At 35.6% G+C, this 57,671-nt stretch carries 43 protein-coding genes, 1 pseudogene and 1 riboswitch (2 of these 45 running past the window's edge); of the genes and pseudogenes, 8 read left to right on the top strand and 36 right to left on the bottom strand.

Annotated elements, in window-relative coordinates; all coding sequences use genetic code 11:
• On the bottom strand, positions 1-5,745 hold the 5' portion of the coding sequence (locus BMY85_RS03120) for an Ig-like domain-containing protein (protein ID WP_092476365.1). 4,698 nt of this gene lie to the left of the window's left edge; only the first 5,745 of its 10,443 coding nucleotides appear in the window; it begins with the start codon at positions 5,743-5,745; the stop codon falls past the left edge of the window.
• Between the two features lie 372 nt (positions 5,746-6,117).
• Positions 6,118-8,403, bottom strand: a complete 2,286-nt coding sequence (locus BMY85_RS03115; RefSeq protein WP_092476364.1) for a right-handed parallel beta-helix repeat-containing protein — start codon at positions 8,401-8,403, stop codon at positions 6,118-6,120.
• 210 nt (positions 8,404-8,613) lie between these two features.
• Here BMY85_RS03115 and BMY85_RS03110 point away from each other — a divergent pair, with 210 nt between their 5' ends.
• Positions 8,614-9,456 carry a YihY/virulence factor BrkB family protein gene (locus BMY85_RS03110; protein WP_092476362.1) on the top strand — a complete coding sequence of 281 codons (843 nt, stop codon included), beginning with the start codon at positions 8,614-8,616 and terminating at the stop codon, positions 9,454-9,456.
• On the opposite strand, the gene BMY85_RS03105 is transcribed toward BMY85_RS03110, so the two are convergent.
• A complete protein-coding gene (locus BMY85_RS03105; protein ID WP_092476360.1) occupies positions 9,431-11,260 on the bottom strand; it encodes a SpoIID/LytB domain-containing protein in 1,830 nt (609 codons plus the stop codon). The two genes, BMY85_RS03110 and BMY85_RS03105, sit on opposite strands and share 26 nt — an antisense overlap.
• A gap of 211 nt (positions 11,261-11,471) precedes the next feature.
• On the opposite strand from BMY85_RS03105, the gene BMY85_RS03100 reads away from it, so the two are divergent.
• The gene (locus BMY85_RS03100; RefSeq protein ID WP_092476357.1) at positions 11,472-12,860 is read left to right on the top strand and encodes an NCS2 family permease; all 1,389 of its coding nucleotides are present in this window, start codon (positions 11,472-11,474) and stop codon (positions 12,858-12,860) included.
• A 179-nt stretch (positions 12,861-13,039) separates the two neighbouring features.
• On the opposite strand, the gene BMY85_RS03095 is transcribed toward BMY85_RS03100, so the two are convergent.
• The 7 genes from BMY85_RS03095 to BMY85_RS03065 all read right to left on the bottom strand — a co-directional run bounded on the left by BMY85_RS03095 (position 13,040) and on the right by BMY85_RS03065 (position 20,586).
• Entirely contained in the window at positions 13,040-13,615 is a 576-nt protein-coding gene (locus BMY85_RS03095) for a DUF4340 domain-containing protein (RefSeq protein WP_092476354.1), read from the bottom strand.
• A complete protein-coding gene (locus BMY85_RS03090; protein WP_092476350.1) occupies positions 13,615-15,855 on the bottom strand; it encodes a Gldg family protein in 2,241 nt (746 codons plus the stop codon). The genes BMY85_RS03095 and BMY85_RS03090 overlap by 1 nt, the downstream gene beginning before the upstream one ends.
• Entirely contained in the window at positions 15,855-16,931 is a 1,077-nt protein-coding gene (locus BMY85_RS03085; RefSeq protein WP_092476346.1) for an ABC transporter ATP-binding protein, read from the bottom strand. The genes BMY85_RS03090 and BMY85_RS03085 overlap by 1 nt, the downstream gene beginning before the upstream one ends.
• 307 nt (positions 16,932-17,238) lie before the next feature.
• Positions 17,239-17,991, bottom strand: coding sequence for a 4-hydroxy-tetrahydrodipicolinate reductase (dapB, locus tag BMY85_RS03080; RefSeq protein ID WP_092476344.1), 753 nt, complete (start codon positions 17,989-17,991; stop codon positions 17,239-17,241).
• A 56-nt stretch (positions 17,992-18,047) separates the two neighbouring features.
• Entirely contained in the window at positions 18,048-18,932 is an 885-nt protein-coding gene (dapA, locus tag BMY85_RS03075; RefSeq protein WP_092476341.1) for a 4-hydroxy-tetrahydrodipicolinate synthase, read from the bottom strand.
• Between the two features lie 162 nt (positions 18,933-19,094).
• Positions 19,095-19,268, bottom strand: a riboswitch (Lysine riboswitch).
• A 59-nt stretch (positions 19,269-19,327) separates the two neighbouring features.
• On the bottom strand, positions 19,328-19,816 hold the full coding sequence (locus tag BMY85_RS03070) for a cob(I)yrinic acid a,c-diamide adenosyltransferase (RefSeq protein WP_092476338.1): 489 nt from the start codon (positions 19,814-19,816) through the stop codon (positions 19,328-19,330).
• Positions 19,817-19,953: 137 nt separating this feature from the next.
• Positions 19,954-20,586 (bottom strand): single-stranded DNA-binding protein, encoded by a 633-nt coding sequence (locus tag BMY85_RS03065; RefSeq protein ID WP_092476335.1) that lies wholly within the window; start codon positions 20,584-20,586, stop codon positions 19,954-19,956.
• A 174-nt stretch (positions 20,587-20,760) separates the two neighbouring features.
• Between BMY85_RS03065 and typA the strand changes: the two genes are divergently transcribed.
• Positions 20,761-22,593: a translational GTPase TypA gene (gene typA / locus BMY85_RS03060; protein ID WP_092476331.1), complete on the top strand. Its 1,833-nt coding sequence runs from the start codon at positions 20,761-20,763 to the stop codon at positions 22,591-22,593.
• A gap of 391 nt (positions 22,594-22,984) precedes the next feature.
• Here typA and BMY85_RS03055 read toward each other — a convergent pair whose 3' ends face one another.
• The 12 genes from BMY85_RS03055 to BMY85_RS03000 form a co-directional block, all read right to left on the bottom strand.
• Positions 22,985-24,109 carry a CDP-glycerol glycerophosphotransferase family protein gene (locus tag BMY85_RS03055; RefSeq protein WP_092476328.1) on the bottom strand — a complete coding sequence of 375 codons (1,125 nt, stop codon included), beginning with the start codon at positions 24,107-24,109 and terminating at the stop codon, positions 22,985-22,987.
• Between the two features lie 12 nt (positions 24,110-24,121).
• Positions 24,122-25,297, bottom strand: coding sequence for a CDP-glycerol glycerophosphotransferase family protein (locus BMY85_RS03050; protein WP_092476326.1), 1,176 nt, complete (start codon positions 25,295-25,297; stop codon positions 24,122-24,124).
• Positions 25,294-26,115, bottom strand: coding sequence for an HAD-IIA family hydrolase (locus BMY85_RS03045; RefSeq protein ID WP_242939660.1), 822 nt, complete (start codon positions 26,113-26,115; stop codon positions 25,294-25,296). The genes BMY85_RS03050 and BMY85_RS03045 overlap by 4 nt, the downstream gene beginning before the upstream one ends.
• A gap of 1 nt (position 26,116) precedes the next feature.
• Positions 26,117-26,512: a glycerol-3-phosphate cytidylyltransferase gene (tagD, locus tag BMY85_RS03040; protein ID WP_092476324.1), complete on the bottom strand. Its 396-nt coding sequence runs from the start codon at positions 26,510-26,512 to the stop codon at positions 26,117-26,119.
• An 86-nt stretch (positions 26,513-26,598) separates the two neighbouring features.
• Positions 26,599-28,266 (bottom strand): 2-isopropylmalate synthase, encoded by a 1,668-nt coding sequence (gene leuA, locus BMY85_RS03035; protein WP_092476321.1) that lies wholly within the window; start codon positions 28,264-28,266, stop codon positions 26,599-26,601.
• 201 nt (positions 28,267-28,467) lie between these two features.
• The gene (locus BMY85_RS03030; protein ID WP_092476319.1) at positions 28,468-28,758 is read right to left on the bottom strand and encodes an HPr family phosphocarrier protein; all 291 of its coding nucleotides are present in this window, start codon (positions 28,756-28,758) and stop codon (positions 28,468-28,470) included.
• Positions 28,759-28,826: 68 nt separating this feature from the next.
• Entirely contained in the window at positions 28,827-30,212 is a 1,386-nt protein-coding gene (locus tag BMY85_RS03025) for a CdaR family protein (protein WP_092476316.1), read from the bottom strand.
• Entirely contained in the window at positions 30,190-31,074 is an 885-nt protein-coding gene (gene cdaA / locus BMY85_RS03020) for a diadenylate cyclase CdaA (protein ID WP_092476314.1), read from the bottom strand. Before cdaA ends, BMY85_RS03025 begins: the two co-directional genes overlap by 23 nt.
• A gap of 47 nt (positions 31,075-31,121) precedes the next feature.
• Entirely contained in the window at positions 31,122-32,102 is a 981-nt protein-coding gene (locus tag BMY85_RS03015; RefSeq protein ID WP_092476310.1) for a hypothetical protein, read from the bottom strand.
• A gap of 10 nt (positions 32,103-32,112) precedes the next feature.
• Positions 32,113-32,514, bottom strand: a complete 402-nt coding sequence (locus BMY85_RS03010) for a hypothetical protein (protein WP_092476308.1) — start codon at positions 32,512-32,514, stop codon at positions 32,113-32,115.
• 230 nt (positions 32,515-32,744) lie between these two features.
• Positions 32,745-34,394 (bottom strand): bifunctional diguanylate cyclase/phosphodiesterase, encoded by a 1,650-nt coding sequence (locus BMY85_RS03005; protein ID WP_177180597.1) that lies wholly within the window; start codon positions 34,392-34,394, stop codon positions 32,745-32,747.
• 245 nt (positions 34,395-34,639) lie between these two features.
• On the bottom strand, positions 34,640-37,465 hold the full coding sequence (locus tag BMY85_RS03000; RefSeq protein WP_092476303.1) for a carbohydrate binding domain-containing protein: 2,826 nt from the start codon (positions 37,463-37,465) through the stop codon (positions 34,640-34,642).
• Positions 37,466-37,636: 171 nt separating this feature from the next.
• Between BMY85_RS03000 and BMY85_RS02995 the strand changes: the two genes are divergently transcribed.
• The 5 genes and pseudogenes from BMY85_RS02995 (at position 37,637) to BMY85_RS02975 (ending at position 43,149) form a co-directional block, all read left to right on the top strand.
• Positions 37,637-38,383: a helix-turn-helix domain-containing protein gene (locus BMY85_RS02995; protein WP_092476300.1), complete on the top strand. Its 747-nt coding sequence runs from the start codon at positions 37,637-37,639 to the stop codon at positions 38,381-38,383.
• A gap of 145 nt (positions 38,384-38,528) precedes the next feature.
• Positions 38,529-39,545, top strand: coding sequence for a glycoside hydrolase family 5 protein (locus tag BMY85_RS02990; RefSeq protein ID WP_177180596.1), 1,017 nt, complete (start codon positions 38,529-38,531; stop codon positions 39,543-39,545).
• Positions 39,546-39,601: 56 nt separating this feature from the next.
• The gene (gene bglS, locus BMY85_RS02985; RefSeq protein ID WP_278280374.1) at positions 39,602-40,345 is read left to right on the top strand and encodes a beta-glucanase; all 744 of its coding nucleotides are present in this window, start codon (positions 39,602-39,604) and stop codon (positions 40,343-40,345) included.
• Positions 40,346-40,568: 223 nt separating this feature from the next.
• A pseudogene (locus BMY85_RS02980) lies at positions 40,569-42,044 on the top strand (nucleotide sugar dehydrogenase).
• A 16-nt stretch (positions 42,045-42,060) separates the two neighbouring features.
• Positions 42,061-43,149, top strand: coding sequence for an NAD-dependent epimerase/dehydratase family protein (locus BMY85_RS02975; protein ID WP_092476294.1), 1,089 nt, complete (start codon positions 42,061-42,063; stop codon positions 43,147-43,149).
• Positions 43,150-43,237: 88 nt separating this feature from the next.
• On the opposite strand, the gene BMY85_RS02970 is transcribed toward BMY85_RS02975, so the two are convergent.
• The 14 genes in view from BMY85_RS02970 to BMY85_RS02905 are tightly spaced (at most 39 nt apart) and all read right to left on the bottom strand, a layout consistent with a single transcriptional unit that may run on beyond the window.
• The gene (locus BMY85_RS02970) at positions 43,238-44,431 is read right to left on the bottom strand and encodes a glycosyltransferase family 4 protein (RefSeq protein ID WP_092476292.1); all 1,194 of its coding nucleotides are present in this window, start codon (positions 44,429-44,431) and stop codon (positions 43,238-43,240) included.
• A gap of 37 nt (positions 44,432-44,468) precedes the next feature.
• Positions 44,469-45,587 (bottom strand): non-hydrolyzing UDP-N-acetylglucosamine 2-epimerase, encoded by a 1,119-nt coding sequence (gene wecB / locus BMY85_RS02965; protein ID WP_092476289.1) that lies wholly within the window; start codon positions 45,585-45,587, stop codon positions 44,469-44,471.
• A 1-nt stretch (position 45,588) separates the two neighbouring features.
• Complete coding sequence (locus BMY85_RS02960) at positions 45,589-46,770, bottom strand: glycosyltransferase (protein WP_092476286.1); 1,182 nt, start codon at positions 46,768-46,770, stop codon at positions 45,589-45,591.
• Positions 46,742-47,926, bottom strand: a complete 1,185-nt coding sequence (locus BMY85_RS02955; protein ID WP_092476280.1) for a glycosyltransferase family protein — start codon at positions 47,924-47,926, stop codon at positions 46,742-46,744. The genes BMY85_RS02960 and BMY85_RS02955 overlap by 29 nt, the downstream gene beginning before the upstream one ends.
• 39 nt (positions 47,927-47,965) lie before the next feature.
• Positions 47,966-49,504, bottom strand: a complete 1,539-nt coding sequence (locus BMY85_RS02950) for a lipopolysaccharide biosynthesis protein (RefSeq protein WP_092476277.1) — start codon at positions 49,502-49,504, stop codon at positions 47,966-47,968.
• A gap of 36 nt (positions 49,505-49,540) precedes the next feature.
• Entirely contained in the window at positions 49,541-50,926 is a 1,386-nt protein-coding gene (locus BMY85_RS02945) for a hypothetical protein (protein ID WP_143066307.1), read from the bottom strand.
• Between the two features lie 5 nt (positions 50,927-50,931).
• A complete protein-coding gene (locus BMY85_RS02940; RefSeq protein WP_092476273.1) occupies positions 50,932-51,951 on the bottom strand; it encodes a polysaccharide deacetylase family protein in 1,020 nt (339 codons plus the stop codon).
• 26 nt (positions 51,952-51,977) lie between these two features.
• A complete protein-coding gene (locus BMY85_RS02935) occupies positions 51,978-53,165 on the bottom strand; it encodes a glycosyltransferase family protein (RefSeq protein ID WP_092476269.1) in 1,188 nt (395 codons plus the stop codon).
• A gap of 31 nt (positions 53,166-53,196) precedes the next feature.
• Positions 53,197-53,754: an acyltransferase gene (locus tag BMY85_RS02930; RefSeq protein ID WP_092476266.1), complete on the bottom strand. Its 558-nt coding sequence runs from the start codon at positions 53,752-53,754 to the stop codon at positions 53,197-53,199.
• A 3-nt stretch (positions 53,755-53,757) separates the two neighbouring features.
• The gene (locus BMY85_RS02925; protein ID WP_177180595.1) at positions 53,758-54,864 is read right to left on the bottom strand and encodes a glycosyltransferase family 4 protein; all 1,107 of its coding nucleotides are present in this window, start codon (positions 54,862-54,864) and stop codon (positions 53,758-53,760) included.
• A gap of 1 nt (position 54,865) precedes the next feature.
• Complete coding sequence (locus tag BMY85_RS02920; RefSeq protein ID WP_092476259.1) at positions 54,866-55,759, bottom strand: D-2-hydroxyacid dehydrogenase; 894 nt, start codon at positions 55,757-55,759, stop codon at positions 54,866-54,868.
• Positions 55,756-56,724 (bottom strand): acyltransferase family protein, encoded by a 969-nt coding sequence (locus tag BMY85_RS02915; RefSeq protein WP_092476257.1) that lies wholly within the window; start codon positions 56,722-56,724, stop codon positions 55,756-55,758. Before BMY85_RS02915 ends, BMY85_RS02920 begins: the two co-directional genes overlap by 4 nt.
• The gene (locus BMY85_RS02910) at positions 56,725-57,555 is read right to left on the bottom strand and encodes an aldolase/citrate lyase family protein (RefSeq protein ID WP_092476254.1); all 831 of its coding nucleotides are present in this window, start codon (positions 57,553-57,555) and stop codon (positions 56,725-56,727) included.
• 3 nt (positions 57,556-57,558) lie between these two features.
• Positions 57,559-57,671, bottom strand: partial view of a sugar transferase gene (locus tag BMY85_RS02905; protein WP_242939659.1) — the final stretch only. The gene runs 535 nt beyond the window's last position; the window shows 113 of its 648 coding nt (coding positions 536-648); its start codon lies off the right edge, out of view — the gene reads right to left on this strand; its stop codon occupies positions 57,559-57,561.

The following is a 57,671-nucleotide window of genomic DNA, read 5'->3' as shown; positions in this document are numbered from 1 at the left end:
ACTATCGTCCTTTGAAAACAGAGTGGTTTTCTTTCCCTTATGTGTCTCACTAATCGTATTGCCATCTTTATCATAAGATATATCTGTCGTATCACTACTTGAAGAAAATGGAGTTTTTTCATTTACCTGGTATGTAGTACGACTGGTATTGCCATCCTTATCATAATAGGTTTCACTTGAATCCGAAGATGATGCCAGGGAACCTCCCATTGTAATCATAACATGAAAACATCTTGGATCTTTTGTTGGGGAAAGTTTTGCTTTAATCGGTAAACCTGTTAAACTAAGCAAACTGCCTAGACCATCCCCTGCATAACTAAATAATTTGTCTTTACTTATCTGATCCTTTAATGGTCCTGTCCAGTCCAATTTACTGCTGACCGAATCCAGTAATTCCTGCAAATCATCTTTTACTTCCTCATTGATTGGATCCTCATTTGTTTTGGTCGTACAGCGAAAATCATTACGAAACTCTTTTATAACGTTTTTATCTCTATAGATTTCTACAAAAAGTGGTATCACTTTATTTTGAGGAATCACTTTATTAATGGATTCTTTATTCATTGTCCACGTGGATTCCACTACTGGCATATCGGCAAATGGATAGGTAATCACTTTATTTTTCTGATTCTCAAACTCAGCACCATAGCTGTCTGCATAATTCAGTTTATATCCATTTTTATTGATTTCACTAGCAGCATCCCCATAGGAAATCTCTGTACCATCTCTATCCTTATAGATATATGGCTCTGTTTTAACCGTTTCCCCCCACATTAAGGATTCGGTCTCAACGATTGCACATGGGTATTGTTTACTTAATCCGATTGCTCCTTTATATCCATAGATATCGGTTACATCTGCAATTGCTCCTGATTCTTCGCACTGACAGAGTAACTGCCTATTGATAACTGGAGTATTCACCCCTGTTCTTACAGGACGTGCTTTTACATACGCACTGCAGTCATTTAAGACATTATATGGATTTAACTCTGAACTAACATGAACCATTTGTGGTTCATAAGCGTTCTTTACCTTATCCACCTGGTCATTGGGCTGGAACTTCACCTCAAGATTATATAAGATATAATCATCTGGCTGTAACGTACGCTCTGCTATGGTTTCTTCACTTCGGGTAAAGAACTGGGTTGCATCAAAGTAAACGGTTATTTTACCAGTTTCGTCTGTTGTAAATACCTGATCTTGTTTTCCATCTCCTAAATGGTCTTTCTTTCTCCCCAGATTAGCGGCATAACAGTATTCTTCATTTTTATAAACTCCACCACGTATCCATAGCTGCTTATTGGCATATGGAGCTCCTTTTTCATCTGTTACATAAATACTTACATTGGAAAGCGAACGAAGCATGATGTTATTTACTGGATAATACTGCAGTTTGCTAAAGTCCTGCTCTCCCGATAAAATATCCTTGCGGACGATTGTTCCAATATAGCTTTCAGATGCATTTTCGGAGAATAAATGAATGTCGCTTGCGATGCCACTTTCCTCATATAAGGCAAGTTCCCCATTTGCATCGGAATACATCACACATGCTTTTCCTTTGCCATTTATGTATTCCAGTTTTGTTTTCTGCTCTGGCAAAAATTTAAATAAATAGAACTGGTTTTTTAGTGTATTGGATGTAACGGTAATGCTGCTCTTCATGCCAGTACGTGCATGTGTGGCGGTAATTACTGTTTTTCCATCTTGTAAACCAACTGCCATAAAGCTTTCACTCGGAGAATAGCTTACATAGTTATAGGAATGAATATCGGAATATGCTCCACCCTGCTCATAATTAAGTGTTGTAGCTGTACTTTGTTTATCCTTTGTATTCTTAGCAGCTGTCACAGCATCCCATTTAATCTGATCAGAGATCTGTCCCCATACATAATCTCCATAGTTAATGCTAATCATAGATGCAAGATTAATATCTTTGGATAATTCTTTCAGAGAAATTTTATTTCCATTCAGTTTAATCGTCTTGCCATCTGCACTGATTAAGGACTTTACTTTATCATGATTATCAAAAATAACCTGATCGGCATCTGTTTTTCCTGCTGTCCTTTTTCCATCTGCTGCCTGGATCAGAATATCTAATGCCTCATGATTGTACACATACACGATATAACTGTCGATGGTTGGTGTATCACCTTTCCTAGGCTGAATGCTGGCTTTTACAATGTATGTTTTCTTTAACTGTCCTTCTACTTTCCCTGGTGTCCATGTAACCGTATTAGAACCTGGTTTTAACACTTCAGAAAGCACGGTATTCCCATCTGAATCCGTTATGGTAAGGCTTGTTGCTGTTAAAGCTGCACCATTGGATTCTAACTGATACGTAATTGGCAATTCTTCATTGTCCAGAATACTATAGCTGTCTAATTTACCAAGATGTAAACTTGGTGGATTGGGATATACGGTAATATTGGCTTGTGCTGTCATAAGTTCTTTTTTGGTCACTGCACCATTATCCGTTCCGTAGGCTCTTAAGCTTTCTGCTGAGATTTTTACAGTATATACAGCTTCAGTATTGCTAGATACTCTTGTCAGAATTCCTTCTGGAATCGTCATCTTACCAATCGTTCTGCTATTTGTCGATATCTGGGTGTCCTTATAGACAGGTTCCCCCACTGGCTGGCCAGCAAAATCTGTTTCATACACTTCCATCGTGAATTCTGTTGGATAGTCGGTAAGCTGGTATGTACCTAAACTGGATAACTTTTCTGCTTCTTCTGCATTTTGTGCTGTTAAGTTACTGATGAAGCATACATCAAGACTTTCCTTCTGATTACAGCTTAATGAAGCCGTTTTTCCATTGGAAGAAGGAATTCTTAAATACGGTTCTTTCCCTGGTTCACAGAAAAGTGTCACACTACGGCAGACTTCTACTGGCGTATAGCCTTCAAATCCATCATTCAGGGCATATAATGTAAAATATACATTACCAACTTTTCCGGTTGGAATAATCTCTACTGGTGCGGTATGGTCTGCACCATAAGTTGCCGCTTTTTCTCCTCGAAACTGTTCCGGGTATCTTACATTTGCAACACTTTCATCGGAACTTACCCAGATTAAGTTCTTCGTTCCATAAAAAGAAAAGTCTTTATCACTTTGGAATCTTGCCACAAATCCTAATTCATCTGTCTGCATGCGGAACGGCTTTGTAATGAAGGAATTTTTCATGTCATACTGTTTTGTTGTTATGGCAGCATTTTCTGCCGATTCCTTCTTTAAAGTAAGGAGGCTGTCCTTACCTTCTTTATCTTTTCTATCTATGGAGTCGTAAACAGAAACTTGCTCTGCACTGTTTACATACGCTGGATTTTCTCTTCCACTTGTTTCCATATGTTCTAAGTTTCCATCATAATCAATATGATAGCTTACTAATTGATCTGGATCGTCCACAAGACTCTCCCAGCTAGAGAAGAATGGATTTTCATTATGATAATCAATGGCTGCTGCCCCTGGATAGGCAAATACCGCATTCTTTACATCATAGAATTGTGGTACAACTACTCCTCTGCTAGTCTGGCTAAACATTAGCTCTGCTTCTTTTTCCTGCTTTATATAATCATATGTACTTCCAATATCAGAATCCATAAATAGCTCTGCTGCATCTTTACGTGGTTCTGTACCAGCATTTAACACTGGTTTATAATGGGCAATAAGAGCAACTGGAATTTCATTGGTTTCTGTTGTAGAACCATACTGTGCAACCACATAAAGAGGTATACGTGTAATGCCTCCATCTACTGATAAGTACATGGATTTTACATATTCAGAAATGGAATATTTTGTCTCATCTGCATATACAGCGTAAGGGGTTCCTTTTAATGCCTCTTGCACTTTTCTTCCATTTTTCAAATCTTTTCTTGTGGATAAATCTAATTTGTCAATTGGTTCGCAATTGCTTTGTATCCACTTACGATATGTACCATTTCCTCCCTGATTCACACTAACTGCTTCTGTAACCCACTGGCTTCCTGGAATGGCATCATCAATGCTGCACTGGAAATTAGAAAAACTGGCATCCTTATAATAACGCAAATAGCATTTCTTATTGGAAATCATAATGGTTTCTGGTGCATTACTTGATAATAATTCCAGATTAAATGCCGTATTGCTTCGAGCCTGTCCTGGGATTACTAATGTATCGCCACAAAACGATTTTGTTCCATGAAATGACAGTTCTACAATATTAGGGATATTGCCGCTTGGAATCTCCGGAACCTGATATAGGAACGTACAGCTGTTTCCTTTTGTACCAGTTTCTACTGGTGTTAATACCGTACCATCTGTCATTTTTAACTTAATAGAATTGTCTATCTGCATACATTCATCAAATGTAGCTGTAATTGGTACGGACTGTCCAGCGTAGAATGTACCACTTGGAATCATCAGCTTCGTCAAATTAATTCTTTCATGGATTTCTTTAATATACATATTAGAAGAAATTCCACCTGTGTAATTAAAGTCGTGATCTTTTCTTACGGCATATGTTTTATACTGCCAGACGGAATCTGTTGGAAGGACTACTCTTCCAAGCTCATCTGTCCTTGAACCTGGACCTGAAGATGATACCCCTGCATCATAAGAAGGATTTTCCTGATACGTAAACCGGTAATAATTATCTGGCCAGGCATCAATATAATGTTTTATATCTTGATACGTTAATGTACATATCATGTTTTTATGATATGTATACTCTGTTATTTCTTCTTCAAACCAGCTAAATATATCATACCATTTTTTCTCAGTATGTGTCTTTTCGGTTCTCCAAGGAGAAACTTCTACTTTTCCTGCTACATTATGTTCATATACGAATTCATCGTTCTTCTGAACCGTAACAGGAATGGTAATATTTTTTCCATATGAAGCTCCAGTATCAATAAGGGCATTGGTGACCTCATTGCATTCAATATAGAATACACGGTCTCCCTTTCGTTTTGCATTAGAACCACAGTACGTAACGTGAAAAACTGCTGCTGTTTCTCCCGCTGGAATAGTCACGGTACCGCTTCCTTCTGCCAAAGCAGAACCTGATACCGTCTGGTAATGCAAGCTCACAGGTACGCTTTGCTTTGTCATCAGAGAAACCGTAACGTCAATAGTCTGAGCATTTCCCGTTTCAGAAAGCGTTGTTTTATCTGGTTTTATCCTGACTCTTGCCTGATGGCTAATTCCGGCTCCATATGTACTGCCTGTCGGGTCGTCGTAAACCAGTACATTTCCTTCTGCAAGCTGTTTCCTTAATGACATTGCACTTGCCAAATACGCATCACGGTTGCTTTCATCTATCTCGACATCTTCTCCCATAAAATCCTGCAATTGCTTTAAAGATTCCTTCAATGTCAAAAGACGATTAATCTCTTCCCACGTTACCTCATTGCCATCAATGCAGACTTTTCCTGTTTTCTGCTTTCTGGCTTCTTTCGCAAGCTCTTCTGCTGTCATTTTTCTGCCGTCAACCTGAAATGTGCCATTTTCAATTGGGGCACCTGTTTCATCTACAATTCCCTGCCTGCGAAGTTCGTCTAAAATGTCTGTCGCATTTTCTCCATTGGTGCATAATTTCTGCAGTTCCTTTACAATTGCCGGGTTGTAATGGGCTTGCTTACTATCCGCCACATGAATACCAGCTGCAAACAACGACGCACTATGAGCTGGTACTGACAACGTGATTGTCAACAGACCTGCAAGTAATCGTTTCCGAACAGTTTTCCAAAACAATTTTTGCTTTAACATGATAACCTCCTGTTTTTTTAATGTTCTAGCTTTCAATATCCTCTTACTGATACCTTAACATAATCTGGTGAAAAAATCTATTCATAGTATATGATTATTTACATGTTTCTTTGTTACTTAATAGGGTGGATTCTGAATATATCACATGGCTAACGGTTGGACCCCAGCCAACAGATTTAGAAGCATAAGAATATCTGCTCAGATATCTCGTCAAATTTATTAAAAAAAGAAGCGTCGTTTAGCGATTTTTCAAACCGCTAAAGCGACACTTCCATGTTTTTATTTGAAAACTCTGGACAGACCATCTATCGGCATCCCTTTTTCCATTTTAGCAACTCTTTCCTAACAATACGCCAAACAGACATATCATTTCTAGAATTTCGCACCCATACCATAGAAAGCTGATGAACTCTTCACTTTTAAGAAAGAACCAAGCTTAATAGAACCATCAGAATTTCTCCATGTCTTATGTACATCTGTACCTAATACTGGAGTATTAACGGATTCAAAATCAGAAGCACTTGGTGCGTTCACTATTGTACCTACCTTATTATTACTAATAGCAGCAGCTCCTGTTACTTTATAATACTTAGAAGAATTATAGTAAACAGAATTGGAAATGGTGCCTTTAAATTTATCACTTCCTATTGTATTTGTAGAACAGGATAATAAGTTTGCATATGTTGCACCGCTTCCTGCACGATCCATCTGGAAGTTTGCTTTCTTTCCATCTGCACGGCTGTTGTTGAATGAAGTACAGTTCTTAATGGATAAAGAAGTTGGATTGTTATTATCGGTAAAACCGTGGTTTTTATTTTCAAAGGAAATACAGTTTGTCACGATATGAGGGGTACCAACACCTGAACCACCTAATTTAAATCCATTGCCATCACTATTTGGTGTCATAACGCCTCTTGCTGTTTCTCCATTACGGAATGCAATACAGTTCTTAATTGTAAGAACGCCAATTGGTCCTGTTGCAGATTTTGCATAGCAGTCCCATCCATCATCTACGTTATTATAAGCAATACATCCATCAAACACATTTCCTGGTCCACAAGTAAGTTTTGCTGCAAATCCATCCGCATTTTCACCTGTTGCTGGATCCATGTTGTTACAGGATGTACAGTTTTTAATTGTATTATAGGATGGCCAGTCTGACATACTTGACAAACTTGAGTTTCTACGGCTTACTTGCAATCCAGTATCACGGTTTCCATCGAACTGGCAGTTTTCGATTAAGTTATAGTTACCAGAAAGCATCATTCCATTATCTGCGGCTCCTATAATTTTAAGACCATATAGTCTCCAGTAGTTTCCTTCTAGCTGAATACCTCTGGCATTAGATGCAGTATCACCGTATGCCTCCTTAGAAAAGTCAAATACAACATTTGCACCATTATAAGCAACGATGGATTTGTACTTTCCTTGCAATCCATTGTTGCCATATAAAATAGTAATCTGCTGACTGTAAGAGTAAGTACCAGCTAAACAATAAATTGTTTTTCCTGGCTGAATAGAAGTTAAGGCTTTTGTAAAGCTCATTGGACTGCTTTGTGTACCAGAACCATTGGCATTTGGTGCTACAAAAATGTCTCCTGATACAGGATTTGCATTCTGTGAAGGTGCTGGAGCTGGTGTCTTAGATGGTGCTTGGGTAGCTGCCTGTGAAGGTACAGCATAAGAACCGCCCGTTACCTTTAAGTAATAAATTCCTACGTTATCATCAGATGGATATAATACGTAATGTCCTGCACCAGGTAAAGCAAATACAGATTCTGTTACGGTACTTGGCACAGTTACATTACTTTGAATGTCATTGCCATTGTAGTTTAAAGTTAAGTTTCGGTTTGTTGAACCACCACTCATAGCATGTACTACTAATGTTCCTGCGTCCTTTGCATCAAATGCAACAGCACGTTTTGTTGTAGTACCTTTTCCACCTGATTTTGCACGGCGTGTATAAGATACTCCATTGCATGTTTTATTGGAACTGTCTACAACCCAGCTTGAACCGCCAGCAATAAATGTAAATCCGTTTACTGTAAAGTCAGAAGAATAGGTTCCTTCTGCAATACTATTGGACACATTTAATTCAAAGGATGAATTTCCTGAAGGATTGCTTGTCACTTGAGGAATGTCTGTTTTTACTGGTTCCTGTGATGGTTTGATTGATGCAGGTGCTGCAGATGTTACTACTGGAGCACTTGATGCCACAGTGCCACTTATATAAGTGTATTCTGTACCATTTTTTCTGTATACCACTTTATAGCTTGCCATACTTGGCATTGTACCGTTTGCACTAAATCCAAAAGATACAGATGCGTCTGCTGCTATTGCCTGGTTCCAGTCTTCTGGTGTAAAAGTAACCTGACTGCCTGAAACAGAGGCTTTGGCACACCAGATGCTCGTAATCTCCATATCAGGAGCATCTACAATTAGTTTCCAGCTGTCTGCCGCCTGTCCCATCTGATTGGTAATCGTTACACTGTAGCCAAAAGATGCTCCCCATGAAGAGCCACTTCCTTCTACTGCAAAATCACCATTCTGTGATGCCGCTTTGACTGTACTTGTTTTGGCACTTGGTATGTACATAGTTATTACTAATACAAATGCTAAAAGAAGCGCAAGTCTTCGTTTTACTAGTTTTGCACACATAAAAATACCTCCTAAAATTTTTCTATAATGACATAGTCATTATACTTTTATAATACTGTAAAAATTGCGTTTTTACAACTTGCATTTTTACCATATCCTATTCCTTTTATGTACATTTCATAGAAGGTAAAATCCTAGACTATTGCATTTTCTTTTGACATATACTAAGATATACAATTATGTAGAAAACCATTTTTTAAGGAGTTTTTAATGTTTGATAAAATGAAATCATTAATAGAATCCATACTAGATTTTACGAGAAAAATGAGAGATGATTTTGTTACAAGCTTTGCAGCCCAAGGTGCGTTCTTCATTATCATTTCGGCTTTTCCATTTACCATGTTTCTTCTGACTTTGATTCAGTACTTGCCAATTACAGAAAGCAATCTTCTGGATATCGTAAATACCTATATCCCAGATACTTTCAGTCCATATATTATTACAATCATTACTGAGATATACAAACATGGTTCCAGTACCGTTATTTCTGTTACTGCTATAACTGCCTTATGGTCTGCTTCCAGAGGTTTTTTCGCAATTATGAAAGGCCTCAATACTATTTATGGCATTCAGGAAACCCGCAATTACTTTAAAATACGCTTTCTTGCCTTTTTTTATACCTTTGTTTTCGCTCTGATGCTCATCGGTACTTTGCTGTTACTGGTTTTTGGCAATTCTCTTTTGATTTGGATTGAAAGCAGGCTTCCTGCCTTGACAGATGTTGCATTGCTGCTGATTAGCATTCGGACCTTTGTAGTACTGCTGGTTTTACTATTGCTTTTCTCCACTATGTATCTTTTCATACCAAACAGGAAATCCAGATTTATGAAAGAACTGCCAGGCGCTTTTATTAGTGCTGCTGGATGGATGATTTTTTCCTATGGTTTTTCTTATTATATTGACCATATGAAAAACTTCACCAACACTTACGGAAGCCTGACAGCTGCTGTCTTGCTTATGTTATGGCTTTACTTCTGCATGTATATTTTATTCTTTGGCGGAGAAATCAACTATGTCCTAGACAAGTTTACAAATAAAGATTCCCTAACGTAGTATCACTATAATAATGCTGTAAAATGGTGCTATAATTAAATCCCTGATGAGCCATTTCTTTAGCACCATTTTGGCTCATGCCAACACCATGGCCATATCCTCCCCCCTTAAAATAATACTCATCCGCTTTTTCTTTTTTTGTAACCGTAAAAAATGCACTTGGAAGCATGTTAAGTCCTTTAATTTTACTATTGTCATTTCTCTTAATAGTATCTTTTAAAGGTGCTAATAATAGCCTGATATTATATTCTGAACACACCTTAATAGTTTTTTCTGAACCCACAATAAGAATCTCATTTACCAGGCCGCTCTTTGTTCTGTTCACAATCTCAATCTTTTTCACTTCTCCCACTGAGTCAGCTGGAAGACTTTCATATTTACTTCCTGATAAGGTTAAAATCAGATTCGGACTTACTTCGTAGCGGGCTTTTAAACTCTTCTCAATAGATTTTTTAAGATCTTTTCCAGAAATAGTAACATTCCAGCGATACCACGGAAATGAACTGTCGTATGTCTTAGTCTTTTTATCCATTAAAAATGCTTTGAATGCCTTTTCTTGGGCATAATCAAAATTATTTTCTTCCTCAGGTGTTGCTTTACATATCTGGTTTTTCCCTTCTAAGCAATTGTCTTTTGCATTTAGCCAGACATCTTTTGCATCTGCTGTACATCCCCACGAAGTTGAATAATAATAAGCTTCCGCAACGTCCTTATCTCTTAATATTACCTCTCCGTAGGTATCTTTGACTGCCTTAATGCTGTTTTTATCTTCTTTTATATTGTTATAAACCTGAGAAGCAACGCTGTCATCAATATGCGCACCATACTCACTGAATCCATTTTGCAGCAGCTGTTTATAGGCGTATGTTCTGGCACAGACTGCCTGGGCTTTTAATGCTTCATTGCCATAATCCGTTGGCATTTCACTAGGGATGACTGCATATAAATATTCTTCCATAGGCAATTCATTCACCACTGTTAGTTTGTCTTCATATCTGGCAATTTCTATGGTTCCACGATATCCAGGTGTTCCACAAGTCCTGTCTACATTAAGCAGTTTCACTTTGCCCCCTGGTTTTTTGGGTTTAATGATAATACGTCCTGAAGCTAACAGCTTGCTAGAAGGCTTAACGCTGATTCGCTTGTTTGCTTTATAGGAAGTACTTGTTTTCCCTTTTTTAACGGTGTAATCGCTTGTACAAGTAAATGTCACCTTTTCATGAAGGTTCTTTTCATATTTGCCAGTATTGATTAAAACTCTGATATTATGGATTTCCAGCTCTTTTTCCACAATACCAGCACATATTTCCCCATCTCCAAGTGCAAACTCCACATTATCATAACCAACTAAAATGCTCTGGACTGTTGATGACTTTAACCCATCTTTATCCCGATACACTTTAAACTCATCTGAAATGGGATAGTTTTGAATAGTACCTTCCGTCTCCAGCTGGATAGTATCTTTTCCTACTGTCATTACTTTTCCAGTTATCCTTTCAGGTTTTAACTTTACCTTCTGAACCTTTCCATCTTTCATTGTCAGGTCTCCAATTACATGTTCAATAGTTTGAGAAAGTTTCATAGCAGTCTCTGCTTTTACAGTTTCATCTCCATTAAAATATGTAATTTCTGAATCCTTGCCTGAAACAATCCAGACATTTTTAAGAACCGTTTCTACCGATTCTTCTTTGTGGAGCTGCCCCATTTCCTTTTTAGGTTTGTCTATGTTTTGAAATGCACCATATAGAAATACTCCTATAAACAGCATCATACTGACTAGCAAAATGCCAACTTTCGTCTTCACGTTTTTCCTCCTTTATTTTCCATTTTAACTATAACTAATATATTATACCTTTATATAGAATATGTTGTCCACTTCAAATTTTGTATTGAAATTGGTACAAACATATGATTGACGAATAATTAACCTTTTGATACACTCTAAAAGTACTTATTAATTTTACATTAAAAATTTCTTAAATTATTTAATGTTACTTATCACTATGGAGGTACTTATGTTAGAAAAAATCTTCAAGTTAAAAGAGAACCATACTAATGTAAAAAAAGAAGTTCTCGCAGGTTTTACCACCTTTATGACAATGGCATATATACTTGCCGTTAATCCAACTACAATGACTGCATTTAATGAAAAAGGTTATGCTGGGACACTTATGAATCCGAATGGTGTATTCTTTGGTACTGCCATCGCTGCCGCTATTGGATGTTTCCTTATGGCGTTCCTTGCCAATTATCCTTTTGGCCTTGCTCCTGGGATGGGACTTAATGCATATTTCTGCTACACAGTTGTTTTATCTCTTGGATACACATGGGAAGAAGCACTTGCTGCTGTATTTGTAGAAGGTATCATCTTCGTATTGCTTTCTTTAACAAATATTAGAGAAGCGATTTTCAATGCGATTCCTAAAACACTAAAACATGCCGTAAGCTGTGGTATTGGTTTATTTATTGCTTTTATCGGTCTCCAGAATGCCGGAATCGTTCAAGATAATCCTAATACATTGTTACAATTCCATAAATTCAGTGGAAAAGCTTTTGATTCTTCTGATTTCTGTGCCCTGTTAGCACTTATCGGCATTCTCATTATGGCAATCCTTTTAATAAAAAAAGTAAAGGGTGGTATTTTACTTGGCATTTTAATTACCTGGGTTCTTGGATGCCTCGGACAGGCTGCTGGATTGTACAAAGTAAATGTTGAGCAGCATTTTTACAGCATGCTTCCTAACTTCTCCAATCCTGCTAAAATCAGCAGTTTAGGTGATGTTGCTTTTAAGCTTGATTTCTCCAGACTTCTTTCTGGCGGATTTATTATGGCTGTATTTGCATTTTTATTCGTTGATATGTTTGACACACTTGGAACTTTAATTGGTGTTTCTTCTAAGGCAGATATGCTTGATAAAGATGGAAAGCTTCCTAGAATTAAAGGTGCTTTACTTGCTGACTCTATTGCAACCATTATTGGTTCTGTATTCGGTGTTTCTACAACAACTACTTACGTTGAAAGTGCAACTGGTGTTTCAGAAGGCGGGCGTACAGGTTTAACTGCTGTTACAACTGGTATTTTATTCGCATTATCTATGTTATTAGCACCTATTTTCACAGCCATTCCTTCCTGTGCAACAGCACCTGCTTTAATTATCGTTGGTTTCTATATGATGGCTTCTGTCCTGTCTATTGATCTTAACGATATGCTAGAAGGTATTCCTGCCTTTATTTGTATTCTTGCAATGACTTTCTTTTATAGCATTGCAGAAGGTATTTCCCTTGGAGTTATTTCTTATGTATTGCTTAACTTATTTACCAGAAATGCTAAGAAGAAAAATATTAGCTGGCTAATGTATGTATTGGCGGTATTGTTTGTATGTAAGTATATTTTTATTAAATAATGGTATTTAATAATAAGGGAATGTCTCATAGCGATTCATGTAGCATTCCCTTTTTCTATTATAAATCTTTTATAGAAATGTTTCTTACAGAAAGTTCCATAGTTTTATCCGTTTCATCAAAATCTGCCTGTACAAAAAACCCCCTTACATTCCTAGAATGCAAGAGAGTTTTTATTCTCCTACTCTGCCTGAGCTTCATTTTCAGACTCTGCAGCTGTATCTTCAAATTGTTCCTGAGTAGCGAATGCATAAGAAATATTCTCCTGGTCAAAGGTATATACCCCATCTGAGTTACTTAGCATTCCATAAAAACCTGTACTAAGAGGCACATTGTCTCCAACGCTTAGTGTAATACTGGTTCCATCACTTAACGTAATCGTAAGTGCTGCTACTGGTTTCTCTAAACCATACTCCGCAAGGTTATCTTTATGATTAACGACACTGCCTGATGCAGTCAGATCGGAATACTGTTCAAGTAATTTCTCAATCTCACCTTTTTTGAAAGCAAACTTTTCATTTGATGGATTTGACCATTCACTGTCTTTCTTTTCAAACACAGCAGTTCCATCTTCATTATGAATCTCAATCTTATTCACTAAGGAACTATCGATCTGAAGCAGGTGTACAGAAGTATCTGCCGCTTTTTCCTTTTTCTTATTATGTGAAGAAACAGCAAAGTATGCGATACAGACAGCAATCAGCAATACAGCCAACGCCAGGATTGTTGTCATCTCCTTCTTCTTTTTCTTTGACATTAAGCCTTCCTCCTTCTCAGCCAGATAACTAAACCAGTTAACAAGATAACCAGTGGCAAGACAATGACAAATACAACACCTAATACAAGCTGTGTAGTTCCAGACATTGTTAAGTAACTTGTAGTAAGGCTGATGGAACTGATATCAATATTTTTATTCGTTGGCACCATATAGCCTAATGTATCTCTTAAAACATCAGCATTAGCAAATTGTCCAGTTGAACAGATTTCTTCATTAAACAAGTAAACTGAGCTAAATACAACTAACTTAGTAGTATCTTCCGTTTTTTCTGCTTTTTCTTCTGCTAAAATTCCCAAATCAAATGGTCCAATGATGTCTTCCTCTTCTTTTTCATAGGTCTTAGAATCCATATTCACCTTAGAATATGCCTCATCAGATGTCTTCATAAGTTCTGTTGCCGTTACGCTTTCACGTATGGTATCAGATGCTGCTAAGCCAATACAGTTTGGCATAACTACATAACGTCCTGATGCATTTACGGAACTTACAATTTCATGAGTTCCCAAGGCAGGAATAATATTGGTTGGATAACCACTCATATAATTCCCATACTGTTCTAATACCATTCCTTCTTTCTGACGTATTCCATAGTACTCTAAAAGTCCTTTTAAGTTAGACATTTCATTATTGGTAGACTGTAAAGTAACGATTGCATCTCCACCATTTGCAAGATAGAGACGGACCATTGCAGTTTCTTTTTCTGAGAAATCAGATGTCGCACCATTAATTACAAGAATGTCGCAATCTTCAGGAATTTTATCAACTGTCAACGTAGCTAAACTATTATAGCTCACGTTCTTCTTTTTGATAACCGTTGTTAAAGTATCTCCAAATTCCACTTCGCCATGACCTGTTGTATAATACAATTTTGGCAAATTCTCATTGGTAACAAAATCAATCGCTGCTGTAAGCTGTCCTTCCACATCTATCGCATATACCGTATTCTGGTCATACTCAAACATATCTGTATAGCTTACCACCTTGAACTTTTCATTGTCCTCATTTACAACAATGACACTGTTAGGGATAACCTCATCATTGGTATATTTCTTCGTAAAATTAGGATATAAGACAGGATCTTTCTTTTCCACTTTTACTTTACTGCTTAAGTTATCATATTTATTTACGATCTTCTCAACGGTAGGATCTTCTGAACCCTCTCTTACCACGTAATACATTTTAATTGTGCTGTCAACGCCTTTTACATAATCAATGGTTTCCTGAGTAATTGAATACATCTTCTGTGAACTTACATCTGCATAAACATCTAACTGGCCGGCAAATAAATTTACAGCCACACAGATAACAGAAACAATAACCATCAAAGTGGTACGGTAAGTACCTCCTTTTCTTACCTTATCCGCTAAACTGTCTTTAATGAAAAGAGTTGTTAAAATAATAAATAACGCAATAATACTTAAATAATAAATAATGTCTGATAAATAAATAGTTCCATAAGCGAAATCATCGAACGGTTTCATAATAGCGATTGCATTTACCATTTTTGCAAGTAAGTTATCATAAAAGCTTGCATGGAAGAAATACAGAAGCACAAGTCCTGCTGTTCCTGCTGCCCATATGCCAAGTGCTGCAATCAGATTGCGCATGGATAAGTAAATAATAAAACTGAATGCTGCAAACACTAGCAATGTAATTAACATTGTTGGACGTTTCTCAGTTGGCAGCACACTAGCAAGCTGTTCTGCCAGATAGCTTACTAATAATACAATAAAACTGATTACCGCTGCAATAATCTGTGATTCCGTTAAGGAAGAGATAAATAATCCAACTGCAATTAAAGCATATCCAATTAAAGTAAATCCCAAAATGGAAGAATAACTTGTGCTAAATGGCACATCTCCATAGAAATTTAAGACAATTGGATAAACACAAACAATAAGCATTGTAATTATAAATAAAGAAATCACCGCTAAAAATTTAGCAATTACGATTTTTGCCATAGAGACAGAAGACGTAAATAAAAGCTGATCTGTCTTTTGCTTTTTTTCTTCCGAAATAACTCTCATGGTTAAAATTGGTACCAAAATAATAAAAATAAATTGTACATAATTTAATGCATATTCAAAATTGGCTACTTGCTGTACTAAATTGACAACATACATGTAAATGCCGATAACTACTAAGAAAAACGCCATGAACACGTAACCTATCATAGAATGAAAGTAGGATTTTAACTCTTTCTTATAAATCGCTAACATTATTCTCCCTCCTTGTCGTTTCTGGCATCTTCATTTAGCAGAGTTTCCGTAGAATGGCCCGTTGCTTCTTCTACACTTTCGTATATCTTCTCAGGCTTTTCCACTTCCTGCACAGGTTCTGGCTCTACATCTGTTACTGGCGTACTTCCTGTTACTTGTAAGAAAATATCTTCCAGGCTCATTGTAGAAGATTTCATCTCATAGATAGGACATCTTGCACCTGCAAACGCAAAGGAAATCTCATCACGAATTTCTTCATTTTCCTTATATGTTACCGTAACCTGTTTTACTCCTTCTTCTGTGGATGCCTCTTTATTAATTGTAATGTCTTCTATGCCTTTCACTCCCTTTAGGATAGATGTAATCTGTTCTTCTGAACCTTTTGCCTTAATAACAAGAGACATCTTGCCAGCCTGCTGAGACAGGTTTTCTGTATTATCACATACAACCAGTTTCCCTTTGTTAATAATCATGACCTCATCGCATACAGCGCTGACTTCAGAAAGAATATGAGAACTTAAAATAATTGTATGCTTTTCACTTAATTTACGAATTAATTCTCGGATTTCGATTACCTGTTTTGGATCTAAACCTACTGTTGGCTCGTCTAGTATAATCAGCTCAGGATACCCCATAATCGCTCCTGCTAAGCCAACTCTCTGCTTATATCCCTTGGATAGATGCTGTATTAAACGATTCTCAACATCTTGTAAACCAATCATCTGAATAATTTCCTGAATCATTTGTTTTCGTTCAGATTTTTTTACTTTTTTTAATTCTGCAACAAATGTCAAATACTCTTTTACTTTCATATCAGGATATAGTGGCGGGATTTCCGGCAAATAACCGATGGATTCCTTCGCTAAATCCGGTTCTTCTTCCATATCATGTCCATTTACTTTTACACTACCTGATGTAGCCTGTAAATACCCCGTAATTATGTTCATTGTTGTTGATTTTCCAGCACCATTTGGCCCAAGAAACCCTAGTACATGACCTTTTTCCAAAGTAAAACTTAAGTTGTCTACTGCTACGTGGTCATTGTACTTTTTTACTAAATTCTTTACTTCAATCAAAACGACTCCTCCTATCTACTTGGTCAAATAACTAGCCAGTTAATCCGCATGTATTGACTATCGTATTCAGCACGTTATATGAACTAAGTACATTGTACCTTCTATATGTAAAAACTTTGTGAACAAAACTACACATTTTTATCTTCTGTTTTGTTCTCTTTTTATAGAAATCACACATCTAAATCATTATACCTTACGCAAGGTCTACATACAAATACAAAAACGTATAATATGCGATATTTTAACCTAAAATGAAAACACCGAACTGTTTTTTCAACAATCCGGTGCCATTTACTAATTGTATTCTTTATTCTACTACATCTGTCATATCATACATTCCTGCACCTTTTCCTTTTAGGAACTTAGCCGCAGCCACAGCTCCTTTTGCAAAAATAGCTTTTGAATATGCAGTATGTTTAAACTCAACAACTTCATCTGTACCAGCAAAGATTACTTCGTGTTCACCAACAATCGTTCCACCTCGAACTGCTGAAAGACCAATATCCTTTTTCTTTCGCTTCTCACGAACCTTAGAACGATCATAAACATATTCATATTCATTATTAAGTGCTTCATTGATAGAATCTGCTAACATTAAAGCAGTTCCAGAAGGAGCATCTAATTTCTGATTATGATGTCTTTCTACGATTTCTATGTCAAAATCGTCTGCCAATACCTGTGCCGCTTCTTTTAATAACTTGCTTAAGATAGTAATCCCTAATGACATATTGGCTGATTTAAATACTGCTACTTCTTTTCCTGTTTCCTTTACGGCCTCAATCTGTTTTTCTGATAATCCTGTCGTACATACAACAACAGGTGTACCAGTTTTTTTACAATAAGCAAGCAGTTTATCAATTGCTTTTGGAGAACAGAAATCAATAATGACATCTGCTTCTACATCACAGGAATCAATATCTGTAAAAACCGGATATCCATTTTCCCTGTTATCTACAATATCAATACCTGCTACAATTTCTGCATTTTCATCTTTTCGGACAATATCAGAAATGACCTGACCCATTGCACCGTTACATCCGTGCATTATTATTCTAGTCATAATAAAAACCTTACCTTTCTATCCTTTTTTCTCTGTATCTTAAAAATGATTCTTAACTACAGAATGCCAGCCTTTTTCATTTCCTGCTCTAAAACAGCTGCTTTTTCAGCAGACATTTCCGTTAGAGGAAGACGAAGGCCACCAACATTCATGCCCATTAAATTCAGTGCCTTTTTGACTGGAATTGGATTTACTTCACTAAATAAGCTACGTACTAAGGATAAATATTTCATCTGTAAAGCTAAACTTTCCTGCACATTTCCTGCTAAATAAGATGCAGCCATATCATGTGTTTCTTTTGGCACTACATTAGCAAGTACGGAAATAACACCTTTTCCACCTAATGAAAGAACAGGAACAATCTGATCATCATTTCCTGAGTATAAATCAATTTTTCCATCTGTATAATTCATAACATCTGCTACAAAAGAGATATCTCCTGTTGCTTCTTTAATAGAAGTAATATTTTCATTTTTTTCAAATAATTCTTTTACTGTAGCAGCTTCCATCTTACATCCTGTACGGCTAGGCACATTGTACATAATAACGGGAATGCTGATATTGGAAGCAATTTCTGTATAATGAGCCTTTAAACCCGCCTGAGTTGCCTTATTGTAATATGGTGTCACAATTAAGACTCCATCTGCTCCATCTTTTTGAGCCTGTCTGGATAATTGAACTGCTGTTCGTGTACAGTTAGAACCAGTTCCTGCAATAACTGGAATTCTCTTATTTACAACATCAATACATGCTTTAATTGTTTTGGAATGTTCTTCTTCCGTCATAGTGGAAGATTCACCAGTTGTTCCACAAATGATAATAGAATCTGTACCATTCTTTATCTGAAACTCAATTAATTCTTCTAATTTTTCATAATTAATTTCGCCATTTTCTTTCATTGGTGTAACAATTGCAACACCTGAACCTGTGAATATTGCCATAATTAATCCTCCTATTATTTTCCGATGCAGTATTACCCCTTTTGCCATACTTGCAGTTCTCTCTTATATAGTATAATTTATGATCCTATCCTGCCTATTGACATTAATAAAGCCGACTATTACAGTCGGCTCCTAAAGAAATTTTGCAAAATCAGGCATAATCCTTTAGGTAGCACTCCATCTTAAAAGATGACAGTCACATAATTATTCATTATGTGCCCAGATCCTGCTTTGTAGGTTAGCAAAACCTTCGGCATCGTTTCCTTTTGGCTGCCTTCTGCCACTCCTATCTATGTCCAGCAGCTTACTCATAAAAAATGCGCCTCTACCTTGCTTGAAAATTTTCTTATTATTTTTTTAATGTTAGCACTCTAGTATTACTTTGTCAATACATGTTACTCCTTAATCGGGCGAATTTCAGATATCACATCCACATATTCAGCCAATTCATCAGAGAGGTTGTGGCCAGTCATAACAAGCTGTACATAATCGTCTCTTAATTGAATTAATTTTATTAAGTCCTCTGTCGTAATAATCCCCAGTTCGATAAGACCTAATACCTCATCTAACACTAGCACATCGCAACCACCTGTCTCAATTACTTTTCGTGCAAAATTAAATCCATTAATTATATTTTCTCTTTCTTCGATTTGCTGTTCCTCAGTCAAATTTAAATAAAATTCTTCTTCCTTTTCAAACCGAAACAGCTTTATGTCTGGTTCGAGCTTACTTAAAAAAGAAAACTCTTCTGCATCCTTGCCCTTTAAAAACTGGATAATGATTACTTCATATCCCATACTTGCCGCACGGATACACTGTCCTACCGCTGCTGTCGTTTTTCCTTTTCCAGTTCCGCAATAAACCTGAACTATTTTCTTATTCATCTTAAGCCTCCTGCTGACAACCTGCTATTAGGTTATGTATGACGACTCTGCATAATTGAAACAGTTCTTATTGTATCACAAACGAATAAAAAAATCTATTATTTTTATAGGATTACATCATATAGAAGTATCAATGCTTACTCTTCTCCTAAATATTCAAGCTTGCTAACTGATACCTCATATGCTACACGTCTCTCGACTTCTTCCTCATTAATCTTTTTCTGATATTCCCTGCTCTGGATTCTTCCCCAGATTTGAATATGTCCACCCACTTCAAATTTTTCTGCATAACGGGCATTACGTCCCCAGCAGATACATGGGATATAGTCTGATTTTCCATAAGGCCTGTTTACTGCAAGCAGTAAATCTGCAATTTCTCTTCCCAATGGTGTCTTTCTGTAAATTGGATGTTTGCAGATAAATCCATCTAAAAAGATGTAGTTCGGTTTTTGACTTACATAGTCATCATCACAAATATTAATTTCTCTTACAAAGACAGATAACATTAATCGATTTCTGTTCTCTTCATGGCGGTTATATGAACGGAACTGACCTGTTATTTCGATATTTTTGCCATCTAAACTTTCATTTACATCAACTAATCTGTCCGATATCATTAATGGTATTGTGTCATCTGAATTGCTTAAACGATTTACCTTAACATTTAAGATATAGAATCCCTCACCAAAAACATCATGGCTGTGTTTATAATCCCCTACAACCTTACCTGCAATTGTCACCTGATTGTTTTCAAATATTTTATCTGTCATTATTGTATAACTCCTCTCTTTTTCTGTTTAGCTATGCTAAAATGTATTTCCAATAATTACCTTTATCATTATATGCTTGCCATTTCCTTTTTAGAACAAAAGTCTTGTAAATTTTTTCGTATGTGTTACAATGTTTAAGTTAAAGCTTACACTTGTAAACACAAGGAGGTCGCTATGATAACTACAAGAAAAGATGTAAGAAATATAGCTATTATTGCCCATGTTGATCATGGTAAAACAACACTCGTTGATGAATTACTTAAACAAAGCGGTGTTTTTCGTGCCAATCAAACAGTTCAAGAACGTGTTATGGACTCCAACGATATCGAAAGAGAACGCGGAATCACAATACTTTCAAAAAATACAGCCGTAGTATACAACGACATTAAGATAAATATTGTTGACACTCCTGGACATGCTGATTTCGGTGGTGAAGTTGAACGTGTTCTAAAAATGGTAAATGGTGTTATACTTGTTGTGGATGCCTTTGAAGGGCCAATGCCACAAACTAAGTTCGTTTTAAGGAAGGCATTAGAATTAAATCTTCCTGTTATCGTTTGTATAAACAAAATTGATCGTCCTGAAGCCCGTCCTTCAGATGTGATAGATGAAGTTCTTGAACTTTTCCTCGAACTTGATGCAACCGATGAACAGCTTGACTGCCCATTTATCTTTGCTTCTGCAAAGAGCGGTTTTGCAATGGAAGAACCAGATGGCGAACCTGTAGACATGAAACCATTATTTGAGAAAATAATTGATTATATTCCAGCCCCAACTGGAAATCCAGAAGCGAATACACAAGTTCTTATCAGTACAATTGACTACAATGAATATGTTGGCCGTATTGGTGTCGGCAAAGTAGACAACGGTACTTTAAAAGTTAACCAGGACGTCGTAATCGTAAATCATCATGAACCTGATAAATTTAAAAAGGTTAAGATTAACAAATTATATGAATTTGATGGTCTTAAAAAAGTTGAAGTAGAAACTGCTTCTATTGGTGCAATCGTTGCCATATCTGGCATTGCCGATTTGCACATTGGTGACACGATCTGCTCCCCCGAAAATCCTGTCCCAATTGAATTCCAAAAGATTTCAGAACCAACTATTTCTATGAACTTTATCGTAAACAGCAGTCCATTAGCTGGTAAAGAAGGCAAATTTGTTACTTCAAGGCACTTACGCGAAAGACTCTTTAGAGAACTTAATACAGATGTTTCCCTTCGTGTAGAAGAAACAGAATCTACCGAAAGTTACAAAGTGTCTGGCCGTGGTGAATTGCATCTTTCTGTATTAATTGAAAATATGCGTCGTGAAGGCTATGAATTTGCTGTATCCAAAGCTGAAGTAATTTACAAAAAAGATGAAAACGGACAGCTTCTTGAGCCTATGGAACGAGCATATATTGATGTTCCTGAGGAATTCTCTGGTACTGTTATCGAAAAATTAAGCCAGCGTAAAGGTGAACTTCAAAACATGTCTGCTGCAAATGGCGGATATCAGCGTTTAGAATTCCTTATTCCATCTCGTGGCCTTATTGGTTATCGTGGTGAATTCTTAACAGATACCAAAGGTAACGGAATTATCAACACAATCTATGAAGGCTATGGACCTTATAAGGGTGATATCCAATACAGAAAGACGGGTTCTCTCATCGCATTTGAATCCGGCGAGTCTATCACTTACGGTCTATACAATGCACAAGAACGTGGTGTCTTATTCATTGGACCTGGTGAAAAAGTCTATGGCGGTATGATTATTGGACAAAATGCGAAAGCAGAAGACATTGAAGTCAACGTATGTAAACGTAAACAGTTAACCAATACAAGAGCCTCTGGTTCAGATGAATCACTTCGTCTAACCCCTCCTAAAATATTAAGCTTAGAGCAGGCGCTAGAGTTTATTGATACTGACGAATTACTTGAGGTAACCCCATGTTCCTTAAGAATACGAAAGAAAATATTAGATAGTACAGAACGCTATCGTTCCAAAAAAAATGGTAAATAGTATCTGATATAAAAAAGGTGCTGCAGACTGTAACACCTTTTTTATTATCTCCCACTCGTTACATCTGTTAATTCTTTTGTAATTCTATACAACACTTCTAAAATCCTCTTAGCATCTAGTATCTAGTGAAGTGTGAAATACATAATAACATTATTTACGCGAATATATTGTAACATTTCTATAATGATTTTTCCATATGATAGGAAAAAAAGTGATTGATTTAATTCGCTATATATCGAGCAAATTCGACCTTATTATCTTTATAACGTACATTTATTTACAATTCAACATGATACTTTATTACTAATATTGAATATACTTTCCTTAATCTGTATATGTCAGATGCGACTTCCACCATTTAAAAAAAGCATAACCTCATATTTCTTTCAGGTTATGCTTTAAACACTTGACTTATCAGTCTTTCAAGAGATTTGCCATCTAAATAAGCAAAACTGCCTTTTTTAAATTCTATGACTTTCTCATAATCAAATGTATTCTCATTCAATTTCTGGACCAATTCCTTATTTGAATATACAACAGGTCCTGGCACATAAGACAGATACTCTTCATAAAAACCTCGTCCATTTTTACTAAAACATTCCAGATCATAAGCAAAGAAAATCATAGGACGTTCTAATACAGAATATTCAAATATAATAGAAGAATAGTCTGTAATCAATATATCACTAACAAATAATAATGTATTTATGTCCTGATAATCAGATACATTAATAAATCGTTCGGAATCATCTGTTTTATAATTCTTAGCAACAAAAGGATGCAGCTTTATCAGAAATATCGTCTGTTCATCTGTGTGTTCCCGCAAGTATTGAATATCCAGTTCCATTTTAGGTGCATCCACCTCTTGATCTCGAAAGGTTGGTGCATATAATACAATTCTTTTTCCTTTTAAATCAGGATATTCCGCATAAAACTCATTTTGCTTTCTGTTCTTTATTTCCTCTGAAAACATTTCATCTGTTCTTGGCAATCCCAAAACAAAAACCTTGCTTAAATCTACTCCAAATGCCTGGGCATATTGCTTTTTTGTATATTCAGAATTTACGATTAAGTGAGTTATGGACTGGTTTGCCAGAAACTCTAATCTTTTCACTTCTCCAGCATTCGCATCTTGTCCAAATTTTTTAATCGTGCCAGTTCCATGCCATAGCTGTATAACCTTCACATCCTTATGGAACTTAAGATACGCCATTGGCAAGAATACATTATCTAACAAAACATAAGAAGCCGTAGCCATATGATATGGCTTTGCCAGAAAAAATCCAAAAAATGACTTTATAACGTGCTTCTTTACACCTTCCCGATCGCTTTTCTTCATGTATATATATTGATATTTTGGAAACTGCTTTTTTAACGCTTCCACAACAACGCCCACACTGCTTCCTGGACTGCCATCATGAGTCATCACACAAAATACTTTATTCTTCTTTCGCGGGAACAGACGAAAGAAATAAAAGAATATTGCATATATCCAATATCCAATTTTCTTTTTCATTTTCTTCCTCCTCTATAAGGATTCTATTAATTTAGCAATGTTTGCCGCTGCATTTCCATCATCAAATGTATTAAATTTCTTTGAAAATGCCTCATACTTTTCAGTCCATTGCTCCTTGTTATACGAAAGAATCTGTTCAGCCAGTTCCTCTGTATTCTGAGATACTGGACCCGGAATTTCTTCTAAATAATCAAAGTAAAATCCTCTCAGTTCATCCTTATAAGCCTCTAAATCATATGCAAAGAAGAACATAGGTCTTTTTAAAATACTGTAATCAAACATAACGGAAGAATAATCTGTTATCAGATAATCTGATACCAGATATAAATCTGCTATGTCCGTTTTCGAATCAAAGGAATACACAAATCCCTCAAACTCGGACCAGTCAATTGTATCTTGCACAAGATAATGGCATTTTACAAGTAACACATAATCTTCTGACAGCTGTTCCATAAGTTTATGGTAATCTAATGCCTGATTGAATTTATAGCGGTTATCGCCATAGAACTCATTGTCCCTCCAGGTAGGTGCATATAAAATTACCTTTTTTCCTTCTGGAATTCCATAGTTCTTCTTTATTTCAATAATACTATCCTTGGAATTTCTGGCAAACAGCACATCGTTTCTTGGATAACCATACTCTAACATTTTCTTATGAAAATCAAAACACCTTTCAAACACTTCTGAACTAAAGGAATTTTGTGAAATCAGATAATCCCATGTACTGCTATTTTCTTGGAATTTCTTCTTATACTCTTCTAAGCTAGACTCTCCATCCATATGAATACTGTCCATATCCAATGCAAGTTTTTTCAGGGGTGTCCCATGCCAGGTCTGAATATAACTAGTCCCTTTTCTTTTTACAACAAACTCAGGTAATCTAGAATCACTAACCCAGATCCCTGCAATTGCAAGATAATAAAAATAGAAAAAACGTAGTCTCTTTATTTTTTTAATTTTTCCAGGGATACTAATTTCTGTATTCTCCAGACTATATACGCAATCATATTTTCTATCTAATCCTAGTTCTACGAATTTCTCATAAATAGCCTTAGGATTTCCTGTGTAATTTCTTCCTACGTTACTCTCAAAAAAGATAACATTTTTCTTCACTGGCAATACCTTTCTCATACAGGCATACAGTAAAAGAAAGACATATTTTCCTGATTTCTTTATTATTTTTTTCATAATACACCTATTGAACACAATGACTGATAAATATCTGCTATGGAATCGCAGAAATAAGTTGGCCCAAACTCAGTCTCTTCCAAATCTTCTGGTTTTGCCTCACCAGTAAATACAACCACAGTATCTACAGATGCATTATTTCCGCATGCAATATCTGTATAAAGACGATCTCCTATAACGACCGTTTCTTCTCTGCTAAACCCAGTTGCCTGCAGGCACATATCTATTATTACTGGATTAGGTTTTCCCACATACAAAGGTGTCTTCTTTGTGGCCTTTTCAATAAAATCACAGATTGCACCACAATCAGGAATATAACCAAACCCAACTGGGCATACCAGATCCGGATTCGTTGCGATATAATCCACTTCTCTGGTCTCTAAGAGTTCACAAGCCTTTCTTATCTTTTCATAAGTAAGCTCATTATCAAACCCTACAACTACTGCTTCAATAGATGCTTCAATGTCTTCTGTAACATTAAGGCCAAAACTCCTTAATTCCTGAAGAAAAGAAGCAGTTCCAACAACAAAAATAAGTCCTTCCCTATATTTCTCTTTTAAATACCTAGCCGTAGCATAGGAAGATGTAATAAAACTGGTTTCATCCACATCTACGCCCATTTTTATAAATTTATCCACATAATCACTTATACTCTTTGTGGAATTATTGGTTATAAAAACATACTTCCCTTGTTTTTCCTTTACCCTATGAAAGAAATCCATTGCACCATCTAGCAATACATCGTCAAACCCTACTGTTCCATCTATATCTAAAAGAAACAGCTTCTTACTTATCATTTCATTGGTTAGCTTTTTCATTTTACTGTTTCCCTAAATGAAGGTCATTTTTAATCTTAGTAGTTGAAATTCCTTCAGTTCTTGGAAGATAAACAACCTCACAATAATCTTTTAAGAAATCAAACTGGCCCTTCCAGTCATCTCCCATGACAAACACATCTACCTGGTTATCCTGAACATCCTTAATTTTCTGTTCCCAAGTGTACTCAGGAATTACTTCATCTACATACTTAATTGCCTCTAAAATAATTTTACGATCTTCATAACAATGATATGCTGTTTTATGTTTTAATGCATTAAACTCATCAGAAGACAGTACTACAATCAGATAATCTCCTAGTTCCCTTGCCCTTCTTAATAAGTTAATATGCCCTACGTGTAGTAAATCATAAGTTCCATAAGTAATTACTTTTTTCATTTTATCTTTTCCCTTCTTGTTATATTCGCATATAATGCAACTTAAAAGAGTGGGATTGTATTTAACCCCACTCCTGCTTACATGAATTATTCCCGAATCCTGTTCAGTGCACTAAAGACTGCCCTTATGGAAGCCCTTGTAATATTGGAACTAATACCAACTCCATATGTTACTTTTTTTGTATCCATATCCAGCATGCAGATATATGCTGCTGCCTGTGCGTTTGAACCAGAATTTAATGCATGTTCGGTGTAGTCTAATATCTTAATATTAACCCCTTCTGCCTTTTCTAAACAGCTTTTTACAGCGTCAATAGGTCCATTGCCTGTTGATTCTGCTGTCTTCTCTTCTCCATGGTTCGTATACACCAATGTAAGTTTTGTATCATAATTATCACTTGTATCTGAAACATCTTCAAGTTTTCCTCTTCTAAAATGCAGAGGTTCTTTTTTATCAATATACTGTGCTTTGAATTCAGCCATAATCGTATCAGGTGCAACTTCTCCTTGACGCTCTGCAATTACCTGAATTACATCCGCAAACTCTTTATGCATGCCTTTTGGAAGCTTAAACCCAAAATAGGTATCCATAACAAATGCAACTCCACCTTTTCCTGACTGACTATTAATTCGCACAATTGGTTCATATTCTCTTCCCAAATCTGAAGGATCAATTGGTAAATAAGGTACTTCCCATTGTTCCTGTCCTCTATCCGCCATAGCTTTCACGCCTTTATTAATTGCGTCCTGATGTGAACCTGAAAATGCTGTAAACACTAATTTTCCCGCATATGGGTGACGGATATGTACTGGTATCTTATTACAACGTTCATATATTTCAATAGACTCGTTCACATTTTCTAAATCCAGCTCTGGATTGATACCTTGTGAAAACATGTTATATGCTATGTTTAAAATATCTACGTTACCTGTTCGTTCTCCATTGCCAAACAAAGTACCTTCTACTCGGTCAGCTCCTGCCAGCAAAGCAAGTTCTGCTGCTGCTACTGCTGTACCTCTGTCGTTATGAGGATGTACACTTAAGATAATAGCTTCTCGATTTTCAAAATTCCTTGACATCCATTCGATCTGATCTGCATACACATTCGGCGTGTTCATTTCAACTGTTGCAGGCAAGTTAATAATAACAGGTTTTTCTTTAGAACCTCCCCACGTACGCACTACGGTATCACATATATCCAATGCAAAATCAAGTTCTGTCCCCGTAAAACTTTCTGGAGAATATTCTAATACTAAGTTTCCATCAAAGTCTTCTGCATACTCTTTTACCCAATTGGTACCGTCTATGGCAATTTGTTTAATTTCTTCCTTATCCATATTAAATACAACATCTCTCTGTAACGTAGAGGTTGAATTGTAAATATGAACAATAACATTTTTAATTCCTTGAATGGATTCAAATGTCCTTTTGATTAAATGTTCACGGCACTGTACCAGCACCTGCACTGTCACATCATCTGGAATCAAGTTGCGTTCTACTAACTGTCTAAGAAAGTCATATTCTATCTGAGATGCAGATGGGAAACCAATCTCAATCTCCTTAAATCCGATTTTAACTAAATAGTTGAAAAATTCTATCTTTTCTTCCACTACCATAGGTTCAATTAATGCCTGGTTACCGTCTCTTAAATCCACACTGCACCATACTGGTGCTTTCTGAATCTCATTATTAGGCCATTGGCGGTCTGGCAAATCAACTACTGGCACTCGTTTATATCTTTTAAAATTTAACATCTTAATCTACTCCTTCTTATCGCTGTACATTTATTATTAAACCAGTCTTTTACACTGATATTTTAGAGTCGATAAACCACACTGTACATTTTGATAATAAAGAGCGTTATACTGTCAATTCTAGCCCCATTCGAATCACTATCCTTTTCCTTTTTTGTTGCGTACTTCATTATATCACCACATTTTTTATTCCGCAACCCTTTATCTTCCTTTCACACTATCTAGCAATGGTTCTCCCAAGCCCTGTTCCACAAGTTCTTTTAAAGCCGCTAACGCTTCCTCTTCGTCCTCACCCTCACATATAATCTGAAAATGGCTTTTATATCTTAGCCCTATTGCCAGCACTCCTAATACACTTTTTCCATTCACTCTGTTCTCACCACATTGAATTGTAATGGAAGAGGTGTATTTTAGTGCTTCTGTGCAAAACCTTCCTGCTGGGCGAAGATGCAATCCATTCGGATTAGGCAATATCATTTCTGCACTTACCATATAACTCCCCTCCTAAATAATCTAATCCCCTTATAACCCATCTAAATTTGCACAAATCAGTCTTTGCACTATTCTTTTTCTTTATCCTCTTCTTCAACCGGTGTCTCTGATGGCTCAGCCGGTGTCTGGGATGGCATTGCTGACGGCTCAATGTCTGGTGCCACAATGGGTTTGTCTTCCATTTCATTTTTAGGTGGCTTTTGGGATATAACTGGTCTTTCATCTGCCCCTAATACAACCTTTATAGGAATTATCACCGCAGATACTTGTGTTATTCCTGTTGGCAGATTCAGTTTTAATTCAAGTCGGTATCTTCCTGCTGAAAGATTTCCAAGATCCAGCACAGGATTTAAATCCTCCACATTCAGTTTATCAATCTTTCCTTCTAAGCCTGCTAACTTTATACTATATACCCTATTCGGATTAACAAACTCTGTTCCCAAACCATCTTCTAAATTTTCAAACTGTATATCACTTTCTGCAATAGAAAATGTTCTTTCCACTAATTTCTCTATGGTTACTTTTACAACAAGATTTTCAAGTTCCGGATCCACTACCGATACTCCATAACCAAGTAACAGGTCATGAACCGAAATGGTGTACTCTTCATCCTTTTTCAGCCCACTTATATTCAACGGTATAGGTAACTCGTTAATCGCTTTCAGCTTATCGCTCTCACCTTTTACTTCAATTTCCTGTGGTTCAAATGCAGCCCCCGCATACTCATATCCCAAAGCTGCTTTCCCCACTGTCTCAATCACAACTGGGATAACTTTTGTATTTAATATTGTTATCTTTGCAGTTACTTCATTATATGAGAATTTCAACTTATCAGCTAGAATCTCAACCCCATTCCTGTTATATGCTTTTGGCACAACTGCCCTTGTAATATCCTTATTAGCTCCGTTAATGTCTACCGATACCCGAATGTCATAAATTTTCTCTATTATAGATTCAGCACCAGATACATCTATCATGACTGGCGAAACTTCGGCTTTCCCAAAAGCATAACCTGGCGCACAGGTACCTACTGGATCTACCTTAATTGAAAATCTCTCTTTCACAATATCCTCTAAGGATATTCTTACGGTGCTGACTTTTCCCATTACAATGTCTATGTCCTGAGTTTTCGTACACTCTACATTTATTTTTACAGTGTCAAATGGTGCTGTAAGCTGTGACAAATCAGCAGTTGCTATAAAATCTGTTTTTTTCAGCTTCTCTATCTGGCTACGTTTTCCAGAAACAGAAAAATCAACTGTATCACCTGAAATAATATCAAACGCTTTATTTTTTGAAGTTAATGTACTCTCATTTAGAATCTGAACAGGTATATTTGTAAACGATCTTACCTTTACTGGATCCTCAATATTAACAATTACAATCCATAAAAACGTTGCCAGACAGATTGACAAAATTTTAATCCCTAGATTATTGAGCAGTTTTTCCTTCATCCTTCTGTCTCCCCTTCCACAACTTACGTTTTTTCTTAGTTTCCGTACTTGCTCCAGATAACTGCTTCAGCTTGCTCTTAAGATAGTCTCCATCTACACCACGGATTAACTCGCCTTCCAACGCAATAGAAACATTTCCAGTCTCTTCTGAAACAATAATCGTAAGGCTGTCTGTAACCTCACTGATACCTACTCCAGCACGATGTCTGGTCCCTAGTTCTTTGCTAAGTGCCATATTATCAGACAATGGCAAGTAACATGTTGCGGCAGTAATTCGATTTTCCCGTATAATAACAGCTCCATCATGAAGAGGGGTATTATGCTCAAATATATTTATCAGAAGCTGGCTGCTAATAACAGAATCCAAGACAATTCCTGTCCTTTCGTATTCCTGTAAAGGAACTTCATTCTGCAATACAATTAAAGCTCCCGTCTTAGTCTTCGCCAGTTCAAAAGTAGCCTTTACAATATCGTTTATAATCTTTGTTTCACTTTTCTCACTTTTTTCTCTGGTATCATCGAATGGCATAAGCGAACGGAAAATGTCTTTTCTTCCGATTTGTTCTAATGCACTTCTAATCTCTGGCTGAAACACAATAACAACTGCAGTAGTAAGGAATGTAATTGAATTACTGAAAATCCACAAAATTGCACTCATATCGAGAATAACTGCAATTACCCAAAATACAAGAAGAACAATAATACCTTTTACAAGCATCCATGCTCTAGTTGTCTTTATCCATATAATAATGTGATATAAAGCAAATGCAATAATGATAATTTCAAAAATATCAATCGGAGTCACATCTGGAAGAATCAATCCTCCAAAATACTTGCTCATAAAGTTCTTAATGGTTTCCATCCTTACCTCTTTCCATGGCACTTGCCATTCCAATCAACCCGTTCCAATTACCGCTCTAACTCTTCCACTGACTCAGATATAGCATCGTCAGCCTTATCATGGTTTTCTCCATTAATTCTTTTTACATCTTTTTTCGGTACTGTAATTTTCACTTTTGGTACTGCCTTTACATAATAGTAATAATCATCATCTTCAAACTGCGTAAATTCTACAGTGGAATAATCAAGGTTTAACCTAAAAAACTGTATTATCAGGACAATCACCCCTGAAACAGCACTTCCTGCAATGATAAATGTCAGATTCATTGCAACAGTAAGTATCAGTCCACCAATCAAAAATGCTAATACATTTGCTAACGCTCCCACAAGTATTGCAAAATGAAACGCATAATCTATAGACAGATTCCGTATAAAATATGTCAGCAGCAAAGTAACGCCAAATACTATAATAACAAGTATCATTTCCTTATTGCTAATGACATGATCAACTACATATTTATATACTCCTAAAATATCTTCAACTGAAGTTCCGTTTGCGACAAGGTTCGCTCCCTTAATAATCTTAAACAAATAGTATACGATAATTCCACAACTCATCGGAATAATAGATAAAGGTCCTGCTATTAATCCTAATAAAATAGGAACTGCAAATGGAACCTTCAATAAGTAAAGAATTGGAACCGCCAGCACAACATATCCTGAATTTTTCATAAAACGTATACAAAGGAAATATAAAATCAAAAACAGCATAATTAAAATAACAGATAATGCAACAGATACATAATATACATGAACTGCGGTAAATAATGCTGCCATTAAAACTAGAACCGTAGATGGCAAAAAGGCTCCCACTATTGATAAGGCCATAACAGCCAAACCATTGTTAAGTCTCTGGTCGTAACCTATATTTTGATTAATTAATGTAAATACTATGAATGCAATAATAAATTTAAATACAGGCCAAATAAACCTTCCATATTTCGCATAAAAATGGTTGAGTTTTTCTTTGAACTCCAATAAATTCGTCATCCGGTTCCTCCTACTTCAACTCACTTTCTTCTTCACATAAGAGTTTTAGAGTCTTTAAATTTTTTTTATACTTTTTCATCTTCTTTCTGGATCTTTCGTATCGAAAGCAACTGACTATTCCCGTAATAAAGGAATAAAATAAAAGCAGAAACAGATAGCCTGTCAGAATATATACTCCAACTGATTTATATGCGATACTTGTAATATTATCTAATATATACTCTGACTGATATACAAATACAGCAAGCAGAATCAGTACATATCCCAGCGTGACACAAAGCATTGATTTTAATATCTGGTATCGAATATAATCTATTTTATAATACCGGTCTATTTTTATTTCTTCTTTTCCTTCATACTCTTCAAATAAAGAAAGCCTGGTCATTAATCTGATTTTTTTCTCATTTAACATATTCCACCTCCAAGGGCATCATTTTTAAGTATAACATATTAACAGCTTAATTTCGAGACCCTATTTCAAGATTAGTGAAATATTAGACAAATAAATTTCACTGCCTTTTTTAATGAAGCAATTCCGATTATAGAGAAAAGAAGGCAGCAGGCTATTTGAATACGTTAGTAATTTCCCACTGCAGATGTAATAAAACGTATATGTTGTAATATTTTTTAAGTAACTGGTAATCAAGCTTTGTAAGCTTCTATCAGCATTTTTCTAAATTCTTCTTCAGGTACTGGTCTTGAAAAATAGTATCCTTGCAGATAAGTCACATCCATTTTTTCAATCATGTTCTTCACCGAACTGTTTTCAACCCCTTCTACAATCGACATGCAGTTTAACTTCTTACATAAAGAAAGAAGGCTTTCTATAATAATGTAGTCAATCTCATGTCCCTCATTCGCTAAATCCTTAACAAAAGAGTGCTCGATTTTAATATAATTTACTGGAAGATATTTTAACATTTCCATAGAGGAATATGCTGTTCCAAAATCATCTAATGCAATAGTAAATCCATATTCTCTTAAACGCCTGAACGCAATCGCAAGACTTTCCGGTTCCTGAACCTGGCAGCTCTCAGTCAGTTCAATGATGATCTTTTGTGGATCTGCATCAATTTCCCGTACTTTCTGAAACAGGATATCTACAAAGTTCTCGTCCATAAACTGCTGATAAGATACATTGAAACTTAAATGAAAATCAGGATAAAACATTTGCCATTTTTTCTGATACCATAGTGCCTGCTCCATTACCCAATATCCCACATCCCGAATATCTCCATGATCTTCCAGTACCTTTATAAATTCGCTTGGACAAGAATCCTTTATATGGTCACCTTTCCATCTTAATAATGCCTCACATCCTCCAATGTTATTCGTTGTCTTTTCATAAAGCGGCTGAAAATACAATTCAAATCCTTTAAAACCAGAACGAATACTGTTTTTCAAATCTTCACACAGCAGTTGAGCCCTTTTTTGCATATCTGCTATCTCCTGATTAAAAACAACTATTCCCCCTCTGCAGTTTTTCTTTGCATACTCAAGCGAATGTTCCAGATTGTTAATCAAACCTTCTTTTTCCCTGCCCTCCTCAGGATAAAAAGTTACACCACCTGAAACTCCAAGACGGAGCTGATGCTTATGATTCTCATCAAAAACTGCTAATTCTTCGCTAATTTTCTGAAAAAGCTGCTTCGCCCCTTTTAGTTTCATTTCAGGACACACAAGCATAAATTCATCCCCACTAAATCGGTAAATGGAATATTTGTCTTCTCCCAGACTTATCAATCTTTTAGAAAATTCAACAAGTACCTTATCCCCATACTCATAACCATGGCTTGAAACAATCTTTCGAAACTCATCAATGCAGATTAACAGGAGTGCCCCTTGTTCCATTCCTAACTCACATTGAAAGAATTCATCCAGTTTCATTAATCCTGTTAAAGCATCATATTTACTATAACTGTCAATCCTAGTCAGAATGCCTGCAAATAGAACTGGCTGATCCTCTTGGTCTGTAATCACACTGCCTCGGCATTCCACCCACACATACTCATTATACTTATTTTTAACCCTGTACCTGCAGTCATGTTTTGATTTTCCTCCCTCGAAAACCTCTCCAATATCCTCCATATACTTTTTTTTATCATCTGGATGCACTCTCGACTGCCACATATTTGCCGAATCCTTTACATACTCTCCTGGCAAGCCAAAATATTCTACCGCATTTTTTGACCATCTAGCCAAATCCGTCCGAAAATCTGAAACATAAATGTAAACATATTCGGAAGCTGTTGCAAAAGCTTCATACAACTTATTATCTAATATACTCTCCATACTCATACCTTCCATTACATTTTTTAAAAATTCCAACTTTTTAAATTGTAATATCTATAATGTAAATTGAAATTCTACTACTAAGTTCCTCTCTCTTACTAGCAGGTCCTTTTTTAGTAATTCAAATTTATGTACAAATTTTGCTCTGTACTTATTTTAACATACTAAAAATACTAAGTCATCATAAAAAGTCTCATACTTACGGTAAATACCATAAATATGAGACTTTAGTATTACTTTACGTCTTATTTTTCAATTTCTTCCAATGTAATATTATCAATGTAAATATTATGTGTTGTTTTAATTTGTTTTCCATCAACAGCTCCCATGGAAAATGATAATCTTGATGCAGCATCAGATGCACTTTCCATTGTAAATTCCACATTGAATTTCTGGTAAGAAGATGTCAAATCAGCTAGCTTGGAAGTTGAATAGGATGTCCAGTCATTATCACTGCTTCCGTTATGTCCGATGTTATAAACAATCTTACGTCCACCAGCTAAATCTGTCTTAGCTTCAAATGTAAGTTTATATGTTTTGCCTTTTACCAAATTAATACCATCTTGCATTAACTGTACTTTCCAGTCTTGATCCCCAGTGTCTTTAATTTCAAATGCAGCTGCCTGATTTTCTTTCTGACTATCTACTGTATAAGAAACCGAAGAAGAAATTCCACCATCTGCAAATGGTGTCCAGCCTACAAAATCACTTATAAAATCTCCATTTACAAGTAATGCATCATCTGCAAGTCTAACATTATCAATGTAAGCAGGGCCTGCAGTACCAAGTGCAAATATTAAATCTTTGTTTGCTAACTTGTCACCCGTTTCCACTTTGAATTTAAATTGCTTTTTGACTGTTGTTAAGTTTATTTTAAATGTTTTTCCTGCTACCCTTACTTCAGCAGTTTTAGCTTTTTCTGCATAACCATCAAAGGTTAAAAGGTAGGACTTATTTGCTGAGATAGCAACATCTTGTTTTACTAATACGTCATTTAATTTTGCTGTACTTGGTGCAGTTACTTTTAATTCACGTCTTCCCTCAACATTTGTTACTTCAACCGAAGTTCCTGCTGCCTTTTTTACAGTCCAGTATAACATTCTATCTGAACCTTCTTGGAACTCTCCATTATATACATAGTTTCCATCCATTAAAACAGTTTTTGCTGGAGGCTTAATTTCCGTCTGTCCAGTTTTAACTAATTTTACATTGCTGATATAAACAGCTGCTTTGGAGCCTTGATTTCCTAAATTGAACTCTAAACGGCCATTTGCATCATCATCCTGTTCCATAGTGAAGTCAAATGAATAAGGCTTTGATTCTTTTGTTAATTCAACCTTTGTATCATTAAAATAACGTACATAACTTCTATCTGGACCAGAAACATCTGCAATCATGGTACGTGCTTCATCCGCATATGCATCAAATGTTAATTTATACTGTCCGCCTTTTTTCATTGGGAGATTTGGCTGTACAATCTGCACAGAATAATCTACTGAACCAGCATCCTCTGTTTTAATTACCATTTTTCCATCTTCTAATATAACTTTACCAGCACCGCCATTGGCATATTTTTCGCCCCATCCAATATCATCTGCTAATTCTTCCTGTTTGGAAAAATCACCATTTACAATATAGTTGCCATTCCCATCAGGATCTCTTAATACTACTGGTGGTTTTTCTGGTTTCTTAACATTTTCATCGTATTTTGCTTTTTGATATACTTTTACGTAATCAATCATAAATTTGGCATTGTCAAAGTTTGTTGTAGCATCTGGATTACCTGGCCAGTTTCCACCTACCGCTAAGTTAAACTGAAGATAGAAATATTGATCAAATGGTGCTGGAAATGTTACTTCCCCTTTCCCTTCTGTTGCTGTATACCAGTCAGTTACTTTTTTTACCAAATGACCGTCTACATAGAAGCACATGTAGCTTGGTTCCCATTCTAACTCGTAGACATGGTAACTATCTGCAAAGCTGCCTTTTTCTAATTTGTAAACACCCTGCTGTTCATTGTGAGGGTTGCCATAGTGAATCGTAGAATAATGAACATCAGGCTCATGTCCTAAAAGTTCCATAATATCGATTTCTCCACATCTTGGCCATTGGCCATAGAAGTTTTCTTCTCTAGGCATCATCCAGATAGCAGGCCATAAACCTTGTCCTTCTACCCCTTTGGCTTTGATAACAAATTTACCATATTTAAAATCCTGTTTCTTTTGTGAAGTAACTTTACCTGATGTATACCAGTCTACTTCTTTTCCATCTACAGTCTTTTTTGTTTTATTGGCTTTAATAACAAGTTTTCCATCTTTTACATAAATATTGTCTTTTGAATCTGTATACTCCTGTAACTCATTATTAACCCATCCTGGTTCATGTGTTTCATAGTTCCAGTTCTTTTTATTTAACTCTGTTCCATTGAAATCATCCTGGAATACCAGTTTGTAAGCATTTGGGGCACTTACTTTTACAGTGCAGGTTCTGCTCTTGCAGCTTCCATCTAATGTTTTTACTTTAATAGCAGCTGTACCAGTACCTTTAGCTGTAATCTTTCCTGTTGAAGTTACAACAGCCACTTTTGTATTAGAAGAAACGTAACTCACTTTTTTATATGTAGCATTGCTTGGCTGAACAGATGCTGTTAATGTATAAGAATCTCCTTTTACTAAAGATACTGAACTCTTACTTAATTTAACCCCTGTAATAGGAGTTCCAACTTTTACTGTAATACTGTCTTTTTTCTTATTATTTGCTGTTACAGTAATTTTTGCTGTACCATTCTTTACTGCTTTTAACTTTCCTTTTGACGATACAGTAACTGCTTTTTTGTTACTGCTTGTAAATTTTACTGCTTTATCTGTTGCATTGACTGGTGATACCTTATGTTTAAGAGAATAAGCTGCACCTTTTTTTAAAACTAAAACTGCTGTTACTGGTCTAGTAATTTCTACTTTTGTAACACTTACTTTTTTCTTTGCTGCTGCACTAACATCTGTATTAGTTAAGCTAAACACCAAAGCAAGAGACATTAAAACTGCAATTTTCTTAATCCATGTTCTCTTCATTTCTATGTACCTCCTTCATAGTATGGATCCAGTCTATCATGTTTAGTTTTATACATCTATCATAGAATTTTTATATTTATCAAAATATTCTTTTACTATCTTACTTTGTTTATTGTATAATATTTATATTACAGCTATCTTATCATTTAGTTCAGAAAAAGGAGAAGCCATATGAATGATTTAAAGTTCAACAGAGAATTATCAGACACCTTATTGACTCATCTGGAATATGGAATGCATCATAGTCCCTATGATCAGGAATTAGCTTTCTACTCAGCAGTTCAGTCTGGTGATCTTGATAGTGTCAGCCAGCTCATGACTCCTTTAACAAACGAAGGATTAGGCATTCTATCTAAAAATCCACTAAAAAACCTTCAATATCATCTGGTTATATCCATTGCATTGATTACTCGATTTTGTATTGAAGGCGGATTGGATCAAGAAATTGCTTACAGTTTAAGTGACCTGTTTATCCAGCGGGCGGATCTTTGTGATACGGAACAGTCCATCACGCAGTTACACAGCAAAATGATTCATGAATTTACAATACGCATGGCACAGCTACCAAAGAACAAAGCAAAATCCAAGCCTGTTGTACAGTGCTTAGATTATATTCATAAAAACTACCACTATGCCATTACCTTAAAAGAAATTGCCAGGCATGTTAATCTAAATACCTCCTATCTGTCTAGCCTTTTTAAAAAAGAAATGGGACAGACGCTTTTTCAATACGTGGCTCAGGTAAGATTAGAAGCTTCTATGAATATGTTAAAGTTTTCAGATTATAGTTACGCTGACATTAGTAATTACTGTGGATTCAGTTCCCAGAGCCACTTCACTTACTGTTTAAGAATGTATACTGGTTTAACTCCAAAGCAATACCGGGACAGATATTATTCTTCCAATTGGAGAAAATAATTTACGTATACATTCTAATATAAAACCAAATATCATGATATAATTCTTATATCAGCACTGCTATATTAATCATAAACAAGGCAGAGGGTAACCTCTCCCTTTCTTTAAATCCATGTCAAATTTAATCACAAAGGAGATAATACATATGCGAATCTTTGAACATTTCCAGAAGGGAATCAACATAGAGCATTGGATATCCAGAACTGCTGATCCTGAACATTTTCACATATTCCTAACTGAAGAGAATATAAAAGATATCGCAAAAATGAAATTTGACCACATCCGTCTCATAGTAGACTATAACATCATTCAAAAAAAAGACGGATCTTTAAACAAATCCAGCTTAAATTATGTAGAAGACTGTATAAAATGGTGTAAAAAGCACAATCTTCATGCTATTTTAGTCTTACATAAAAATGCTGGTACTGTTTTTGATGAGCATGAATCATCTGATGCTCTATTTATTGATTTTCGTCTGCAGGAACGTTTTATCCAATTATGGTCAGCATTATCTGCTCGCCTATTCTCATATCAGGACATTCTTGCTTTTGAAATATCGAATCAATTAATAGACCAGACAAAAGCAAAAAAGTGGAACGAGCTTGTAAAGTGCTGCACGGTTGCAATACGCCACTCTGCACCTTCCATAAAAATACTGATAGGCGGCGTCCAGTCCAATAGTCTTGAAACCATCCGCCTGCTGGAACCTCCTATGGACGATAACATCGTTTACAGCTTCCATTGCTATGAACCAATGATGTTCTCTCATCAAAACACTTACTGGGTAAAAAGCATGCAGTCTGGATTAAAAATTTCATATCCCCAGACTGCCAAAGAAGCACCAAAGAAATCTCACAAATATGACACGTTTTGTCCTCGTCCTTTGTTTGAAAGCAATTCCATTGGACAGCCATTTTTCGAAATTTTATTTGGAGAAGCAGTTTCCATGGCTGAATACTATGATATTCCATTGTATTGTGGTGAATTCGGAGTAATCGCACTGGCAGATCCAGAAGATGCGTTAGTATGGTTTACCGATATTACTGCTATTTTCAAAAAATATAAGATAGGCTACGCAATGTGGAATTACCAGCATAAAAGCATTGGGATAACGGATGGCTTCATTGACGTAAAAGACACTCTCATGAAAAAAATTATTTAACCTTTCAGAATATCATCCGATAATGAGGAGATCAATTTAATAAGGAGGCATTTATTATGATGAAAAAAATTATTGCAACAACACTATGTTTCGCTACTATTGCATGTGGTTTTCAAGCTAATACAGCCAAAATTGATGCGGCAGACCGTTTCTGGGGAGATTACTGGGGAAATGGCTTCGATTACCACGAAGACTGGAAAATGGAAATAGCGGATGGATGGTCCAATGGTGATATGTTTGATTGTACATGGACTAGAAACAATGTACAATTTAATAACGGAATTATGAACCTTAGCATATTAAAAGACTGGAATGGCAACAGATATACTGGTGGCGAATACCGAAGCAGACAGGCCTTCGGATATGGTATGTACGACGTAAGCATGAAACCAGCAAGAAATGATGGTATCGTTTCTTCTTTCTTTACTTATACAGGCCCTTCTGACGGAACTAGATGGGATGAAATTGACATTGAATTTTTAGGTAAAAACACTCGCCAAGTGCAATTTAACTATTACACAGATGGACGTGGAAATCATGAATACGTTTATAATCTAGGCTTCGATGCTTCACAAGGTTTCCATCAGTATGGATTTTTATGGTTACCATACAGCATCACATGGTATGTAGATACAAAACCAGTTTATACTGCTTGGAGTGACATACCTTCTGTTCCAGGTAAAATCATGATGAATATCTGGAACGGCCGCGGAGTTGATTCTTGGCTCAACCATTATAACGGCGTTGCACCACTGACAGCACAGTATGACTGGTGTTCTTATACTAAAGTTAATTATTAATTACATATATTTATTTGCGCTATATTCTTTTAACAGACAGAGAGTACTCCTTCCATCTAATGAGTACTCTCTTGTTATTTTAAATAATCTTTTTTTATTTTTTTACTCTATTCTTCTCAAATTATTGCTTTTTTTATCCAATAGTGTTACTATATTAGATATTTTAATACATTACATACTGTCAACTTTTTGTTCTTTTTATTAACATTAACAAGGAGGACCAATGAAAAAATTATCAACTGCACTCTTAGCAGAAACCGTAGTACGTAAAAGAAAAGCCCTAAAAATGACCCAAGCCCAGCTAGCCGAGGCAACTGGCATTAACCGTGCCCAGCTTTCACGTTTAGAACAGGAAGATTATCTTCCTTTAATTCCCCAGCTTGAAGCATTAGGTGAAGTTTTAGACTTTGAACTTAATGATGTGTTCATTGATACAGCACATAAAAAACTGCCTTCACCCTCTCCTCTCAAAATCGCAGTAGCTGGTACTGGATATGTAGGATTATCCATTGCCATTCTTTTGGCTCAACATAACCATGTTACGGCTGTAGATATCATTCCCGAAAAAGTAGAAATGATTAATCAAAAAAAATCTCCCATCCAAGACGATTACATCAGCCTGTATCTAACTGAAAAAAAACTAAATCTTCTGGCTACAACGGATGCCGAAGCTGCGTACAAAAATGCAGATTTTGTCGTCATTGCTGCCCCAACTAATTACGATAGCAAGAGGAATTAGTTTGACACATCTGCAGTAGAAAGTGTCATTGAACTAGTCCTTAAAGTGAATCCAAATGCTATTATGGTTATAAAATCAACAATTCCTGTTGGATATACGGAATCTGTCCGTGAGAAATTCCATACTAAAAATATCATCTTCAGTCCTGAATTCCTGCGAGAATCCAAAGCATTATATGATAACCTATATCCAAGCCGCATTATTGTTTCTACTGACGAAACAGACAGCCAGATCCTTGAAGCTTCCCATACATTTGCTGCCTTGCTTCAGGAAGGTGCCATAAAAGAAGGTATTCAGACTTTATTTATGGGCTCAACAGAAGCAGAAGCTGTCAAGCTTTTTGCCAATACCTATCTGGCTCTTAGAGTATCCTATTTTAATGAATTAGATACCTATGCGGAAACCAAAAATCTAAATACTCAGAATATTATTAATGGTGTGTGCCTGGATCCTCGTATCGGAACCCATTATAACAACCCAAGTTTTGGATACGGTGGTTATTGCCTGCCAAAAGACACCAAGCAGCTCCTTGCCAATTACAATAATGTTCCTCAAAATATGATGAGCGCCATTGTAGAAAGCAACCGCACTAGAAAAGATTTCATTGCAGATCGTGTTCTTGAGCTTACTGGTGCATATGGAGCCAATAGTGAATGGGATTCTACCAAAGAAAAAGAAGTCATTGTAGGAGTTTACAGACTCACCATGAAATCAAATTCCGATAACTTTAGACAATCTTCCATTCAAGGTGTTATGAAGCGAATTAAAGCAAAAGGAGCAAAAGTGATTATCTTTGAACCTACACTTAATAATGGTGAGACTTTTTTCGGCTCAGAAATTGTAAATGATTTGGAAAAGTTTAAATCTATGTCTCATTCCATTATTGCTAACCGCTACGATTCCTGTCTAGATGACGTGAAAGACAAAGTATATACAAGAGATATCTTCAAAAGAGATTAATGGGAGGACTAAGCAAATGCAAAAAATAGATTTACATAATAAAACAATACTTGTAACTGGCTCTGCTGGATTTATTGGAAGTAATCTTGTCCTAGAATTATTAAATACACAATCCCCTATCCATATTGTTGGAATTGATAATATGAATGATTATTATGATGTGAATATTAAAAAGTGGCGTTTATCTGAAATTGATAAATGTGCTGCTAAACATCCAGAAAGTACATATACTTTTGTAAAAGGTGATATTTCTGACAAAAATGTCATTGATGAAATTTTTTTAACCCATAAACCTTCCGTTGTGGTAAATTTAGCTGCACAAGCTGGTGTACGTTACAGCATTACCAATCCCGATTCTTATATCCAAAGCAACCTGATTGGATTCTATAACATTTTAGAAGCATGCCGCCACAGCTATGACAACAACGAAACGGGAGTAGAACATCTTGTTTATGCGTCCTCATCTTCCGTTTACGGCTCTAATAAAAAGATTCCTTATAGCACAGATGACAAGGTTGATAATCCTGTATCTCTTTATGCTGCTACTAAGAAAAGCAATGAATTAATGGCTCACTCTTATAGTAAGCTTTACAATATTCCTTCCACTGGTCTCCGTTTCTTCACCGTTTACGGTCCTGCTGGAAGACCTGATATGGCATACTTTGGGTTTACAAATAAACTGCTAAAAGGAGAAACCATTCAAATCTTTAATTACGGAAACTGCAAGCGAGACTTTACTTATGTTGATGATATTGTAGAAGGAGTAAAACGTGTCATGCAAGGTGCACCAGAACGAAAAAATGGAGAAGATGGTCTCCCACTTCCTCCATATGCTGTCTACAATATTGGTAATAGCAATCCCGAAAACCTGCTTGATTTCGTAACCATTCTTCAGGAAGAATTAATACGTGCCCAAGTCCTTCCATCCGATTATGATTTTGAAGCTCATAAAGAATTAGTACCTATGCAGCCTGGCGATGTTCCAATTACATTTGCTGACACCACACCATTAGAAACTGATTATGGCTTTAAGCCAGACACCTCTTTAAGAGAAGGGCTACGAAAATTTTCAGAATGGTATAAAAACTTTTATTTAAACAATTAACTTCTCAAAACACTTGTTATGAATAATTGTATACCAGCAATTATTCATAACAAGTAATTTTTACATATGTTACGTTTTATGGTAAGTCTCACATCTCTATGATTTTATTAAGAATCTGCATAAAATCACACAAGTATCTCTCTCGTCCCCTGTCTTTTACAAATCGTTTTCCAGACTCTACATTATCTTTTCTCTTTTCTGCATCACTACATAAAATATTTAGCTGCTCAGATAGCTTACTGACTAATTCTTCATTATGTTCAAATGATATTAAACAGCCACTGTCTGCTGGACAGTTTTCGTTTATTCCACCTCTATCTGTTGCAAGCAATGCCAGCCCTGAAGCTTGTGCTTCTAACGGTACCAAACCAGCAGGTTCCTCCCATACAGAAGGGAAAGCACATATGTCTCCAATTGCATAATACTTAGGCATATCTTTAAAATTAATATAACCAGTCAATATAATCCGTTCATTATTCTGAATTTCACTTAATACGTTTTCCACATACCTTGTCTTTCGATTCACCCCATACCAGCTTCCACCTACTAAAAGCAGATATGCCCTTTTCTTTAGCTTATTAAATGCTTGAATTAACTCTAATATGCCCTTTGTTTCGTGTAATCTGCCTGCGAAAATTATTACAATATCATCGTCTTTTATTCCATGCTCTCTTCTATAATCCGCTCTGAACTTGGAATATTTCTCCCTTCCAAACAAAGACAAATTAACTGAATTCAACAAAGTAAATGTTTTTTCAGATGTTTTTTCAATGGTCTTCACTCTTTTTGTAATAAAGTCACTTACTGTAATAATTGCACGGCATGAATCCGCTATCTTCTGTGCATTAGGGGTATCCGCATTTAAATAATCATTATGCAAATGCAGTATCATAGGGATTTTCAAATCAGATAAAGGCATAACAAAATCTGTACAGTTCTCAATCAAAATATAATCTATGCTGTTATTTTTTGCATATTTTCTTACTTTCCTTAAATAACTTTTTTCAATTAACTTAGTATGTTTTCTGGTCAGCTTTCTGATACAGCGATTTAGGAAAACAAGCAAGTCATAAAATCTTCTGGTATATGAATATACAAAAGAAGTGTTTTTATATGCCTTTGACGCCTGCTTTACCTCTTTATCGTATATCGTACTCACAACGAAGTCTATCTTATGGTCCTTTTCGTTTTCATCAATTAAAAATTGGGTCAGCGTTTCAACCGCACCACCATGTACAGCAGGAACAGGTAATATTCCATATGTTACTATTAGAACTTTCACTTTTTCACCTCGTCTAACATAATCAAACTAAGAAATATTATTCAGCTTTCCAAGGCTGATACTCTTTTCCCTCAAGAATATCCGCAATTCTTTCGCATGCATGTCCGTCACCATAAGGATTACATGCATATGACATTTGATTATAAACTTCTGGATTCTCCAAAAGTTCTTTGAAATTATTATAAATCACTTCTTCTTCTGTTCCAACCAGTCTAAGGGTTCCAGCTTTCAAGCCTTCAGGCCTTTCTGTGGTATCCCTCATTACAAGAACTGGGCATCCGTAGGAAGGACATTCTTCTTGAATACCACCTGAATCAGTAAGACACAAATGACATCTTGCCTCAAAATTATGACAATCAAAAACCTCAATAGGCTCTATGATATGAATTCTATCAAAATCACCAAGTTCTTCATCTGCTGCTTTTCTAACCATTGGGTTCATGTGAATTGGATAAACAGCTTTACATTCTGGATGTTCCTCAAGAACTCGACGTATCGCACGAAACATATTATGCATCGGCTGTCCAAGATTTTCTCTTCTGTGTGCAGTAATAAAAATAAGTTTACTATCTCCAACCCACTCTAACTCTGGATGGGTATAGTCTTCTTTTACTGTATGTTGCATTGCATCAATTACGGTATTGCCCGTAATAAAGATTTTACTCGGATCTTTCCCCTCATTTATTAAATTATCTGCCGCCATTTGAGTTGGTGCAAAATTATATTGAGAGATAATTCCTACTGCCTGACGATTAAACTCCTCTGGGTATGGAGAATAAATGTTATATGTACGAAGTCCTGCTTCCACATGTCCAACAGGAATCTGAAGATAAAAACAAGCCAGGCCAGTAACAAATGTTGTTGACGTATCCCCGTGAACTAGTACAACATCCGGCTTTTCTTTCTCCAGTATCTCTTTTATACCATTTAATATATTAGTTGTAATATCAAACAAGGTCTGTTTCTCTTTCATTATGGAAAGATCATAGTCTGGCACCACGTTAAATGTATTGAGAACTTGATTTAACATCTCCCTATGCTGACCAGTTACCGTTACAACTGTCTGAATAGATTCTCTTTTCTTTAGTTCATTTACTAACGGACACATTTTAATTGCTTCTGGTCTCGTTCCAAAAACCAACATAACTTTCTTCATATTATTTATGTTCCTCCTCACTTACCAATAGTTTATTAAATTGTTCCATAGCCACTTTATTTGTAACTGGATTATTCCGAGTATACTCATAAAACTGTTTTCGTAATTTACCGTCACAAATTAACTTACCTATTTTTTCACTAATGCTGTTTACATCAAAATCTACTAAATAACCATTTTTGCCATCTGCAACACTTTCTTTTGCCTCCGCAAAATTCGTTACAACAACAGGAAGATTCTCCATTAATGCTTCTAGAATAGTCAAACCATAGCCTTCATAGTCAGATGTCATAACATATATATCACTTTTCGCCATACATCTTAACGGACAGTCTGTTTGTCCTTCAAATAAAAAAACATCATCCACGCCCTTTTCAGCCGCTAAAGACTTTAATTCCACTTCGTCAGGTCCACTTCCAAACATATGCCATAAAAATTTTCCTTCCAAACCCGCCTCTTTTAGCAGGACGCAACTCTCTATCATTCTATCAATTCTTTTCTGTTCATTATCTATTCTGCTAACAGAAATCAAATGAATCTTTCCATCTTCTGCACTCCACTTGGTTTCACAGTCAATCTTTTCTTTTAAATTAATGCAATTATAAACAACATAAGAACGTTCCGCTAACGAAGGTGCAATGGCATCGAACTTTTCTTTATTTCCGTAGCTTACATGAATGATTCCATCAAAATTCTGATATCTATTTAATACGTACTGTTCTGTAAAACCAAGCTTATATGCGTCATTATGTATCCATCCATATTTTTTGTCAGCTTTTACATATTGCTCGACAAAATCATTACACATTAAGTTAATCTCAGGATTGCATATATCATTTTCATAGGAGATTGCAATATCATAGGCACCATATTCTTTACAGTGTGCTAATAACTTTACCATCTTAAAATTAATTTTAATTCCTATAAAATGTATGAAATACCAAACTGCTTTTCTAATCCCCTTGCATGCTTTTCTTCTGGAAAACCATATATTATATATACTAGATGGTGTGATTACATGTATTCCTTCGGGAACCGTAAATCTAGATCGATTATCAGTACTTAATAGAAATAAATCCACTTGAATTTCTGGCCTTTTTGCTAGTTCTTCTAACAATGATATTAGTGCTGTGGAAACACCACCTTGTTCTAATTTACTTATCGCAATAGCTATTTTTTTCATTTTTCACTACTTCCTTTGCAACATGATAAGGCAAAAACTCTTGTATCGGTTTCCTATCAGGAACACCATTTTTCATATAGTCTGAAACAATCGAATCAATCTTGTCTGACATATTCTCAACAAATGTATATCTGTTATATTTTCCTAGAAAATTCTTTAATTCCGAACCTAAATCACCATCCTCAATTAAGAGAACTTCCTTTGATGTTCCAGCATCTCTGTATATTTTTGCTGGTATCTGTGTGCCTCGGATATTCATTATATCCACAAGAACATTACACTTATTAATATACGCATCTAATTCTTCTGGATTGATTCTCCCAAGAATATGGATATTAGGTGTTTCCTCTAATTTCAGATCCGAATCACCAATAATATACAGTTCTACGTTATTTCTTTTCTTTACTGTTTCGTACAATGGAACAATATTTCGGATACCCGAATCATAATTACCAAAATACCCAAGCACCACTTTATTTTCTATGCTATTCCTTTCTTCTTTCTCACAAATCGTTGGAGTAGGAACAAAATACATTTTATTTTTGTGTTTCGGATATATTTTCTTTTGTTCCAATAAGGTTAGGGGTGATACATAAACAACCTTGTCTGCCTTGGCTAGAATTTTATTCTCTATCTTTGCTTTCATCCAATGTGGAAGTCTGGAGGATGCTGAAATATCCATTGCCAGAGGATCTCCCCAATATTGAATATAGTACCCGCGTTTATTTACTTTTCTGATTTTATTGGCCAGCATATGAGATACTACTGGATCTGAGGCAGAAATAATATAATCAAACGATTCCCTATCTATCATTTCTAAAATATGATTTGCATACTTCAAATCAAATATTGCCTTACCAAATAAATCGTATCTTTTATACATTCGATATATAAACGCCTTAATCCCCTTTTTGCTAGAAGAATTGTCTACGGCCCCTGCAGAAACTTCCGGCTCCTTATCATAATAAGTTATCTTCACATTTTTAGTCTTCCATTCAAAGTCCTCTACATAATACCTTGAATTTTTAACTGGATGTGGTGATATGATATGTACCTCATTTTCTACTGACAAACCATCTACTAAAGCCCTTAGACATATGATGGAGGACGAGTTATACTCTATCGCCCTTGCTGATATAACCAAAATTTTACTCATATTTTTTCTCTCCATTTTTATATCCTTTTATGTTCATTACTACTTTCTTCTACTTAAACTCCCAAGAATCCTTTTTGCCATGTTAAAGCTCATATTAAACCATTTATTCTTTCTATACACAGCATAAAATAGAACATTGGTTATAATAGAACATACTCCAAACCGCAATATAAGTCCAAATATTCCACTTATCGGTACTAAATCACAAATGAAACCTGTAATCCCACAAATAATACATATAACAGCAAAATAATAACTACATACTAAAAAGTAGGATTTAACAGAATAGCCTTTAAAATAATTTTTGAATACCAAAACTGCACAACCAATATGATCGATAAAAAGAATTGTCAATATTGTAGCTATCAATATCCCCCAGATCTGGAAGAAGTATCCCAATGTAATATTTAAAAACAGATTTGCTACAGCCTCTAGAACGGAAACCCATCTACCTTTCCACCACAGACCACAGGCATTGAAATATTGAGAACGGATATCACCTGCCCTAAGTAATAAAAAGTAGATACATAATAAAATAACACATCCAAAAGGAAGCATTAATTTCTGGCCCATCCATATTTTCATAAATGGCTGATACATACAATAAAAGCAGCTCGTACACCAGCCTGAAACCCACATAAACATGAAATTAAACTTGTGTAAGTCTTGATAGTTTTTCTCTACTGATTCTGTTTCTATTGAATTGCCAATACCAGCACTTATGGATGTCAGCAGAATTGTTAAAAAACCAGTTATCGTTGTCATAAGGAAATAGTAGTTACTGTATATTGTTGTTGCTGTCAATCCAATAAAGGAAGAAATACAAATAGTGTCAAATGCATTTCTAGACACTTGGCACGCCTTTGAAATCATCAGGCCTTTTACATTTTGCTGTATTTGTTCTTTATTTTCTTTTGATATTTCACCTTTTGGCTGAATCTCTGGAAAAAGCTCTGTAGCTCTTCTATGGCAAAGCAGATTATTAATATTTGTAAAAATGACAGTAACTGCCAGATAGATATAAAAGTCCTTCAGAACCAGAATAATTATAAGCTGCATTATGTTTTGAAAAAAATGCACTGCAGTATTAATCTTACTGGCTATATCATTTCTTTGGTACGCACTTAATAAGGTTGTTTTATATGCAAAAAACAAATAGCTAGATGCTGTATTCAGCAGATAAATAACATAAATAATATAAATATTTATTTCTTTTGGATATGTGCCATTAATTAAACGCTTTAAACCTGGTATTAAACATAATCCCGCTCCCAGCACAAAGATACCTATTTTTTGATAAACTATCTTAAAATATTTCAGAAGAGAAGACAATGTTTCATAATCCTTCTCTGCTATTGGCTTATACATTGCATAAACAATAGCTGTACTCATTCCCAGCTCTGCCAGATTAAGAACTTGCAAAATAGAAGAAAACAGATTATTTAATCCTGCATATTCAACACCAAATACATATATAACTAATGTCCTAATAATAAATGGAAGAATTAATGTAAACACTTTATTAATTAATCCCCAAGATATACTATTTACAGCATTTTTCGTTCTTTGAATCTTCAAAACTTACCTCCTATACAATCTGAGTATCTAATAATATTATTTTGCTACCAGATACATTAATGCTCCCATCATTAATGCACCGAAACCTAACAGTATACTTTTATTAGCTTGTACACGTGGCATGGAATAATATTCTCTTAAAATCATTAAGATTGCAAATGGATATACTAAAATGAAATGTCTAAAAGTATATGATGAAATTACAATTATTAAAAATATACTTAAAAATGTAATAGTGTATTTATCCAAATGTCTAGTATTTCTAACCAGAATAGGGATACATGCAATCTGAACACACATTCCAAGTGAAACAATAAATTCCGCTAATATCAACCCATCCGTAAATATTCTGCTAACTTTTAATAACCCTACAGGAATAGGAAATACGACCCCGTATACAATTCTTAAAATCAGTCCCAATGGTACTATCGGCATGTTAAAAATAACTCTTGATAAAGAGGAACTTCCATCTTCAACATGATGATAATTGTAAGCAGAATCTGTTTTAAAGAGGAACGAATCAACCGCACCAATTTGATAGAAAATAACAACTACGATTGTAAGCATTACCATCATAATTGCAAATTTTTTCCCTTTCATTTCTTCATTTCGTAAAAATGAAATTCCTATTATAAGTATCATTATGTAGAGCAGTTCCCCTCTAAGCCAGTATCCCCAAAATATCAGGTTCAAAATAATAAATACATTACATGGACGGCTTGATATCAATATTGGCGGGTCTTCTCCAGTTCGGAATATATCATCTGTACAGATAAAAAATAATACTGTCATTAAAACTGACAGTGTATCTCTAAAAATAAATGATGAAATATATACTGCATTAGGGAATAGGCACATTATCGTCATTGCGTTTCGGGCAATACGTTTTTTCATATTTAACCGGATATAACCTATCCGGTAAACTAAAACACCTGTTGCTAGTAATAAATCAATATTCATTACCCGAAAACATGCTGTATGATAACTTATATGAAGAAACTTGCACGCTTTCATTATCATACACAAAACCCAGTTAAATCCTCTTGAATTTGTTATCAAGTCATCAGACCAAGGCCAATTAAATCCCTTTAAAATCATTCGGTTTGCACGAAACTCAAATTTAACGTCATCGCTTCCACCAATATAATATGGCACACCATATGCATGTATGTTTCCATAGTAAATAAGCAACACAAAAAATATTCCAAACAATTTCAATAAACATAAGCGACCTATCACATTATCATCTAAATTTCTGGTTAATGCTGCAACAAGCAAAGACCCAATCGTACCACAGAACATTATTGAATATGATTCAAACCACATAGACAAAGACAAATCCAATAAAAAGCAAAACAAAATATAAAACAAAGGAAAGGCTGTCTGCGAATTATCATAATGTGATGAATTACTCTGTTTCACCTGTTTCACCTCATATTCCATATAACTGCTATACAAATCAGAATAATTAAAATATAAAATATAGCATAAACTGCAAAGTACTTCTTATTTAACCGGCCTATTTTCTGAAACCTCAAAAAGTTATTACATAACATCTGGACTTTTCCTGAAAGACCAGTACACAAATCAATTACCTGATCTCTTTCCTTTCCCACCACTGGGGGATTTTCTGTAAAGTCCGAAAATACATATCCTTTTTTCTTTCCATAAGAGATCATTTTTCTAAATTTCTTTTCTGCCCTTTTATCCAATGAAACATAATTCTTTGAAAAGAAGTACTTTTTGATAAAATTCCATGAATGCATGGTAAGTGTAATCTGCCCTAATTCATTCTTATCAAGAAAACGCCTATATTCATTGAAAGTTGAATCATTGGTATCTAAGTTTATCAGTTTGCTTTTACGCCCAAACTGTATGGCACGATAACGGGTATTTGGAAACAGTGTTTGTCCCTTAAATCTGATAATGGCATTATCCACCTTTGCAGTATCACGCCCCAAATGGCACATTTTGGAACTTCCACTGCTATAAGACAAATCTACAAGACTTATTCCCATTTCCTTCATTGCATCATACATCTCTTCATCTGCTCCATATCGTCCAATCCGAAAAGCTTTTGGTTCATGTCCCAAAAGTCTTTGAAACAAATCAAATCCATACTGAAGTATCTCTTTTTTATCCTGATAATTATATTGCCAGAAAAAGCTTTTCTCATGATCTCCCGATACATAGTCCGGATGTAAATGTAAATAAACATGCTGATTGTATTTATGTATTAACTCAATAATATCTTTTGCATATTCTTCTCCATATTCTTTTGCTTCCACCATATCAAAGAAAAAATTAATCGGTATATTTAATTCCTTTCCTAAACGTAAAATATGTTCAAGACCACACACACCGTTTTTATATTTTCCCTCTATGTACTGATTTCTATGCACAATATCGTGACATTCTAAATCAACTGTAATATAAATGTTCTTCATATAACTCTCTCCAATCCAAAGTTCCTTTAAAGATCAGAAACCAGTTCTTGTAATCTTTCTTCAAAACTGTTATATCTAAGAATTTTATTGATTATGGCATAATCTGGATCAGCTCCAAAATTTTCTTCTACATACTTTAAAAGCATTGAAATATCTTCTTCAAAGTTATATAAATATCCTGCTTTATTCTGCTCTATCTGCTTTGCAATATCGTGTACATGAGGCGTTGCAATCATCTTCATCCCACTTTGCACATATTCCAGAAACTTATTTGGAAACGCAACATTGTTGGTTACACAGTCTTTTCTTAACATAAATGCATAGTCTCCTGCATTCAGTGCTTTCTTCAATTCATCTGCTGTATAACTATCCGTAATAATACTGTCCTCTGAAGTAATCAGCTTATTTATTTCTTTTATATTATGCGAAAAAATCAGCATTCTGGTTTTTCGTTTTATCTGCTTTTCAATCTTCCTATACAACTCAATTGTTTCTTCAATACACTGCCAGCTAGAAACTCCACCAGAATAGATAAATACGATTTCATCCTCTTTTATCCCATATTTTAATCTGTATTTTTCACGATTGCTTTCATATTCTTTTTCACTAGGTGCATAACTCATAGTTGCACATGGAACATGATAAAATGCAATCTGGCTATTAACTGGATATTTCTTACGGATATACATTTCCAGCGCCTCTGTTACTGCAAAGCATCCATCCATATAAGGAAATGCATTTTTAAGACATGACACATCAAAACGATATAAAAACTGCAGAAACATCCGTCTTAAAAATGTTCCATTACGCCCTGCCTCAATGATATCTTCTTGTGAACCGTGCATATCCACAATAGAAAATATGCCAAATTTCTTTTTAATGGCTTTTGTAACCCGAGACATTCCTATTCCCGAATATACAACCGCCCAATACTCACCTTTTTCTAATTCCTTAGCTACACTTTTTTTCATAGAAGCAAATGCCACCATAGCTTTTATTGGATTTTTCAGACTATAAGGAATTATTTTCATGCTTCCCCCTGCCTGAATTTTTTCTCTTGCATCAGAATGGATTCTGCCCGCTTTCTGCAAAGCAAGAAAATCTGTACTTACTCCATATTTCTGATACAGCACCTCTGCCCGATTCTTTATTAACCTTAATTCCCCCGATGTAGTTAATACATTTTTATCCGTAACAAATAGTATTCTTTTCACGTGCTACTCCTTTTCTCTTACTTATTTTCTCTTAACTTATTGGTTTTATCTTTGTTTCCTTTGGCTGGGTTATTACCACATTATCCGGATATTTTCCATGTAATACGGAACCAGCTCCTACAACACAGTTTGCTCCAATTTCTGTTCCTCTAAGAATAACCGTATTGGCACCTATCCATGTTTTCTTACCAATTTTGACGGGGGCAGTATGATATTCTTTTTCAGATACCCCTGACTTGGCATCAAATTTATGATCATGATCATACACAAGCACACCAGGTCCAAATTCAACTCCATCTTCCACTACAATGTGTTCCCGACATGCAATACGGCAGTTATTATTAATACGAACATTTTTTCCTAATTCAATTTTTCCACCTTTTGCCGCTGTCAGTCTTGAACCAGAATGAATCCTTACACGTTCTCCAAGAAACAGCTTGGATTTTGAATCAACATCAATCACCACATTAGGTGAAATTCTCTCTATAATACCACTTTTAATTCTTCCTCCACCTATTAATTTCTTTAAACTTAGGCGTACTAGAGAATAAGCAACCGATACTATATTTCCTATCTGATGTCTTGACATAACTTAATACCCCATTATCTTTCTCATCTGCTGATTAATAATTTTCACGTCATATTTTTCTTGACATATTCTATAAGCAGCATCTGACATTTCCAGAACTTTCTTTCTATCTGTAGCCAGCTGGTACATTTTTTCAGCCAGTATTTCCGGCTTCTTAATTGGTACAAGATAACCATTTACCCCATCTGCAATTGGCTCCCTGCAGCCTGTCCAATCAGTGGTAATCACTGGACGGCCACAAGACATGCCTTCTAAAATGGTACGAGGAAGTCCTTCCCTATAATAAGACGGAAGAACAAAAACCGAACTCTGTCCATAAAAAGATACAGGATCTTTTACTTCACCAGGTAATTCAATGCTGCCATCTTCTACATACTCTCGAATATCTTCTTCCTTAAGTGCTCCAATGCTACTATCATAACCTCCAAGAACAATAAATCTTGCCTCTGGCACTTTTTTCTTGACAATCCTTGCTGCCTTTGCAAAATCAAGGACACCTTTTTCTTTTATAATACGGCTTACCATAAGGAAAACTGGCTTTTCTGGAATATCACTTCTATAAAAACGTTCCATATTCACACCTGAGCCATTTACCACTTCACATTTGCTTTCTGGAAGGTAATTCCCTGCTACAAACTCTTTTACATCATCAGGGTTTTGGAAAATAACCTTATTACATCCTTTAAATGCCCTCTGATATAACATTTTAGAAATCTGTCTGACCAGCTTTGTTTTTAAGCTGTCTGATGCATAAACTCTTCCAAGTCCAGTAACCATTGGGTAAACCTTTTTAATCCCACAGGATTTTGCTGCAAAACTTCCATAAATAACAGGTTTAATCGTATACCCAAATACCAGCTCTGGCTGAATCCTTTTCATCACACCTTTTAGTTTCTTTAGATATGACATATCACCAGAAACACTTGTATTATCCTTTACAAAAGGAACCTCAATAAACTCCTTTACGCCTAACGCCATAATGTCTTCTACAAAGTCCCTGTTTGGTCCAGTTACATATACTTCATTTCCTTTTGCAATCATATCCTTAATCAGATCGCCACGGAAGTTAAATACTGTTTTATTTTTCGGTGATACAACCAATATTCTCATATTAAACATTCTCCAAATTATTTATTATTACTTCACTCATTCTCTTATTATTGCCACTGCCAACAAAACTGTTGTGTGGCGTGATTATTACATGTTCCATGTCCCATAGAGGGCTATCGCCAAGCGGCTCTTCTTCAAATACATCTAATACCGCTCCAAATAGCTTTTCTTCTAATGCCTCTACTAAATCTTCAGTCTTAATCAAAGCACCTCTGGCAATGTTTACAATAACAGATCCAGCCTTCATGCTAGCAAATGTACTCTTGTTCATCATATGCCTAGTTTCATTTGTCAATGGCAAAGTAAGAACTACGATATCTGCTTTTTCCAGTGCCTCTTTCAGCCTATCCATTGTATACATACAAGAAAATGCCTCATACCCTGTTTCATACAAATCAACACCTGTTATATTACAGCCAAATGCCTGAAACCTTTTTGCGCACTCACATCCAACTGAACCACAGCCAACAATACAGACCGTTTGTCCACAAAGTTCTTTCAAATTCCGCTTTTTATCCCAAATGTGCTTTTTCTGATTTTCTAAGAAGGATTTCTGCTCCTTATAAAGACTTAGCACTCCTGCAGCCGCATACTCTGCCATAGGTGCACTATAAACCCCTCTGGCATTATGTATTGTGATGCCTTTTTCTTTTATGTAATCCATGGGAACTCTATCGTATCCTGCGGAAGTAAGCTGAACATATCTTAAGTTTGTAAATTTTTCAACAGAATGAGACAAAAAGATCCCATTTCCTATAATCCCTTCTACCCACTCGTATTCACAAGGCAGCGAATCTTTTTCATACTGAAGAAAAACAACTTCATGCCCTTTCTCTTTTAGTCTGTCTGTATATTCCAATGCCTGCTGCCATGCTCCAGTTATCAGTATGTTCATCGTTCCTTCCCTCCCAGTCTTTTTGCCATTTTCTCTACAACTTTATAAAACAGGTTACAAATGACATGAAGCAGATAAGCCAGTAAAAGTATCACACCTGTAAGGATAAACCAATTTAATGGAAAACGGCCAAAAGGACGAATTAAATCAATTAATACGTATTGAACCAGATAAATCTCTAAAGTAATATCAGAAACAAAAGAAATACCTTTTTTACTCCATGCAGGTAACTTTTCAAGCTTTTCATCTAAGGACGCAAAAGTGATAAAGATGTATATAAGCAGGCAAACGATTGCAATCCAATTAAGAAACTGTAATTTAGAAAGACTTTCTCTTCTGGAAAATATCAGTTTGCTGGCAAAATACAGCATAAAAATTCCCACAGTTACAAATGGATAATAACGTTTAAACTGATTCCGAAACCGTTTATCATTTTGCCGGAACCATGCTCCTAACAGCATACATTCCATAAATAAAAAACGAATTAAAGGTTCTCTTACTTTGTCTATATGATAATAGCTTTTATCATAAACCGTAAGATACAGCAATAAGCTAATAATCGCAACCACACCCATAAGAAAAAGCAGATGCTTTTTTAACCCATCCAGTTTCATGCAGAAATAATATGGAATGTACAACACAACAATAGATGCCACAAAATGATAGTAAGTAGGATAAAGATACCACCATCGAATACCATGGTCAGCCAAACTATAAGCACCACACAGCATATACACAGCAGTCATAATAAGTACTGGTGGATACACTCTATATAATCGTTTTCCATACCATTTTGGAAAAGATAGTTTTACGTTATACAGACAATACCCCGAAACAGCAAAAAACAGCACGTCTCCAATTAACCCTCCATTGGCTATTAAATCTGTTGGATATATTCCTGTATAATGTGAATTTGTTATAAAACAAGCTGCTAAGCATCTTAAAAATGTTATAAAAAAAATCATTTATCTTATCCCCGCTATTTCTTTTATCTTCTCTTGCACCATTCTTTTATTTTCCTCAAAATAATTCTGAGCTTCCATACATTCTTTCTCTAAATTCCGTATCTCTTTGAGCCCCACTTCAAAAATCTTCTTTATCTGATCCAGTTCTGTAATAATATTCGTATTACAAAAACTTCTGCTTAAAATTGCACAAGTACTGCCCAAACGATAATGTTCCTTTATTATGTATTCTGCTGGAAGATCTCCTTTACCAAGTCTTCCAATTCCTCCATAACCATAAGGAATGCCTTTTTTTCTGAACTTTTCGCATAACATTTCAACGGTTCCATCTGCAAGAAGTTCAAACATGAATTTCTTTTTCAGTTCCAGTGAAAGATCATTAAGCCCAATATGAATTTCATCAATTCCTGGTACTTCTAATATTTCATCAATATTTTCCAAAGCTTTCTTGCTTTCAAGCAGTGGAAATACCCTTGCTCTGCCGTCCACAATCTTTATAAACCGTTCTAGCTCCTTAGCAGTCTGGAAATATGGCAGCATTATCAGGTCTGCTCCAGCAGCAATTACTGCTTCTATCTCTTTCTCGGAAGAATCATACTCCCTTGCAGCATCATGAATGGGATTCACACGAACCATCAGCTGTGCTTTGCTGATAACCTTTCTGATTCTTCTTACATCTTCAACAGTACAATGGTTTTGGACTGTGTCCATTCCCCCCTGCCGAATATCTTTTCCTATGTACTCCATATCTATAAAAATACGGTCAACTCCAGCATTTTCCACTATTCTGGCAACATCTGAATTACTTGTTATATACATTAATTTTAACATACTCTAATCCTTCTTTATGGTTTCCCCAGTATTCACATTATCTGAATTGGCTATGACTTTTCCGATTGTAATAAAAAATATTTTTATATCCAGCCATAACCTTACATGACGTACAT

It is taken from the genome of [Clostridium] polysaccharolyticum (assembly GCF_900111595.1).
Lineage (GTDB): Bacteria > Bacillota > Clostridia > Lachnospirales > Lachnospiraceae > Clostridium_AI > Clostridium_AI polysaccharolyticum.
This window is presented reverse-complemented; position numbering and strand designations above follow the sequence as displayed.

Bases quoted from the DNA above. Each gene is read 5' to 3' on its own strand.
- BMY85_RS03115 (WP_092476364.1), bottom strand. From the start codon at position 8,403: ATGTGTGCAAAACTAGTAAAACGAAGACTTGCGCTTCTTTTAGCATTT.
- BMY85_RS03110 (WP_092476362.1), top strand. From the start codon at position 8,614: ATGTTTGATAAAATGAAATCATTAATAGAATCCATACTAGATTTTACG.
- BMY85_RS03100 (WP_092476357.1), top strand. From the start codon at position 11,472: ATGTTAGAAAAAATCTTCAAGTTAAAAGAGAACCATACTAATGTAAAA.
- BMY85_RS03095 (WP_092476354.1), bottom strand. From the start codon at position 13,615: ATGTCAAAGAAAAAGAAGAAGGAGATGACAACAATCCTGGCGTTGGCT.
- BMY85_RS03090 (WP_092476350.1), bottom strand. From the start codon at position 15,855: ATGTTAGCGATTTATAAGAAAGAGTTAAAATCCTACTTTCATTCTATG.
- dapB (WP_092476344.1), bottom strand. From the start codon at position 17,991: ATGACTAGAATAATAATGCACGGATGTAACGGTGCAATGGGTCAGGTC.
- dapA (WP_092476341.1), bottom strand. From the start codon at position 18,932: ATGGCAATATTCACAGGTTCAGGTGTTGCAATTGTTACACCAATGAAA.
- BMY85_RS03070 (WP_092476338.1), bottom strand. From the start codon at position 19,816: ATGAATAAGAAAATAGTTCAGGTTTATTGCGGAACTGGAAAAGGAAAA.
- BMY85_RS03065 (WP_092476335.1), bottom strand. From the start codon at position 20,586: ATGACAGATAAAATATTTGAAAACAATCAGGTGACAATTGCAGGTAAG.
- typA (WP_092476331.1), top strand. From the start codon at position 20,761: ATGATAACTACAAGAAAAGATGTAAGAAATATAGCTATTATTGCCCAT.
- BMY85_RS03055 (WP_092476328.1), bottom strand. From the start codon at position 24,109: ATGAAAAAGAAAATTGGATATTGGATATATGCAATATTCTTTTATTTC.
- BMY85_RS03050 (WP_092476326.1), bottom strand. From the start codon at position 25,297: ATGAAAAAAATAATAAAGAAATCAGGAAAATATGTCTTTCTTTTACTG.
- BMY85_RS03045 (WP_242939660.1), bottom strand. From the start codon at position 26,115: ATGAAAAAGCTAACCAATGAAATGATAAGTAAGAAGCTGTTTCTTTTA.
- tagD (WP_092476324.1), bottom strand. From the start codon at position 26,512: ATGAAAAAAGTAATTACTTATGGAACTTATGATTTACTACACGTAGGG.
- leuA (WP_092476321.1), bottom strand. From the start codon at position 28,266: ATGTTAAATTTTAAAAGATATAAACGAGTGCCAGTAGTTGATTTGCCA.
- BMY85_RS03030 (WP_092476319.1), bottom strand. From the start codon at position 28,758: ATGGTAAGTGCAGAAATGATATTGCCTAATCCGAATGGATTGCATCTT.
- BMY85_RS03025 (WP_092476316.1), bottom strand. From the start codon at position 30,212: ATGAAGGAAAAACTGCTCAATAATCTAGGGATTAAAATTTTGTCAATC.
- cdaA (WP_092476314.1), bottom strand. From the start codon at position 31,074: ATGGAAACCATTAAGAACTTTATGAGCAAGTATTTTGGAGGATTGATT.
- BMY85_RS03015 (WP_092476310.1), bottom strand. From the start codon at position 32,102: ATGACGAATTTATTGGAGTTCAAAGAAAAACTCAACCATTTTTATGCG.
- BMY85_RS03010 (WP_092476308.1), bottom strand. From the start codon at position 32,514: ATGTTAAATGAGAAAAAAATCAGATTAATGACCAGGCTTTCTTTATTT.
- BMY85_RS03005 (WP_177180597.1), bottom strand. From the start codon at position 34,394: ATGGAGAGTATATTAGATAATAAGTTGTATGAAGCTTTTGCAACAGCT.
- BMY85_RS03000 (WP_092476303.1), bottom strand. From the start codon at position 37,465: ATGAAGAGAACATGGATTAAGAAAATTGCAGTTTTAATGTCTCTTGCT.
- BMY85_RS02995 (WP_092476300.1), top strand. From the start codon at position 37,637: ATGAATGATTTAAAGTTCAACAGAGAATTATCAGACACCTTATTGACT.
- BMY85_RS02990 (WP_177180596.1), top strand. From the start codon at position 38,529: ATGCGAATCTTTGAACATTTCCAGAAGGGAATCAACATAGAGCATTGG.
- bglS (WP_278280374.1), top strand. From the start codon at position 39,602: ATGATGAAAAAAATTATTGCAACAACACTATGTTTCGCTACTATTGCA.
- BMY85_RS02975 (WP_092476294.1), top strand. From the start codon at position 42,061: ATGCAAAAAATAGATTTACATAATAAAACAATACTTGTAACTGGCTCT.
- wecB (WP_092476289.1), bottom strand. From the start codon at position 45,587: ATGAAGAAAGTTATGTTGGTTTTTGGAACGAGACCAGAAGCAATTAAA.
- BMY85_RS02960 (WP_092476286.1), bottom strand. From the start codon at position 46,770: ATGAAAAAAATAGCTATTGCGATAAGTAAATTAGAACAAGGTGGTGTT.
- BMY85_RS02955 (WP_092476280.1), bottom strand. From the start codon at position 47,926: ATGAGTAAAATTTTGGTTATATCAGCAAGGGCGATAGAGTATAACTCG.
- BMY85_RS02940 (WP_092476273.1), bottom strand. From the start codon at position 51,951: ATGAAGAACATTTATATTACAGTTGATTTAGAATGTCACGATATTGTG.
- BMY85_RS02930 (WP_092476266.1), bottom strand. From the start codon at position 53,754: ATGTCAAGACATCAGATAGGAAATATAGTATCGGTTGCTTATTCTCTA.
- BMY85_RS02925 (WP_177180595.1), bottom strand. From the start codon at position 54,864: ATGAGAATATTGGTTGTATCACCGAAAAATAAAACAGTATTTAACTTC.
- BMY85_RS02920 (WP_092476259.1), bottom strand. From the start codon at position 55,759: ATGAACATACTGATAACTGGAGCATGGCAGCAGGCATTGGAATATACA.
- BMY85_RS02915 (WP_092476257.1), bottom strand. From the start codon at position 56,724: ATGATTTTTTTTATAACATTTTTAAGATGCTTAGCAGCTTGTTTTATA.
- BMY85_RS02910 (WP_092476254.1), bottom strand. From the start codon at position 57,555: ATGTTAAAATTAATGTATATAACAAGTAATTCAGATGTTGCCAGAATA.